At 71.3% G+C, this 57,671-nt stretch carries 46 protein-coding genes (1 of these 46 running past the window's edge); 18 read left to right on the forward strand and 28 right to left on the reverse strand.

Annotated features, from left to right (window positions below; all coding sequences use genetic code 11):
• Positions 1-309: 309 nt before the first annotated feature.
• Complete coding sequence (locus VF092_16235; protein HEX6748848.1) at positions 310-1,251, forward strand: DMT family transporter; 942 nt, start codon at positions 310-312, stop codon at positions 1,249-1,251.
• A gap of 133 nt (positions 1,252-1,384) precedes the next feature.
• Here the strand turns inward: VF092_16235 and VF092_16240 are convergent, their stop codons facing one another.
• Positions 1,385-1,723 (reverse strand): DUF5335 family protein, encoded by a 339-nt coding sequence (locus VF092_16240; protein ID HEX6748849.1) that lies wholly within the window; start codon positions 1,721-1,723, stop codon positions 1,385-1,387.
• Positions 1,724-1,947: 224 nt separating this feature from the next.
• Between VF092_16240 and VF092_16245 the strand changes: the two genes are divergently transcribed.
• Positions 1,948-4,047: a PAS domain S-box protein gene (locus tag VF092_16245; GenBank protein HEX6748850.1), complete on the forward strand. Its 2,100-nt coding sequence runs from the start codon at positions 1,948-1,950 to the stop codon at positions 4,045-4,047.
• 132 nt (positions 4,048-4,179) lie between these two features.
• Complete coding sequence (locus VF092_16250; GenBank protein HEX6748851.1) at positions 4,180-5,025, forward strand: phosphatase PAP2 family protein; 846 nt, start codon at positions 4,180-4,182, stop codon at positions 5,023-5,025.
• Between the two features lie 754 nt (positions 5,026-5,779).
• Here the strand turns inward: VF092_16250 and VF092_16255 are convergent.
• On the reverse strand, positions 5,780-7,099 hold the full coding sequence (locus VF092_16255; protein HEX6748852.1) for an MFS transporter: 1,320 nt from the start codon (positions 7,097-7,099) through the stop codon (positions 5,780-5,782).
• A 355-nt stretch (positions 7,100-7,454) separates the two neighbouring features.
• Complete coding sequence (locus tag VF092_16260) at positions 7,455-9,053, reverse strand: M14 family metallopeptidase (GenBank protein ID HEX6748853.1); 1,599 nt, start codon at positions 9,051-9,053, stop codon at positions 7,455-7,457.
• A gap of 173 nt (positions 9,054-9,226) precedes the next feature.
• Between VF092_16260 and VF092_16265 the strand changes: the two genes are divergently transcribed.
• Positions 9,227-9,724: a hypothetical protein gene (locus tag VF092_16265; protein HEX6748854.1), complete on the forward strand. Its 498-nt coding sequence runs from the start codon at positions 9,227-9,229 to the stop codon at positions 9,722-9,724.
• 97 nt (positions 9,725-9,821) lie between these two features.
• On the opposite strand, the gene VF092_16270 is transcribed toward VF092_16265, so the two are convergent.
• Positions 9,822-10,460 carry an NAD(P)-dependent oxidoreductase gene (locus VF092_16270; protein HEX6748855.1) on the reverse strand — a complete coding sequence of 213 codons (639 nt, stop codon included), beginning with the start codon at positions 10,458-10,460 and terminating at the stop codon, positions 9,822-9,824.
• Positions 10,461-10,530: 70 nt separating this feature from the next.
• Positions 10,531-10,983, reverse strand: coding sequence for an Rrf2 family transcriptional regulator (locus tag VF092_16275; GenBank protein ID HEX6748856.1), 453 nt, complete (start codon positions 10,981-10,983; stop codon positions 10,531-10,533).
• A gap of 380 nt (positions 10,984-11,363) precedes the next feature.
• On the opposite strand from VF092_16275, the gene VF092_16280 reads away from it, so the two are divergent.
• Positions 11,364-11,861, forward strand: a complete 498-nt coding sequence (locus tag VF092_16280; protein ID HEX6748857.1) for a GNAT family N-acetyltransferase — start codon at positions 11,364-11,366, stop codon at positions 11,859-11,861.
• 674 nt (positions 11,862-12,535) lie between these two features.
• On the opposite strand, the gene VF092_16285 is transcribed toward VF092_16280, so the two are convergent.
• A complete protein-coding gene (locus VF092_16285; protein HEX6748858.1) occupies positions 12,536-13,228 on the reverse strand; it encodes an HAD family hydrolase in 693 nt (230 codons plus the stop codon).
• Between the two features lie 181 nt (positions 13,229-13,409).
• Between VF092_16285 and VF092_16290 the strand changes: the two genes are divergently transcribed.
• The 5 genes from VF092_16290 (at position 13,410) to VF092_16310 (ending at position 16,299) form a co-directional block, all read left to right on the forward strand.
• Entirely contained in the window at positions 13,410-13,949 is a 540-nt protein-coding gene (locus VF092_16290; protein HEX6748859.1) for a hypothetical protein, read from the forward strand.
• Between the two features lie 49 nt (positions 13,950-13,998).
• Entirely contained in the window at positions 13,999-14,391 is a 393-nt protein-coding gene (locus VF092_16295) for a hypothetical protein (protein ID HEX6748860.1), read from the forward strand.
• A 62-nt stretch (positions 14,392-14,453) separates the two neighbouring features.
• The gene (locus VF092_16300; protein ID HEX6748861.1) at positions 14,454-15,179 is read left to right on the forward strand and encodes a hypothetical protein; all 726 of its coding nucleotides are present in this window, start codon (positions 14,454-14,456) and stop codon (positions 15,177-15,179) included.
• Between the two features lie 80 nt (positions 15,180-15,259).
• A complete protein-coding gene (locus VF092_16305; GenBank protein HEX6748862.1) occupies positions 15,260-15,574 on the forward strand; it encodes a hypothetical protein in 315 nt (104 codons plus the stop codon).
• Positions 15,571-16,299, forward strand: a complete 729-nt coding sequence (locus VF092_16310; GenBank protein HEX6748863.1) for an ATP-binding cassette domain-containing protein — start codon at positions 15,571-15,573, stop codon at positions 16,297-16,299. Before VF092_16305 ends, VF092_16310 begins: the two co-directional genes overlap by 4 nt.
• Positions 16,300-16,728: 429 nt before the next feature.
• On the opposite strand, the gene VF092_16315 is transcribed toward VF092_16310, so the two are convergent.
• From VF092_16315 to VF092_16345, 7 genes are all read right to left on the reverse strand, one after another.
• Positions 16,729-17,640 (reverse strand): SDR family oxidoreductase, encoded by a 912-nt coding sequence (locus VF092_16315; GenBank protein HEX6748864.1) that lies wholly within the window; start codon positions 17,638-17,640, stop codon positions 16,729-16,731.
• 264 nt (positions 17,641-17,904) lie between these two features.
• Positions 17,905-18,834: a hypothetical protein gene (locus tag VF092_16320; GenBank protein HEX6748865.1), complete on the reverse strand. Its 930-nt coding sequence runs from the start codon at positions 18,832-18,834 to the stop codon at positions 17,905-17,907.
• A 119-nt stretch (positions 18,835-18,953) separates the two neighbouring features.
• Positions 18,954-22,181, reverse strand: coding sequence for a polyphosphate kinase 1 (gene ppk1, locus VF092_16325; protein HEX6748866.1), 3,228 nt, complete (start codon positions 22,179-22,181; stop codon positions 18,954-18,956).
• A gap of 338 nt (positions 22,182-22,519) precedes the next feature.
• Positions 22,520-25,075, reverse strand: coding sequence for a hypothetical protein (locus tag VF092_16330; protein HEX6748867.1), 2,556 nt, complete (start codon positions 25,073-25,075; stop codon positions 22,520-22,522).
• Positions 25,072-26,325 carry a metallophosphoesterase gene (locus VF092_16335; GenBank protein ID HEX6748868.1) on the reverse strand — a complete coding sequence of 418 codons (1,254 nt, stop codon included), beginning with the start codon at positions 26,323-26,325 and terminating at the stop codon, positions 25,072-25,074. Before VF092_16335 ends, VF092_16330 begins: the two co-directional genes overlap by 4 nt.
• A gap of 282 nt (positions 26,326-26,607) precedes the next feature.
• The gene (locus tag VF092_16340; protein ID HEX6748869.1) at positions 26,608-27,765 is read right to left on the reverse strand and encodes a DUF4956 domain-containing protein; all 1,158 of its coding nucleotides are present in this window, start codon (positions 27,763-27,765) and stop codon (positions 26,608-26,610) included.
• A gap of 313 nt (positions 27,766-28,078) precedes the next feature.
• Positions 28,079-29,032 carry a hypothetical protein gene (locus VF092_16345; protein ID HEX6748870.1) on the reverse strand — a complete coding sequence of 318 codons (954 nt, stop codon included), beginning with the start codon at positions 29,030-29,032 and terminating at the stop codon, positions 28,079-28,081.
• 124 nt (positions 29,033-29,156) lie between these two features.
• Between VF092_16345 and VF092_16350 the strand changes: the two genes are divergently transcribed.
• Positions 29,157-29,762, forward strand: coding sequence for a Pycsar system effector family protein (locus VF092_16350; GenBank protein ID HEX6748871.1), 606 nt, complete (start codon positions 29,157-29,159; stop codon positions 29,760-29,762).
• Positions 29,763-29,951: 189 nt separating this feature from the next.
• On the opposite strand, the gene rsgA is transcribed toward VF092_16350, so the two are convergent.
• The 6 genes from rsgA to VF092_16380 form a co-directional block, all read right to left on the reverse strand.
• Positions 29,952-30,863 carry a ribosome small subunit-dependent GTPase A gene (gene rsgA, locus VF092_16355; protein ID HEX6748872.1) on the reverse strand — a complete coding sequence of 304 codons (912 nt, stop codon included), beginning with the start codon at positions 30,861-30,863 and terminating at the stop codon, positions 29,952-29,954.
• Positions 30,864-31,026: 163 nt separating this feature from the next.
• Positions 31,027-31,944, reverse strand: a complete 918-nt coding sequence (locus VF092_16360) for an RNA polymerase sigma factor RpoD/SigA (GenBank protein HEX6748873.1) — start codon at positions 31,942-31,944, stop codon at positions 31,027-31,029.
• Positions 31,945-32,612: 668 nt separating this feature from the next.
• Positions 32,613-33,443 (reverse strand): LytTR family DNA-binding domain-containing protein, encoded by an 831-nt coding sequence (locus VF092_16365; protein HEX6748874.1) that lies wholly within the window; start codon positions 33,441-33,443, stop codon positions 32,613-32,615.
• On the reverse strand, positions 33,436-34,572 hold the full coding sequence (locus tag VF092_16370) for a sensor histidine kinase (protein ID HEX6748875.1): 1,137 nt from the start codon (positions 34,570-34,572) through the stop codon (positions 33,436-33,438). Before VF092_16370 ends, VF092_16365 begins: the two co-directional genes overlap by 8 nt.
• Positions 34,573-34,809: 237 nt before the next feature.
• Complete coding sequence (locus VF092_16375; protein ID HEX6748876.1) at positions 34,810-35,586, reverse strand: c-type cytochrome; 777 nt, start codon at positions 35,584-35,586, stop codon at positions 34,810-34,812.
• 697 nt (positions 35,587-36,283) lie between these two features.
• The gene (locus VF092_16380; GenBank protein ID HEX6748877.1) at positions 36,284-38,308 is read right to left on the reverse strand and encodes a chloride channel protein; all 2,025 of its coding nucleotides are present in this window, start codon (positions 38,306-38,308) and stop codon (positions 36,284-36,286) included.
• Positions 38,309-38,510: 202 nt separating this feature from the next.
• Between VF092_16380 and VF092_16385 the strand changes: the two genes are divergently transcribed.
• Complete coding sequence (locus VF092_16385) at positions 38,511-40,232, forward strand: SulP family inorganic anion transporter (protein HEX6748878.1); 1,722 nt, start codon at positions 38,511-38,513, stop codon at positions 40,230-40,232.
• A 599-nt stretch (positions 40,233-40,831) separates the two neighbouring features.
• Here the strand turns inward: VF092_16385 and VF092_16390 are convergent.
• From VF092_16390 to VF092_16405, 4 genes are all read right to left on the reverse strand, one after another.
• Entirely contained in the window at positions 40,832-41,236 is a 405-nt protein-coding gene (locus tag VF092_16390; protein ID HEX6748879.1) for a hypothetical protein, read from the reverse strand.
• Between the two features lie 790 nt (positions 41,237-42,026).
• Positions 42,027-42,953 (reverse strand): bifunctional helix-turn-helix transcriptional regulator/GNAT family N-acetyltransferase, encoded by a 927-nt coding sequence (locus VF092_16395; protein ID HEX6748880.1) that lies wholly within the window; start codon positions 42,951-42,953, stop codon positions 42,027-42,029.
• A gap of 110 nt (positions 42,954-43,063) precedes the next feature.
• Positions 43,064-43,630, reverse strand: a complete 567-nt coding sequence (locus VF092_16400; protein ID HEX6748881.1) for a 5-formyltetrahydrofolate cyclo-ligase — start codon at positions 43,628-43,630, stop codon at positions 43,064-43,066.
• Positions 43,631-43,740: 110 nt separating this feature from the next.
• Positions 43,741-44,640 carry a pseudouridine-5'-phosphate glycosidase gene (locus tag VF092_16405; GenBank protein HEX6748882.1) on the reverse strand — a complete coding sequence of 300 codons (900 nt, stop codon included), beginning with the start codon at positions 44,638-44,640 and terminating at the stop codon, positions 43,741-43,743.
• Between the two features lie 86 nt (positions 44,641-44,726).
• Here VF092_16405 and VF092_16410 point away from each other — a divergent pair, with 86 nt between their 5' ends.
• The 3 genes from VF092_16410 (at position 44,727) to VF092_16420 (ending at position 48,498) form a co-directional block, all read left to right on the forward strand.
• Positions 44,727-46,220: an aminotransferase class I/II-fold pyridoxal phosphate-dependent enzyme gene (locus VF092_16410; protein HEX6748883.1), complete on the forward strand. Its 1,494-nt coding sequence runs from the start codon at positions 44,727-44,729 to the stop codon at positions 46,218-46,220.
• Positions 46,221-46,567: 347 nt separating this feature from the next.
• A complete protein-coding gene (locus VF092_16415; GenBank protein HEX6748884.1) occupies positions 46,568-47,392 on the forward strand; it encodes an SDR family NAD(P)-dependent oxidoreductase in 825 nt (274 codons plus the stop codon).
• Between the two features lie 101 nt (positions 47,393-47,493).
• On the forward strand, positions 47,494-48,498 hold the full coding sequence (locus VF092_16420; protein ID HEX6748885.1) for a glycosyltransferase family 9 protein: 1,005 nt from the start codon (positions 47,494-47,496) through the stop codon (positions 48,496-48,498).
• Positions 48,499-48,640: 142 nt separating this feature from the next.
• Here the strand turns inward: VF092_16420 and VF092_16425 are convergent, their stop codons facing one another.
• A complete protein-coding gene (locus VF092_16425) occupies positions 48,641-49,141 on the reverse strand; it encodes a DUF6438 domain-containing protein (protein HEX6748886.1) in 501 nt (166 codons plus the stop codon).
• Positions 49,138-51,216, reverse strand: coding sequence for an EAL domain-containing protein (locus tag VF092_16430; GenBank protein ID HEX6748887.1), 2,079 nt, complete (start codon positions 51,214-51,216; stop codon positions 49,138-49,140). Before VF092_16430 ends, VF092_16425 begins: the two co-directional genes overlap by 4 nt.
• 602 nt (positions 51,217-51,818) lie before the next feature.
• Here VF092_16430 and VF092_16435 point away from each other — a divergent pair.
• From VF092_16435 to VF092_16445, 3 genes are all read left to right on the forward strand, one after another.
• Entirely contained in the window at positions 51,819-52,388 is a 570-nt protein-coding gene (locus tag VF092_16435) for a nucleoside deaminase (GenBank protein HEX6748888.1), read from the forward strand.
• 12 nt (positions 52,389-52,400) lie between these two features.
• Positions 52,401-53,759: a hypothetical protein gene (locus tag VF092_16440; protein ID HEX6748889.1), complete on the forward strand. Its 1,359-nt coding sequence runs from the start codon at positions 52,401-52,403 to the stop codon at positions 53,757-53,759.
• 141 nt (positions 53,760-53,900) lie between these two features.
• The gene (locus VF092_16445) at positions 53,901-54,248 is read left to right on the forward strand and encodes a hypothetical protein (protein ID HEX6748890.1); all 348 of its coding nucleotides are present in this window, start codon (positions 53,901-53,903) and stop codon (positions 54,246-54,248) included.
• 223 nt (positions 54,249-54,471) lie between these two features.
• Here the strand turns inward: VF092_16445 and VF092_16450 are convergent, their stop codons facing one another.
• The 3 genes from VF092_16450 to VF092_16460 all read right to left on the reverse strand — a co-directional run.
• Positions 54,472-54,738, reverse strand: coding sequence for a hypothetical protein (locus VF092_16450; GenBank protein HEX6748891.1), 267 nt, complete (start codon positions 54,736-54,738; stop codon positions 54,472-54,474).
• A 225-nt stretch (positions 54,739-54,963) separates the two neighbouring features.
• Positions 54,964-56,223, reverse strand: a complete 1,260-nt coding sequence (locus VF092_16455) for a 6-bladed beta-propeller (GenBank protein ID HEX6748892.1) — start codon at positions 56,221-56,223, stop codon at positions 54,964-54,966.
• A 147-nt stretch (positions 56,224-56,370) separates the two neighbouring features.
• Positions 56,371-57,671, reverse strand: the 3' portion of a protein-coding gene (locus VF092_16460) for an RNB domain-containing ribonuclease (GenBank protein ID HEX6748893.1). Its footprint extends 166 nt past the window's final position; the window shows 1,301 of its 1,467 coding nt (coding positions 167-1,467); its start codon lies beyond the right edge, outside the window — the gene reads right to left on this strand; the stop codon is at positions 56,371-56,373.

Genomic DNA, 57,671 nt, shown 5'->3' on the forward strand with positions numbered 1-57,671 from the left:
AAGTTACACCTGTGTAAGCACTTGCCTCGATTCAGACCCCGCCGGACGCGTTGTACACGCGTCCGACGGGGTCTTGTTGTATCTTGTTGCTGTTCAACCTCTTATGGCCAACGTGTAAAACGGTGCTGTCGAACGCCTGCACGGAGGGAACGGAGGTAACGGAGGGAGGCATCTCCGTTACCTCCGTTTCTTTCTCTTGACCATTCATCCGGACCCGCGGCGGTCCAGCGTCCTCACCCCTTGCCTCTCAGTGCATGGGGATGGAACATCACCGCGTGGAGATCCGGATCTCATTCGAAGACGTGCACGGTGGAAGACGATCGAGCGGTGAAGGTGGATGGACAGGCGCGCTCCGGGGCCGTTCCCATGGTCCTGAGCGCGTTCTGTTTCAGCCTGATGAGCCTGCTGGTGAAGCTGGTGGGCGCGCGCATCCCCAGCCAGGAGGTGGTGTTCGTCCGCGCCGTCGTGTCGCTGGCGATGGCGTACCTGCTCGTCCTCCGCGCCCGGCCGGGGAACTGGGGCAATCGCAAGGGACTGCTGGTGGTGCGCGGGCTGATGGGGTTCGCGGCGCTGTCGTGCTTCTTCTACGGCATCATCCACCTGCCGCTGGCCGACGCCACGGTCATCCAGTACATGAACCCGGTGTTCACCGCGTGGCTGGGATGGTGGCTGCTGGGCGAGGCGCTCACCGTCGGCGAGGCGGTCTTCAGCGGCGTGGGGCTCCTGGGCGTGCTGCTGATCGCCCGCCCCACCGCGCTGTTCGGCGGCGAGGGCGCGGCGCGGCTCGATCCCGTCGCGGTCTCGGTCGCGCTGGCGGGCGCGATCTTCTCCGCGGCGGCGTACGTCAGCGTGCGGCGGCTGTCGCGCACCGAGCACCCGCTGATCATCGTCTTCTACTTCACCCTGGTCACCGTCCCCGCTTCCCTCCCCGGCGCGCTGGCGGGCGCGGTGATGCCGCGGGGCGTCGAGTGGCTGCTGCTGGCGGGCGTGGGGGTGACGGCGCTGGTCGGGCAGGTGTTCCTGACCAGCGGCCTGCAGCGCGAGCCCGCGGGCCGCGCGACGGCCATCGGCTACGTGCAGATCGTGTTCGCCGCCACGTGGGGGATGCTGTTCTTCCGCGAGTGGCCCGACGCGCTGAGCCTCCTCGGCGCCGCGCTGGTGCTGGTGAGCGTGGTGACGCTCGCCCGTCGCCGCGGCAGCCCCGAGGTCCGCACCAGCCGCGCCGAGGAGCCGACGGCCGAGGCGGTCTGACCGTTCAGAAAAAGAAGAGGAATGGTCTCACGCAGAGCAGCGGAGGAAGCAGAGAACTCACCTCTGCTTCCTCTGCTCCTCCGCGTGAGACTTGTCTGTTCAGTCAGGGACCGAGCGAGGCTGAGGGTTGGAATCAGCCGCCGGCCTCCTGCAGGAAGAGCAGCGTTTGCCCGCCGGGGTAGGCCAGGCGCAGCAGCAGGTCGCGGCCGTCGCCGGCGCGCTCCACGTCGATGCGCTGCACCGCCTCCACGCTGTGCGTCAGGTGATCGGTGGGGTCGCCGTCGGTCAGCATCAGCTCCACCCGGCCATAGCGCGGCTCGAAGGCGGCGCCGCGGAAGTGCAGCTCCATCTCCGCCCACTGCGCGCCCAGCTCGGCGTCGTCCAGCTCCAGGCGCGTGGCCCGGCCGGCGTTCCGGCGGGTGAAATCCCTCAACAGCTGCGGCCACTGGCCGCGATCCACTGCGGCGGTCATCGCTCACCTCGTGCTGCGCATCCAACGCCCGCGGCGGAGAGGCCGCCACGGTCCCGGGTGATGAAGATGGCGCCGCGCCCGTCTCCGCGCGGTAAGGCAGCCGTCAACACCCGTGTCAGGCAATCCTTGACGCGCAGGCACTTCCGGCGGATTTCGCGCGCGCTTACCTTCGAACCCTAGCTTCCGACCCGATCCCGTCTCCAACCCGGTACGCTCCGGCCCGAATGAGCAGCACCCTGCCGCCCGCCGGCACCGACGAGCTTTCGCGCCTGCTGCTGGACAGCGTGCGCGACGAGGCCATCTTCGCGCTCGATCCCACTGGCCGCGTCGTGCGCTGGAGCACGGGCGCGCGCGAGGTGATCGGGTACGAGGAGCACGAGGTGCTGGGCGTGCACTTCTCGCGCTTCTACACCCCCGACGACGTACAGCTGGGGCTGGCCGAGCGCGAGCTGCGGCGCGCGCAGCAGCACGGCCGCTCGGAGACGGAGGGGTGGCGCGTGCGCAAGGACGGCTCGCGCTTCTGGGCGCAGATCGTGACCACCGCGCTGCACGACGACGCCGGGCGCCTGGTCGGCTACTCGCGGGTGGTGCGCGACATCACCGAGCGGCTGCGCTTCGAGGAAGCCATCCGGCTCTCGGAGGCGAAGTTCTCGGGGATCATCTCCATCGCCACCGACGCCATCGTCTCGGTCGACGAGGAGCTGCGCATCGTCCTCTTCAACCAGGGCGCCGAGCGGATCTTCGGGTGGACGGCCGAGGAGGCGATCGGCAAGCCGCTCTCCCATCTCCTTCCCGAGCGCTTCCGCGGCCGCCACGACGCGCACATCCACGCCTTCGCGGCCGGGCCCGTCGCCGCCAAGCGGATGGGCGAGCGGCAGGAGATCTACGGCCTGCGCAGGGACGGGACGGAGTTTCCCGCCGAGGCCAGCATCTCGCGGCTGGAGCTGCCCGGCGCGCGGCTGTTCACCGCCGTGCTGCGCGACATCACCGACCGCAAGCGGGCCGAGGAGGCGGTGGCGCGCGCGCTGGCCGCCGAGCAGGAGGCCCGCGCCGAGGCCGAGGCGGCGGGCGCGCGCACCCGCTTCCTGGCCGAGGCCGGGGCGCGGCTCTCCGAGTCGCTGGACCGCGAGACGGTGCTGCGCACGCTGGCCGGCGCGTCGGTGCCCATGCTGGGCGATTGGTGCGTGGTCTTCCTGCGCGAGGACGACGGGCAGATCCGGCGGGTGGCCGCCGCGCACCGCGACCCCGAGCGCGAGGGGCTCACCCGCGAGCTCCTCGGCCTTCCCGTGGAGCCGGCGTCGATGCACCCGGTGGCGCGGGCGATGGAGACGCGCGAGCCGGTGCTGACCGAGTCGCTCCCCGACGGCTGGATCGACGGGATCGCGGCGGGCGGCGAGCACGCGCGCATCCTCCACGAGCTGGGGATGCACGCGGTGCTCGCCGTTCCCCTGGTGGTGCGCGGCGAGGTGCTGGGTGGGCTGGGACTGGTGATGTCGTCGGCCGAGCGGGGCTACACGCCGGCGCTGGTGACGGTGGCGGGCGAGCTGGCGTCGCGCGCGGCGCTGGCGGTGGAGAACACGCGGCTGTACGGCGCGGCGCAGTCCGCCATCCGCGCGCGCGAGGACGTGCTGCACGTGGTCAGCCACGACCTGGGCAACTCGCTCTCGGCCATCATCGTCACCACCACCGTGCTCCTCCGCACCCTTCCCGAGGAGGAGGCGAACGACGACCTGCGCAGGCGCATCGCCAGCATCCGCGACCTCGCGCGGCGGATGCAGCGGCTGCGGCAGGACCTGCTCGACGTGGCCAGCATCGAGACCGGGCGCCTGGCCATCGAGTGGGACGCATGGGACCCGGGCGGGCTGGCCGGCGAGGCGCTGGAGTCGTTCGCCGGGCTGGCGGCCGAGAAGGGGCTGCGGCTGGAGGGCGACGTCGCCCCCGATCTCCCGCAGCTGGAAGGCGATCGCGAGCGGATCATGCAGGTGCTGGCCAATCTCCTGGGGAACGCGGTGAAGTTCACCCCCGAGGGCGGCCGCGTGGGGCTGCGCGTGTCGGGCGGCGACGGGGAGGTGCGCTTCGAGGTCGGCGACACCGGGCCGGGGATCCCCCCCGAGCACCTGGTGCACGTGTTCGACCGCTTCTGGAAGGTGCGCAGTGCCAACCGCCAGGGCGCGGGGCTGGGTCTCGCCATCGCCAAGGGGATCGTCGAGGCGCACGACGGGCGCATCTGGGTGGAGAGCGTCGAGGGCGAGGGGAGCACCTTCGTCTTCACCCTCCCCCTCCGCGAAGGCCTGACGGAGATCGAGGAAGACGAGGATCTCTAGAAAAGAAGGTTCACGCAGAGGTCGCAGAGCCGCAGAGGACTTCGATCCGTTCCTCTGCGGCTCTGCGACCTCGGCGTGAGACAAGTCGTTCGGGGTGAGAAAGGTACGCTTCCTGCGCCGCGCATCCGCACGATGAGCACGCAATCCGACCGTCTCGAGCGCCGATCCGCGCCGCGCGACCATCAGCCCGCGCGCAACGCCATGTTCCGCCTGTTCCGCTGGGTGGGCGGGCACGTGCGCGGCTTCCACGCGGCCGTCGGCGCGCTGCTGATCGGCGGCGTGGCGGTGATCGTGGTCTGCGTCGCGCTCTTCTCCGCGCTGGCCGACGAGGTGATGGAGGGCGACACGCTCGCCTTCGACCGCTCGGTGCTGCTGTGGATGAACGGCCACGCCTCGCCGCAGCTGACCAGCCTGGCGCTGGACGTGACGGCGCTGGGCGCGGGGACGGTGGTGTGGCTGGTGATGATCGTCGCCAGCGTCTTCCTCTGGGTCAGCCGCCACCGCTGGTCGGCCGCGTTGCTCTGGGTCTCCATCGCCGGCTCGGGGCTCATCAACGCCGTGGTGAAGCTGTTCTTCGACCGCCCGCGGCCGCAGCTCTTCCCCTGGCGCGTGCCGTACGCGGGGTTCTCGTCGTTCCCCTCGGGGCACTCGATGACGTCGATGGTGTGCTACGCCACGCTGGCGTTCCTCATCGCCCGGCTGGTGCCCTCGAAGTTCCTGCGCCGCTTCACCTTCGGCGTGGCGGCGCTGATCATCCTGCTGATCGGGCTGTCGCGGATGTACCTGGGGGTGCACTACCCCACGGACGTGGCGGCCGGGTTCATCATGGGGCTGGCGTGGGCGTCGTTCTGCGCGCTGGGGATCGAGGCGCTGCGCTACTTCCGCCACCGCGAGCCGCAGGTGGCCGCGCAGGAGCAGGACCTCGACGCCACCGCCGAAGCCGGCCCCGCGGGTGACGCATCGACGCAGGCCGCCTGAGCGGCCCCGAACGCGGCACGACCGGCTCCGGGCGCACCTTCGCGTCCGGAGCCGGGTCGTTTGCGGCATCTACCCTGATGACCGTGGAAGCGCGTTCCACGGGGGATGTCCGACTGCTCCAGGCCTGGAGAGTGGGTGGGGCGATCAGTGCACTTCCATGAAGACGACGTCGTGTTCCGCGCGCGCTCAAAGAGCAAAGCAGGAGGCGCGCCACGATTCCTCCCGAACTGTAAATCTGTTTTCCACCGATGTTTGTGAGATTCTACACGCCGTTCGCCGCTGCGGCAGGGTAGTGCGGCGGCACCAGATCGGTGCACCATTCCGGTTCGAGGCGATCGCGCGGAAGCGGCCATCGCCCCGGGTTGGGGAGGAAGGTTGTCATTCCGAAGGCGCCGCGCCGCCCTCTCCTCCACGCAAAACCGTGGCGCCTGAGGAATCTGTGGCCGGCTCCCGAGCCACAAGCCGCCTGTCGCTCGGACGCAGGCCACAGATTCCTCGGGCGCCGCCCGGTATCAGCGCGATTGAAGATCAGGAGCAGCGGCGCCGCTGAATAGAAAGTAGATCGCCTAAGTCATTGTGGTGCAGGCGATTATGGCTTTCATTCTCCGTGGTCGCGCGCAGCGCGGTGTACGACTCGGAATGACATCCGATCGGAATGCAGGGCACAGAGGAAAGCAGAGGCACGGAGAACAAAATCGCAGTCCTCTGTGCCTCTGCTGTTCTCTGTGTCCTCTGTGCGATCCGTTTTCCTGATTCAGGTGGCGGCCACGGCGACGCCTTCCTCCTTCTGCGGCGCGGGGGGCTCTTCCTCGCGGTGCGGGCCGATGCCGAAGCTCAGGAAGAGCGTGCCCACCACCAGCGCGGCGCTGGTCCAGAACGGGAACCCCGTCCCCATGTGCTGGAAGGTCCATCCCGCCAGCAGCGGGAAGAGGACGCGCGCCGCGCCGCCGTAGCTCTGCTGCACGCCCATCATCACCCCCCGCTCGCGCGGGTCGATCACCTGCGACAGTAGCCCGGTGACGCACGGGAAGGTGAACGCCGTCCCCAGCGGCATCAGGGCTGCCACCAGTGCCAGCACCACGATCCGCGGCTCGACCGACGCGCCGAAGGGGAGGGCGATGGACCAGCCGGTGCGGATGGCGGCCGTCAGCGGGATCAGCCCCAGCCCCAGCGCCAGCAGCGCCTGCCCGATGCGCGCCAGCCGCGGCTCGCCGAAGCGGTCCACCGCCGGGCCCAGGAAGAAGGCGCGCACCAGCACCGAGATGGCCCCGTTCCAGGCGAAGAACCAGCCGATGGAGCGCTCGGTGATGCCGAAGCGGGCGGCCAGGAACAGCGCCAGCACCGCCGTGAACCCGCTGAACGCGCCCATGGCGATGGCGTAGATCCAGATCAGCCGCGGCGCCGGGTCGCCCGGGTGCGTAGCCACGTGCAGCGCGGCCTCGGCGGGGCGGATCACCGTCTTCTTGGCCTGCGGCGGCTCGGGGACGTGCGACTCGCGCACGTACGCCCACACGAAGCCGATGTTGGCCGCGCACAGAGCCGCCGCCAGCACCCCCGGCGCGCGCGGCCCCCAGAACGCCAGGCTCAGCGACCCCAGCGCCGGCCCGATGCTCACCCCCAGGTTCGTCGCCGCCGAGAGCCAGCCGAGCGCGCGGGCGCGGTCGCGCGGCTCGGTGCTGTCGGCCACGTACGCCTGGATCACGCCCACCGTCCCCCCGCCCGCGCCCTGCACGATGCGGGAGAGGAAGAGGAGCCAGAGGTAGAAGCCGGCCGAGCGGTGGTCGCCCGTCGGCAGGCTGGCCCAGGCGAAGATGAGATACGCGGCGACGGACGCGGTGAGCGCGGTGAGCAGCACCGGGCGGCGGCCGTAGCGGTCGGAGAAGCGCCCCCAGAGCGGCGCGCTGAGCAGCTGGGCGAGAGAGAACGACGACACCAGCGCGCCCACCGCGAAGCCGCCGGCGCCCAGCCGCGTGGCCACGAACGGGAGCTGGGGGACCACCATCAGGAGGCCCATCATGTCCACGAACGCCGCGAACATCAGCGCGGTCAGGTTCCCCGCGCGGTGCCGGGTCACGGGGCGTCCGGGGTTGCGATGGTGATCATCCGTTGTGAGGCGAAGGTTGGACGCGGAACGTACCCGCGCCCGCGGGGGGAGTCAACCGAGCACACTCCTCGCGCCGGCAGCTTTCGATGGCTTCCCGCCTTCGCCGGGTTGTCATCCTGAGGGCGCGGGCGCCGCAACCCGCGTGAGCACCGACGCTTGCCGCGCCCGAAGGATCTTGCCGGTTCCGCCGGGAATGCCGGTCCTGAAGGGCAGGCATCTTCGCGGGGACGAGTAGATCCTTCGCCGCCGCCCGGCATCGGCCGTGACGATGTGCCGGTGCGGCGGCGGCCTCAGGATGACACCACGCGCGCGCGCCGGTCCTCCGTCATCGCGACGGCGCCGTGGGGATGCGGAGGACCGGGTATGCGTTGTCCTTGAGCCACGCGTCCAGCAACCCCCACGCGGCGAACCCGTCGTCCGAGCGCGGCTCCAGCAGCGTGAACGCCAGGCGCCCCAGCGGCTGGGCCGCGGACACGCGCAGCCAGTTCCCCGCCAGCGTCCTTTGCGCCGGCCGCCACGCGCCGAACAGGCGGCGCTCGCGGTGCCCCTCGCTCTCGTTCCGCGCCGTGGTGGCCGAGTCCACGCGGAACTCCTCGGCGCCGGAGATCGCGCCGCCGGCGACGCGCTCGACGCGGATTCCGTGCGCCCTCAGCCGGTCGGCGATGTCGCCCAGCGAGTCGGGGAGGAGCCAGGCGGCGGGGGCGCGCTCCGTCCCGGCGGCGTAGTAGGCGATGAACTCGGGCATCCGCTCCGGGCGGACGACGTCGCGCCGGCGCCACATCACCTCGCCGCTGTACGGGTTGCGCTCCTCGGTGACCTCGCCCATCAGGATCTCCGCCGGCCCCGTGCGCCGCAGCCGCGCCGTCACCGCCATCTCCATCCCCACCACGCCGCGCCGGTCCGCCTCGGCCGTGATGCGGCGGATGCGCGTGGCGTTGGCCGCGGCCCAGTCCACGATCTCCTCCACGAAGCGCCGCTGCACCTCGATGCGCTCGCCGAAGGTGAGATACGAGTAGGTTTCGCTGAGGATGCCGAAGCGGTTGCGCAGCCCCCAGTAGTGGTTGCTGAAGCGCGGCCGCCAGTCGTACGTGTACCATCCGCGCTCCGCGCCGGGTCCGGCCGCCCACGGGCTCTCCGGCGCGGGGACGTTGCCGTAGTCGTGGAACTCGTAGCCGTATTTCCGCTTCGCGCTGCGGGTGATGGCGGGGAGCCACTCGTCGCGCAGCAGGGCGGAGATGGCGGCGTCGGTGTTGGGGTGCAGCGGTGGCGCGTAGGTGAGGTGGTACGCGTGGAAGGTGCCGTCGGTCGTGTGGAGATCGACCAGCACGTGGGGATCGTACGCGTTCATCAGCGCGGCCTGCGCGCGCGCCTCGGGGGTGTCGAGCTTGGTGAAGTCGCGGTTGATGTTGAGCCCCTGCGCGTTCGGACGCGTCCCCATCCCCGCCACGGGGCCGTGCTGCTGCGGCCGGTGGTTCAGCGCGATCCGCTCGTTTCCGTCGGCGTTGAAGATCGGCGCGACGAGCAGGACGAGGGAATCCGCCCACGCCGCGTGCCCGCCGCGGGCGACGTCGCGCAGGATCTGCAGCAGCCCCTCCTTCCCCTCCACCTCGCCGGCGTGGATGTCGCCCTGCAGGTAGACGACCGTCTTGCCGCTCGCCCGCACCGCCCCGGGAGATGCGTCGCGCACGCGGCCGACGACGGCGAGCGGGAGCGCCCGCCCCTCCCACGTGTAGCCGAAGGTGGCGAGGTGGATCAGCGGCGACGCGCGACCGACGGTGTCGAGGAACGCCACCACGTCCGCGTACCGGCTGGTCTCGCGGAACTGCGACCGCTCGGCGCGCGTCAGCGGCGCCACCGCCTGCGCGGATGCGGCCTGGGAGACGAGGGAGAGGACGATGGGGAGGACGAGGAGCCGTCGGCGCATGGGTCTGCGGGTCGCGAGGGGAACGCGGGGCGAGCAGACAACGTACTCCGCGGCGGGTGGGATGCAATGAACGGATGGCGCTTGCGCGAGCGCCGCCGCCGGGCGAACGTGTGCGCGGCTCCCTCCCACCGTCTTCGTCCTCGACTCATACGGACGCTCGGATTTTCGTGGGGATGATGATCAGACGCGGCCTCTCGTACGCCCTCCTCGCCCTCGCCCTGGCCGGGTGCACGCCGCCGCCGGTGGTGATCCCGCCGCCGCCCCCGCCGCCCCCGCCCGAGCGGACCGCGGAGGAGATCGCGGCGGAGCGGGCCGCGCGCGCCCGCCAGCTGTGGGAGGAGGGGATCACCTTCGGACGGCAGGGGCGATGGTTCCAGGCGGAGCGCTCGTACCGCGAGGGCGCCACGCTGCAGCCGGATTCGTCCAAGTTCCCCATGGCGCAGTCCACCGCGCTGCTGCAGATGGGCCGCGACGCCGAGGCCGCCGACGCGCTGCTGGCCGCCATCCGCCTGGAGGAGGGGGGGCAGCCGGTGAACCACGGCGTGCTGGCGGTGGACTACGAGCGGCTGATCCAGATCCTGGAGCGCGTCGGCCGCCTGGACGAGGCCCGCACCGCCCGCGAGCGCCAGCGCTTCCACCGCATGATGCGCGACGCCCAGCCGCAGCGCTGAACCAGGGCCTCACGCGGAGACGCGGAGAACTCAGTGCTGCGATTGGTTCTCCGCGCCTCCGCGTCTCCGCGTGAGACTCCGGATCGGTCGCGGCCGATCAGTAGGCCGCGGTCATGCGCCGGCCGACGTTCTTCCCCTGCTCCAGCTCGTCCACCAGCGCGATCGCGAAGTCCTCGGCGGAGATGCGGCTGTGCCCCTCGGCGTCGGTGAGCAGCTGGTCGCCGCCGGTGCGGTAGCGGCCGGTGCGCTCGCCGGGCTCGATCAGCGCGGCGGGGCTCAGGTACGTCCAGTCCAGCCCGTCGGCCTCGCTGCGGAACACGCCCAGCGCGTCGCGGGTGGCCAGCGCCGCCGGCTTCCACGCGGCGGGGAACCCGGGTGTGTCCACCAGCTGCACTCCCGGCGCCACCTCCAGGCTCCCCGCGCCGCCCACCACCAGCAGCCGCTTCACCCCCGCCTGCCGCAGCCCCGCGATCAGCGCGCGCGCCGATCCCACGTAGACGTCCGTCCCCGTCGTCGCCGACGGGCCCACCGAGCTGATCACCGCGTCGTGCCCGCGCACCGCCCCGGCCACGCTCGCCGCGTCCGTCGCGTCGCCCCGCACCGCGGCAACGCCCTCGGGCGCGCTCAGCCGCGAGGGATCGCGCGCCACCGCCGTCACCTGGTGCCCGCGCGACAGCACCTCGCGCACGACGCGCTGCCCGATCATCCCGCCCGCCCCGAAGATCGCGATCTTCATCGTCCCATCTCCCTTCCGCTCGAGGTTCAAGTCTGTATCCAAATCAGTTACACACTTGGGTACGAAAAAATCAGGCGGACGACGGCGATCCAGCCGGCCGGCGGTCGCGCTGCCGCACGTCGGCCAGCATGTCGGCCACGGTGCGGCGCGCGAGCTCGGCCTCGAGCGCGCGGGTGGCGGCGTCCATGGTGCCGCGCAGCGACGCCTGGATGTTGCGCCCCACCGGGCACGCCGGGTTCGGATCCTCGCGGTGCAGCGCGAACAGCTCGCCCTCGTCCACCGCGCGGTACACGTCCAGCAGCGTGATCTCCGACGCCGGCCGGGCCAGCAGCGCGCCGCCGCCGGTGCCGAGCTGCGCGCGCGTAAGTCCCGCCCGCGTCAGCATCTGCAGCAGGCGCCGCACGACCGCCGGGTTGGTGTTCACGCTTCCCGCGATGTACTCCGACGTCACCGGCTCGCCCCCGCCGTTCTCGATCAGCGTGAGGATGTGCACGGCCACGGCGAAGCGGCTGCTCATCGTCATCGTCCGCTCCCAAGTGTGTAACTACGATAGATACACACTACCGTGCGCGCAAGCCCCTCGTGATTGTCATTCCGGTTGTCGCAATTCATTGTGCATTCCAATCGGATGTCATTCCGAGCGGCGCCGCTGCTCCGAATCTTCAATCGCGTCGATGCCAGGCGGCGCCCGAGGAATCTGTGGCAGGCGTCCGAGCGACAGGCGGCCTGTGGCTCGGGAGCCGGCCACAGATTCCTCAGGCGCCATGGCTTCGGCCTGGAGGACAGGGTGGCGCGGCGCCTTCGGAATGACATTCCTGGTCCAGCATTGGCGCCGTAACGAGTTCAGCGCAGCGGCGCCGCCGGAATGACATCTCTTGATCACGGTCGATGAGCCCGATTCCCATGCCTGCGATCAGACGCCTTCGTGCCGACGAGTGGCGCGCGTACCGCGACCTGCGGCTGCGCGCGCTGGGCGACTCGCCGGACGCGTTCGCCAGCGTGCTGGAGACGCAGCGGGTGAGGCCCGACTCCGACTGGCAGGATCGCCTCGCCGCCGGCGCCGCGTCGCCGGCGCAGCTGCCGCTGGTAGCGGAGGAGGGGGATGCGCTCGTCGGGCTGGTGTGGGGCGTGATCGATCCTCCGAACACCGGGACCGCGCACGTCATCCAGATGTGGGTGGCGCCGGAGGCCCGGGGCCGCGGCGTCGGCGCCATGCTGCTCGACGCGGTGGTCGCTTGGGCGCGGGACGCAGGCGCGCGCGGCGTGATGCTGGACGTGACCTGTGGAGATTCGCCCGCGCGCCGCCTGTACGAGCGCGCCGGCTTCGTCCCCGCGGGCGACCCGGAGCCGCTCCGGGCCGGCTCCGATCTGCTCGCCCAGCCGATGCGGCTGGAGCTGTGACAGTCCATGCACTCCCGCGCCGGAAGGTCACGAACGAGGAGGCGACGGACTCGGTGCTCGATTGCTTCCCCGATCGATAGTTAAGCCGACACTTAAGTATCACTTCTCTGCGGAGATAACACCGATCTCCGTCCTGCGTCTACGCCACGCCCGCGTCGCCGATCGACCGCGGCAGGTCGAGCTCGTCCAGCTCGCCGGTGCAGTCGATCGTGAGTCCACGTGGCGTAGTCAGCGTTCGTCGGCGACCTCTACTCCCGCGCGGCAAGACGCTCTGTAAACTGCGTCATCGGGGGTCCGTCGCGGGCGAGCCATCGGCGCGTGACCCTGGCCGAGTGAGCAGCCGGCCCGACGGAGCCGAGGATGCAACGACGCACGGGGTTCCCCGCGGGGCCAGGACGTTGGAGTAGAGGGTGGGCCGGGCAGGCGATCGACATGCCGAAATTTCGGCCCGGATCGCGTCCACGCCGGGCCGGCGGATACGCACGTGCGCCCGATTCGCACGATTGCCCCCCGATGACGCAGTTACCGATCTCGCTCCCGCGCCCCAGCGTGGGTTGCGGCAACGGGCGGGGGTGCGACACGAGGTTCCATCCCACGTCGGCAGTCGATAGTTAAGCACTTACTTAAGTATTGCCTGCGTATCTGCGGGGATGACGCCGATCCTCCGTCCGCCTCTACGCGACGCCCACCGCTGCGTCGCCGATCAGGCGCGGGAGGTCGTAGTCGGCCAGCTCGCCGATGCGCTCGATGGTGACGTCCGCGGGGGCGTAGCGGGCACAGAGCTCGGGGTCGAGCGCGTAGTGGCCCTGGCGCGGGAAGACGGTGGTCAGGCGGCCTCCCCACGCCGACCGCATCGCGTCGAGGATGCGCAGCTTGTCGTCGACCATCACGTAGTGGCGCGCGGGAAAGCGGGCTTCCACGTCGTCCATCATCTCCTCCTTGTGGATGTAGATGAGGACGTTTCCCTCCACCGCGTCCCACAGCCCGCTGCGCTCCACCTTGCGCGGCTGGAACACCACGTCGCCGTCCGACAGGATCGCCACCGGGCCCCATGCCTTGCACCGGTCGATCACGTCCAGTGAGCCGGGATACAGCCGGTTGGCGAACGGATAGTTGACCAGGTACGTCGACACGGCCAGCAGGTTGGGGTCGCGCGGGTGCTCCACGCGGAAGCGCTGCAGCGCGCCCAGGTAGTCGGCGTAGCCCAGCTCGGCGCGCAGCTCCTCGAACGTCTCCCAGTACCACTGCGCGCGCTCCGCGCCGAACGCGCCGGTCAGGTGGCGCTTGAGGTCGGCGGTCACGCGGTCGTTGTCGAGCAGCGTGTTGTCCACGTCGAACAGGAACACCACGTCGTGGCGCAGGCTCATCGTCGTCTCCCCGGTGCAGGCGTCCGCCGGACGATACGACGCGCGCCCCTGCCGGGCCAGACGCGGGTGACTCTCCGCTCCGGGTCCACGATCCGCGTTCCGCGTGCGTCCGTGCCCCACTAGCTTGCAAGATCGGACGTTGCTTCGCGGGCGCCGGACCTGAATGCGGAGGGATGAGCGTATGGAGGAGGAAAAGCCGACCGACGCGACGCTCCTTACCTTCATCCAGATGGAATGGGCCGATCTCCACCACTCCCGCGTGCAGGAATGGACCGCTCTCGGGGTCGTCGCGGGGGTGCACGTGGTGCTCATCCAGGCTGTCTCGTTCCTGGTCGAGAAGCACTTCGCCGCCCCTCACGTCACCGTTCTCGCGGCCAGCGCAGTCGCAGCCTCCTTCGCGGTGTTCGGGATCCTGATCACGCTGCGGCATCGCCACCTGATGAACGTGAAGCTCCACTGGATCTCCCAGGCCGAGGAGAGGCTCGGCCTCGTCCGGAACGAGCAGAACGACGCGGGGATCATTTCCACCAACGAGTTGAATGAGCCCGGCCGCGGGAGGAAGAAGCGGCGCCCCGGCAAACCCGTCGCCTGGAAGGGCCTCGCCTGGCCCAGGCCTTTTTCGACCGGCGGCCTGCTGATCGGCTTCTACGTCCTCCTGATCGTGGTGGACCTCCTCGTGGTGGTGACGATATGGCTGGCGCGAGGGCGCCTGCCTGCCTGACGCGCACCCTCTAGCGTCGTTACGGGATTCCGCGCATCCGAAATCGTCGATGAAGCACCGGTACGTCCAGCCGCTCACCGGAGCAGGGGTGGCCGCCGGGGCCGCTGTCCTGTCGGCCTTCTTCTTCGTCGCGTTCCTTGCGCCGGGATGGCCGCGCACGGCGTGGGAATGGGCGATCTCCGCCGCGCTGGGCCTGCCGCTGCTGGTGCTGGCGGAGATGATCCTGGCGGTCTGCTTCTCGATGGGCCCGCCGCGCTTCCGCCTCGTCCGCCGCCTGACGCCGTCGGGGATGCAGGTGTTCCGCTACCGCGCCGGCTCGCGCACCGCGCAGGCGGTCGTGGTGGCCGTGCGCATCCTCGCCGCCGCGGCACTGTTCGGCGCCGCGATCTGGGCGCTCGTCGCCTTCCTGCACCTCCCCGCCGTCCGCGCGCAGTTCCGCTGACGCGACCCCGTTCCCGCCGGAGTCGTCTTCGCGCTCGTCCACATCCCACCCGGAACACGGCCATGGGCAAAGCGAAAGTGTTGTGGGAGGTCACCCCCGCTCCCCATTACCAGCCCGCCATCCTGCCGCCGGAGGTCGGCGAGAAGATCGGGTCGCAGCTCGGCCGCCCCGCGCCACGGACCGCGGACGCGGTGTGCGACCTGCGCGGCGAGCGCTGGGTGGTGCGCGCAGGGAAGAAGAGCTTCCGGGTGGTGCGCGGAGACGACGGCCCGATCGTCTTCGGCGACCGGCCACGCCACTACGCGTCGAGCCGGCTCCCCACGCTGCGGCGGCCGCAGCCTCAGCCCCCGGAGCGGGAGATCCTGCTGTCGCTGTATCCGGAGGTGTGCTCCGGCTGGCGGATGCTGACGGACGTGCGCTTCAAGCTCCTTGCGCTCGTGCCGGCCGTCTCGATCATCGCCTGGGTGCAGCTGCTCAAGGAGACCGCGCTGAACGAACCGCCGGGTACATGGGCGGGGGTGGCGCTGTCGCTGGCGGGCCTGGCCGTCACCGTCCTCCTCAGGATGTACGATCTCCGCAACGACCAGCTGTACGACGACCTGATCAGTCGCGGACGGAAGATCGAGGAGGAGCTGGGGGTGGATACCGCGCTTTTCCGCGGGCGCCCGCGAGGCGTAGGCACCCGCGTCGTCCACTCGTTCGCGCTCACCGGGATCTACGGCGTGGCGATGCTCGGCTGGGTGGGGATGGCGCTGTGGTTCACCGCCGGGCTGCTTGGCTTCCGCTGACCATCGGCTGCCCGCGCCGTTCATCATCTGTTCATCCTGCGGAGCTTGCTGCGGACGGCGCGGCGGCCAGTTTCTCAGGCGTGATCCTCCTTCCCCACTTCACCCGCTCCCTCCTTCTCCGCTCGCTGCTGGCGTGGGCGTTCATGCGCGTGCTGGCGATGTTCGTCGCGGCTGCCCTGCCCGGCGCAGCCGACGCGAATCCGCTGCGGCTGGTGCCGTGGGCGATGCTGGCGGTGGTGGCGACCACCGGATGCGTCGTCCGGCTCTCGGCGCGGCAGCGGAACGAGGAGCGCTTCCTCCTCTCGCTCGGATACGGCCGCGCGCGGCTGATCGCGACGGCGGTGTTTCTGCCGCTGCTGGTGGAGATGGCCATCGCCGTGGCGATGCGGCGGTGAGCGCCGTGCTGCGGGTGGACTCGGTGGGGGTGAGCTTCGGGCGCCGCCGCGTGCTGGCCGGCGCGTACTTCCAGGCGCGCGCGGGCGCGGTGACGGCGCTGGTCGGGCGCAACGGCGCGGGAAAGTCGACGCTGCTGAAGATCGCGGCGGGATGGCTGCGGCCGGACCACGGCCTGGTGGAGTTCCGCGGCCGCCGCTCCCCGGCCCCGCGGCCGGCCCGGCTGGCGCGCGACGGGCTCTTCATCCTTCCGGTGGACGGCTCCGTGCTCTCGCCCGCGTTCACGCTGGCGCAGCACCTCGACGCGCTGGAGAGGCGCTTCGGCGCGGGCGACCGCGCCGCCGTGCTGGAGCGATTGGGGATCGTCCACGTGGCCGGCGTGGCGAGCCGGAGGCTCTCGGGCGGCGAGCGGCGGCTGGCGGAGCTGGCGCTGGCGGTGCTGCGGCGCCCCGTCTGCCTGCTGGCGGACGAGCCCTTCCGTGGCATCGTGCCGCATCACGCCGAGCGGGTGCTGGCCACGCTGCGGGAGATGGCGCGCGGCGGGTGTGCCGTCGTGGTCACCGGCCACGAGATGGGCTGGGTGCTCGAGGCCGCCGACGAGGTCACCTGGGTGCGCGACGGAAGCACGCAGCCGCTCGGTACCCGCGACGAGGCCCTCGCCCACTGGCGCTTTCGCCGCGAATACCTGGGTGCCGCTGGACTCCGGGATCGACCGGGCCGCGCGTAGCCGCTGGCGATGGCCGGTGTCTCATCCCGAATTCCCGGATCAACTGTGCATTGGAGGAAGGGATAGGAATAGGAATGTCATTCCGAAGGCGCTGCGCCGCCCCGTCCTCCATGACAAACCCGTGGCGCCTGAGGAATCTGTGGCCGGCTCCCGAGCCACAGGCCGCCTGTCGCTCGGAGGCATGCCACAGATTCCTCGGGCGCCGCCCGGCATCAGCGCGATCGAAGATTCGGAGCAGCGGCGCCGCTCGGAATGACATCCCGATCGGAATGCACGATGAATTGCGGCAGCCGTTATGATACCAAGCGCAGGCGACGTATTGGTGAGTCCAACCGACTCGCGTGCTGGTGCCGGCTATAGATTCTTCGGCCTGCAAGCTCTTGCGCAGACGCTGATTACGGTCTGTCCGGCCTCAGCCTCAGGATGACGTCAGCCCGGGATCGGTGTCGGTGAATCAACCGGTCTACCCTCCTTCACCTCCACGCTGTGCTCGCCGAAGGGGCGGCCGAGCTGCCGCACCTCGCGCTCCAGCTCGGGAATCCGGCGCCTGATCTCGCCGCCCAGCACGCGCTCCGCGAGGGGACTTGAGAAGAATTGCCGGACGGCGGCCAGGGGACCGAGCGACTTCGGGATGAACACCTTGCGCTTCCGCCGCTCGATGGCGTGCACCAGCGTGGCGGCGCACTCCTCGACCGAGGTGGTGGAGCCGAACGGGCCGGGGAGCTTGCGGCGCAGCTTCTCGAACGCGTCCAGGTCGTGCTCCATGTCGCGCACCATGTCGGTCCAGATCCAGCACGGGTGCGCCGTTCCCACGCCCACGCCCTTGTGCGCCACCTCCAGCCGGAAGCAGGTGGCGAAGTGCTCCACGCCGATCTTCGACGCGGAGTACGCGGCCAGCCCCGGCATCGCCGCTACCGCGGCCGCGGAGGAGACGAGCAGGTAGTAGCCCTCCCGCTCCGTCACCGCCGGCAGCGTGGCGGCGACGGTGCGGACGACGCCGATCAGGTTCACCTCCAGCACGCGCACCTGCGCCTCGACCGGCGTCACCGCCACGGTGCCGTTGCTGGCGATCCCCGCGTTGGCGACCACCACGTCGATCCCGCCCATCGCCTCGAGCGTGCCCGCCACGGCGCGGTCGAGCGCGGACTGATCGGTCACGTCGCACTCGAACCAGCGGTGCGCGGCGCCGAGCTCCGCCGCGAGGGCCGCCAGCCGGTCGGGCTCCATCCCCACCAGCGACAGGCGCGCGCCGCGGACCGCCAGCCGCCGCGCCGTCTCCGCGCCGATCCCGCGCGCCGGGCCGGTGATCAGCACCACCCTGCCAGCGATGGAGTCCGCCATGGTCGGCTCCGCTTCGTAGATGGAGATCGAGGGGGTGATGAGGCACCGGCACGGTGTCATCCTGAGGGCGCGATGCGCCGGCGTCGCGTCCGCGCCGTGATCCGTCGCGCCCGAAGGATCTGCTCGTCGCCGCGGTGATGTCGATGCAATGAGCCGCCATCACCGCCGCGCCGGCAAGATCCTTCGGTCGCCGCCGGAGATGGGGTGCGGACGAAGGTACGGCGTGGCGGCTCCGTCAGGATGACATCGCCGCGCGGCGCGGCTTCACTGCTGTGGCAGCGAGCAGCGCAGGCGGGCGATGGTGCCGGGGACGTGCTTGCTCCCCGGGCCCTCGCTGGTGAGGACGACGCTGCCGTCGCTCCCCAGCGCCACCGCCTCGCCCTGCGGCTCGGCGAGGGGGTCCAGGTCGAACTGCGCGAACGGCTGTCCGCTCCCCAGCAGGTCCTGCGTGCGGTAGATGGCCAGCGCGGCGTACGTCCGCACGGCCACGAACCGCCCGTCGGGGCTCGCGCTGGCGGCGGTGACGCGGTCGCCGATCTCCTTCGGCTCGGGGGCCAGCTCGCGCACCCGCTCCAGCGCGGGCTCGGCGCCGGCCTGCAGCGGCGTGGGCCAGCGGAAGAGCTGGATGGCGTCGTTGTTCCCCTTGCTGACCAGGTACACGCGCCCGTCGGGGAGCACGGCCATGGCCTCGATGTCGGTGCGGTGCTCGGGATAGCGCGCGCGGAACTCCTGCGCGGGCGCGGTCGCCCTCGCCCCGGGTTCGGGCTCGGGGAAGACCCACATCCCCACGTGGTTGCGGTCCTTGTCGTTGTTGCCGATGTCGCCCACGTACACGCAGTTCCCCCCGCCGGCGGGGCAGGGGCCGGTGGCGATGTCCTCCCAGTCGTGGTTCTTCGCGCCGGTCACGTGCACCGTCTGCAGCAGCCGCCCCTCGGCGTCGATGGCGAAGACGTCCGCCGGGCGGCCGGAGTCGTTGTGGCTCCAGTACACGCCCGGGCGCGTGCGGCTCAGCGCGATCCCGCTCGTCTCCGTCAGCACGTCGGGGAGGTTGAACCCCTTCTCCACCACCTCGCACGCGGCCGTCGTCCCCGCCTGGTTGGCGTCCGCGCGCCGCGAATCTCCGCCGCCGTCGCCGTCCCGGGTGCATCCCGCCGCCAGCAGCGCGGCGAGGGCAAGCATGGTCCTGCTCGTCATCCCCATCTTCATCGCTTCTCGTCCATCCTTTATGGGACTCTCACAGAGGGCACGGAGTACACGGAGAAAAGATTTTTCCTCCGTGACCTCTGTGTCCTCTGTGAGAGATTCCAATCAGTTCATCCCGTGATGATCGCGCGGCGGTCCGGGTCGGCGGGCGGCAGCAGCGGGTCGCGGGGGGCGCGCTGCGGGCGCTGGTAGTAGGTGCCGTCGGTCCCCAGCTCCCACGCGCGCGGGTGCTCCAGCTGCGAACGCAGGATCTCGTCCAGCCGCGCGCGGTGATCGGGATCGCGCACGGGCGCGGCCACCTCCACGCGGCGGACGAGGTTGCGCGTGCGCCAGTCCGCCGAGCCGAGGTAGTACTCGGGATCGCCGCCGTTGGCGAAGCGGAAGATGCGCGCGTGCTCCAGGTAGCGCCCCAGCACGCTGACCACGCGGATGCTCTGCGAGAGCCCCGCCACCCCCGGCCGCAGCGCGCACAATCCGCGCACGACCAGGTCGATCCGCACCCCCGCCTGCGACGCGCGGTACAGCGCCGCGATGATCTCCCGGTCCGCCAGCCCGTTGACCTTGGCCACGACGTGCCCGCCGCGCCCCGCGCGTGCGTGCTCCGCCTCGCGGTCGATCATCTCCACGAAGCGCCGCTGCATGGTGTGCGGCGCGGCCAGGAGGAGGCGGTACTGCGGCTCGCCCCCGGCGCCGGTGAGCATGTTGAAGAGCTCCGACACCTCGCCCGTGATCCCCGGGTCCGCCGTCAGCAGCCCCAGGTCGGTGTACGCGGCGGCCGTCGTCGCATTCAGGTTCCCCGTCCCCACGTACGCGTAGCGCCGCACGCCGCCCGTCTCGCGGCGCACCACGAGCGCCACTTTCGCGTGCACCTTGAGCCCCGGCAGCCCGTAGACCACGTGGATGCCGGACGAGCGCAGGTGGCGCGCCCACTGGATGTTGCGCTCCTCGTCGAAGCGCGCGGTCAGCTCCACCAGCGCCACCACCTGCTTCCCGCGCGAGCTGGCGCGCCGCAGCGCCTCCACGATCCGCGACTTCCGGTTCGTGCGGTACAGGGCGAGCTTGATCGCCACCACGTCCGGGTCTTCCGCCGCCTCGAGGACGAAGCGCTCGACCGTCGCCTCGAACGAGTCGCGGGGGAACTCCACCAGCACCTCGCGCTCGCGCAGCACGTCGACGATGGGGACGTCGTCGTCCAGCGGCTCGCGCGGCTCCTCGGGCGGCCAGTGCGCGCCGCCGATCTCCGCCTGCGCCAGCTCGCGCAGGCCGCGCAGGTCGATCAACCCCTCCACCTCGTACACGTCCTCGTCGCCCAGCGGCCAGGCGCGGTCGGGCGCCTCGTGCCGCAGCTCGCGCAGCAGCGTCTCGCGCAGGCGGCCGGGCATCGCATCCTCCACCTCCACGCGCACGACGGGGCGGAAGCGCCGGCGCCGCACCTCTTCCTCCACCGCGGTCAGGAGATCGGCGAGCTGCGCGGGCTCCAGGTTCAGCTCGGCGCTGCGGGTGACGCGGAAAGTGGAGGCGGAATCGACCTCCATCCCCGGGTAGAGGCGGTGGAGGTTCTCGATGATGACGGTCTCCAGCGGCACGAAGCGCCCGCCCTCGGGAAGGGGGACGAAGCGCGGCAGTCCGTCCGGGAGCTCCACCACGCCCAGGCGCTCGCCGCCGGTCAGCGGCTCGCGCAGGATGGCGACCAGCGCCGGCCGCTGGTTGCGGATGTGCGGGAAGGGGTGCCCGGGCCCGGCGGCCAGCGGGGTGAGCAGCGCGTGCACCTCGGCGTCGTACCAGTCGCGCAGCCAGGCGCGCTCGTCGCGCTCCAGCCCGCTGCGGCGCACCACGTCGATCCCCCGCTCGCGGAGCTCCGGGAGCAGCGTGTCGAACAGGAGCCGGTACGCCGCGTCGGTGAGGCGCCGCGCGCGGGTGCCGACGGCGTCGAGCTGCTCGCGCGGGTGGGTGCCGTCGAGCCCGGGCTTCTCCATGCCCGTGGCCACCTGCTCCTTGTAGCCCGCCACGCGCACGCGGAAGAACTCGTCCAGGTTGCCGCCGAAAATGGAGAGGAAGCGCACCCGCTCCAGCAGCGGCACCTCGGCGTCGCCCGCCAGCTCCAGCACGCGGCGGTTAAAGGCGAGGACGGAGAGCTCGGGGTTGAGCAGCGTTCCCGGCGGCAGCGCGCCCTGGTCGAGCGAACCCGGCGGGGGGACGTACGCGGGGATGGCGCGCAGCGGCGCCGTGGCGGCCGCGCCCGTATCCCATTCCGCGCGCAGGGGATGGACGGGGAGCCCCGAGCGCGCGAGCACGTGCAGCGCCGAGAGCGTGGCCGCGTCGCGCAGCGCGGGCGACCCCGCCGCCTCGATCACCTCGTCGGCGGGAAGGTGGACGAGCCCCGCCGCGCCCGGCGCGTACGCCACCTCCTCCGCGATCCACACCTCGGTCGCGGGGTGGCGGGTGGAGCCGGGGCCGGTCCCCGCCAGACGGATGCGGCCGGTGGCGCCCAGCTCGCGGCGGAGCACGCGCCGAGCCGCCTCCAGCCCCGTCCCCGGACCGGCGGGGATCTGCAGCACGCCCTCGCGGTTCAGCATCGCCACGCGCCCGGCGTCATACGCGACCACGGCCACGCGGCGGGCGGAGCGGACGGTCTCTTCCAGCCAGTCGACCTCCGTCTCCTCCAGCGAGCGCGACCAGCGACGCAGCGGGTCGCCGGTCAGCAGCGTCAGCCCGAACGCCGTCTCCAGCGCGCGGGCGGCGGCGCGCCCGGCCTGGGTGTCTTCCGCCAGCCGCACCTCCACCTCGGCCAGCTCGGCGCTGACGTCGCGGTCGCGCACGGTACGCTCGTCGCACGCGATCTCCATCTCCACCGCCTCGCCACCCTCGCCGGCGGCGGCCTCGCGGACGCGGCGGCGCGTCTCCACCTCCAGCCACGGAGCGAGGAGGGCGGGATCGACGAGCGCGCGGAGGAGGCGGGCGGGCTCGCTGTCGCCGGCGAAGAGGGTCTGGGGATCGGAGGCGATGGTCGTGGCCGCGGCGCTCTCGGGGAGATGGTCCTCGGAGCCGCGCACCTCCACCGCCAGCGTCAGCTCGCCGCCGGGGTGATGGCGCACGCCGACGGTGGCGCCGCGGCGGCGCAACTCGCCCTCGGGGGTGTCGAAGTAGACGTCGCGGAACAGCTCGAGCGATGCGTCGCCCGCGCGGATGCCGGCGGGAAGCGCGCCCGCGGCGATGCGGTCCAGCGCCTCGCGTCCGGGCGCGGCGAAGCGGACCACCAGCCCCTCGGCGTGCGGGATCCCCGCCGGGAAGCGCGGCCGCCACGGCGGTCCGGCGAAGCGTCGCGAGGCGGGGTTCAAGTCCTGAGTCCTAAGTCCTAAGTCCTAAGTGCTGAGTGCAGACACCAAGCCCAGGCGTTTGGTTGATGCTCCCGCGTCGATACTCGGATGACGTCATCCTGAGGCCGGCCAGACCGAAGCCGCGGCCGCACCGTAGGCCGCAGGCCGAAGGATCTATAACCGCGTCCGCACGTGATCCCGTAAGTCGCACCAGCACTGCCTCCCAATTTGTTCAAAGTCCCGATCCCGGCTCCAAAGAACCTCGACAGATGCCCCCGGCAGGAATCCACTTAGGACTTAGGACTTAGGACTTAGGACTTAGGACTTAGGACTTTACCACTCAGCACCCAGCACTTCCCCTAGAACGGCATCCCCAGCGTCACGTAGAACGAGTCCCGCTCGCCCCGCGCCCAGGTCGCCGACACCGCCCGCTTCCGGTCGAGGAAGGTGAAGAACAGGCCGCCGCCGTATGCCGTGTGCCATCCCCCGGGCGATTCGCCGCGGTACCAGACGCGGCCCGCGTCGCCCAGCGCCAGCACCCCCAGGTCGCCTCGCACGATCAGCTTCGCCCGCGTCACCACCTGCCGTAGCTCCGCGCTTCCGAACGCCGACGCGTCGCCCGCGAAGCGCTGCGAGCGGAAGCCGCGCAGCGTGGCCCCGCCGCCCAGGAACGCCGAGTACTGGAAGGGGAAGCCGCCCCACACCCGCTCGCCCCCCGCGCGCAGCGCCAGCGTCGGCCCGCCGCCGCCCGCGGAGAGGTACGTCGTCCCCACCGCCCGCGCGCGGCCGAACGCCTCCGCGTCGTGGAAGGCGACGGGGAAGCCCGTCCCCCACGTCTCCAGCGTCCACCCGCTGCGCGGATAGGCGGTGGAATCCGTCCGCTCGAACACCAGCCCCGCGCGCCCGCCCACGATGGCGAAGTCCGAGGCGCCGCGCGGGCGTCCGATGGCCACGGGCGTCCCCGCGTCGATCTCGGGGTCGGTAAAGCGGCCGGTCAGCTCGCCCACCACCCACGCGCCGCGGCCGATCCCCCGCCAGAACGCGGCGTTTCCCAGCAGCTGGTGCTCGAACACGCGGAAGCGGTCGTTGTCCACCTCGCTGCCGATGTGCGTGTCGTTGCCGAAGCCGGGAAAGCGGCTGGCCTCCATCTCCGACACGCGGGCCAGCAGCAGCGTCCGGTCCATCGGCCGGCCCACATAGCGGAAGTCGCCCAGGTACTCGGCCCCGAACCGCCCGTGCTCCACCGCCCACATGAATCGCACCTGCTGCCGCATCGCGTACGGCGTGCGCCGGAAGCCGTAGCGCATCCACTGCGGGCCGATGCCGACGAACGGACCGACGCCCGCCGGCCGCCACCCGAACGAGGGCGAGAAGGCGCTCGCCGAGCCGCCCCAGTCGCGCGGGGGAAGCGTGCCGCCGCCGGGCTCCCACTTCTCCTGCTTCCACTCCTTCTCGTCCACCCGCGTGTGCGGCCGGCGGGTGTAGCGGTTCTCACCTTCGGCGTCGTAGAACGCGGTGCGGCGGCCGGTGCGGCTCTCGTCGCGCAGGTCGTCGTCGCCGCGGCCGCCGATCACCCGCACGATCAGCTGCTCGGGGCCGCTCCCGACCACCCGCGCCTGGTCGTTGCCGCCGTGGAGGAACACGCGCACCTCGCGCGATTCCACCCAGCTGAACCAGCGGCGGTAGATGGGCGTGCCGCCGCCCGCGGGGGTGATGGTGACCCACGCGTTCCCGTCGGGCAGCCGCTCGATCGCCGCGACATCGTCGTGGTCGGTGGCGTGCGCCTGGGGCTCGCGCGCGATGATGCCGTAGAAGTCCAGCGACGCGCGCCACAGGTCGTCGCGCCGGGCCTTGAGGATGCGCACCAGCTCCGCGCCGCGCAGCCGGCGGTACTCCGGGGGAAGCGCGGCCACCGCCGCCTCCAGCGCCGCGTCGGTGAGGCGGGACTGCACCTCGCGCGTCACCGCCTCCCAGCTGGCCCGGTCGACGCCGCCCAGGAGGCGATGGTCGAGCGGCGACGCGTTCAGCAGCAGCGACCGCAGCTCGATGTGCTCGCCGAAGCGCCCGGTGTTCCAGACGACCACGTGGGCGAGCTGGAGCCCCACCCCGTCGTAGTCCACGAAGGTGTAGTCGCGGTCGCGGGGGACGGCGCGCCAGAGGTGGACGCCGCCGGGCTGGTCGAAGCGCGCCCACAGGTACTGGTCGCCGTGACGGTCCCAGTCGTTGATCAGGAAGTCCACCAGCCGCACGGCCAGGTACCCCCGGTCGTCCAGCCGCTCGGTGGGCGCGCTCTCCAGGATCTCCAGGAACTCGTCGGTGTTCTCGATCCGCGCCGCGCCGGCCAGGCCGGGAAGCAGGGTGCGGCCGGCCTCCGGGCGCTCCTCCATCGTCCCCAGCATCCCCGCGAACTCCTGGCGGAACTCGCCCAGGCGCGGGTCGTCGGGCATGCGGTAGATGGCCTCGGTGAGGTACGGCACCCCGGCCGCGTCCTCGATGGCGTGCGCCGCGATCCCGCCCGCGGGGATCAGCGACGACACCTGGTCCTGGATGATCCAGGAGACGAGGGTGCCCTGCAGGTCCTTCGACAGCGAGGTGGCGGGATACTTGTCGACCGAGCGGAAGGCGTACTCGCGCCCGTCGGCGCCGCGGAAGCGCAGCGAGCGCGTCTGGTTCCCCCCGCCCTTCCGCGTCGGCGTCAGCCCCCCCGCGAAGGTGGAGAGGTCGAGCACGGGCACCGCCACCGGCTCCGTCCACAGGTCGCGGTACGACGAGCCGAGCACGAAGCGGTGCAGCGATCCCGCCTCGTAGCGCGTCCCCGCGGTGACGACGGACGTGTCGCGGCGCTGCGACGCGAGCGCCGCGGGCTGAACGAGCCACGCGGCGGCGAGGGAGAGCGAGAGACGGCGAAGGCTCACGGACGCGCTCCCGCGGGCGGCGGCGCGGGAGCCGGCGGCGGCGAGGGTGGCCGCGTGGGCCCCGACGGCTCGGCCGGGTGCGGCACCGCGGGCGGCTCCTGCGAGGTCGGCACCAGCGGCGGCGTGTCGAGCCAGGCCGAGTAGTCCTCGCGGAACGTGCCATCCGCGTTGACCACGCGGTACGCCATCCGCACGCGCCCGTCGCGCAGGAAGGCCAGCGTCACCCACCCGCTGGCACGGCTGGCGTACAGCGTTCCAGCGATCACCCGCGTGGGCGTGGAGTGGTTGTAGATCCCCGCTCCGCTCACGATCAGGTAGCTCGCCGGCGCGCCCCGCGGCTTCAGCAGCTGCAGGTTGTGCTCGTGCCCCGCCGCGTGCACCAGCGGCGGGTGCGCGCGGTAGGCGCGGGTGAGGGCGGCGATCATGGTGCGGTACTCGCGCCCGCTCACGTCCTGCCGCGCGAAGATCCCCGCCTGCCGCGCCCACGGGTGGAAGGGGAAGAGGTACGTGGGCCAGTCGAAGTAGCCGCCGTGCTGCCCGCCGGAGACGAGCGGGTGGTGGCTGACCACCACGGTGCGCCGCGTCCCCGCGTTCGCCAGGTCCGAGGCCAGCGAGTCGACCACCTCCTGCTCGGTGCGCGCGCGGCACTTGCTGTCGGCGCCGTAGGGGCGCGGGAAGCCTTCCTGCAGCCACCACTGCGTGTCGAGCACGATCAGCCGCAGGTAGTTGCCGAAGTCGAGCGAGACGGGGCCCGGGCAGCCGTTCTCGGGAAGGAAGCGCACCAGACCGCGGCCGCGCGAGTTCACGTAGTGCTCCTCGGCGTTCACCGCCTCGAGTCCGCCCGCCGTTCCGGTGGCCCAGTCGTGGTTGCCGGGGATCATGATCCCCTTCACCCCCTGGTCCACCAGCGGCTTGAGCTGGTCGTTGATGATGCGCTCGTTCTCGCGGCGCTCGGCGGCGGTGCTGTCCACCACCATCCCGCGCGGATAGACGTTGTCGCCCAGGAAGACGACGAACGAGCGCTTCGGGTCGTACGACAGCTCGGTGCGCAGCGCCTTCATCACCGGCTCGCCGCCGGGCGCGGGAAGGCCGGCGTCGCCGATCAGGATCAGGCGCATCTCCACCGTGTCCGTCTCCACCACGCCGGGGATGATGCTGCCGACCCCCTTCAGGTACCGGAAGCACCCGGCCATCCCCAGCATCGCCACGCACGCCAGCGCCGCGGCGATCGCCCGCCTCGATCTCCTCATCCCCATGCCGTTAAGCATCGCCCTGTCGTTCATCGTTCGTGATGCGCTGCTCACCCTGTCATCCCGAGGGAGGCGCCGCACCGCCGCCGCGTCCGCGCCGAGGTCCGGCGCCGGCCGAAGGATCTGCTCGCCCCCGCGAAGATGCCTGCGCGTCGTGCCGGATCACCGGCCGCGGCCGGCAAGATCCTTCGGGCGCGGCCGGCTTCGGTTCAGACGACGATCGCGTGCATCGCGCCCTCGGGATGACACCGGGAAGTGTCTCCGATCATCCCCCACTCCCCATCACCCCTCGCCCTTGCCCTTCTTGCGCTTGCGGCGGCGGGTGCGCATGGGCATGTACTCGGCGGCGTCGACCTGCACGCTCCAGCGCTCGTCCAGCGCGCCCACCAGGTCGGCGGGCGTCACCGACTTCTTCAGTCGCACGAGGTATTCCAGCGTGTGCATCCGCCCGCCGCGGGGAACCACGTCCACCAGACGCCAGTCGCGGGCCATGTCGGCCAGCGCCTCCTGCACCGTCATCCGCGCCAGGTCGGGCTCGGAGCTGTGCACCAGCAGCACGCCGTCGGTGCGCATGTCGCCCTCGTACTGCAGCATGCGCCGGCGCACGGCCCGCTGCTGCGGCGGCTGCTCGGCCACCAGCAGCCCCGGATCGCCCACCGACAGCACGCCCGTGCGCCCGAAGCTGCCGCTGTAGATGGAGCCCACGTTGAACTTCCAGACCGTCAGCACCACGAAGTTGAACGCGAGCGACACGGCCAGCGCCACGTCGAGCGCCTGCACGCCGGCCGACAGGCCGATGGCGATCACCAGGAAGATGTAGACGGCGTCGCGCGGGTCCTTGAGCGTGTTGCGGAAGCGCACCGCCGCCACGATCCCCGCCAGCGAGAAGGCCAGCGCCAGCGAGTTCTTCACCACCAGCGCCGTTCCCGCCACCACGATGGGAAGGATGATGACCGAGGCGACGAGCGCCGGGTCGTAGCGGAAGCGCTTGGTGAGCATGTAGACCCACGCCACCGGCAGCACCAGCATCAGCGCGCCGGCGATCACCAGCAGCGTGGTCAGCACGCGGTGCAGCGCCTCGTCGAGCGACAGCTTGCGCCCGATGTCGGCGGTGATGGGGCCGGCGGTCATCAGCCCGCCCTCGCGCGGCGGCAGCAGCGTGGCGGTGACGAAGGCGTCGCGCACGGTGGGCACGAAGTACACGAGCGCCGTCATCAGCGCGATCAGCAGCAGGTAGTAGATGCCCAGCCGGAGGTAGGGGTGGCTGCGCGCCTCCACGATGCGCTCGAACAGCGTGCGGCGCGGGCCGCGGCTGCGGGGCGTGCGGATGGCGCCGCCCGGCGGGGGCGCGTACGGCCCGTCGGCCGGGGCCGCCAGCAGCGTTTCGGACTCGCCCGGCGGCACCACCGGCTCCGCCGCGTCGTGGTTGTCCCTTGCCATCCCGTACCGGATATCCGTCGAAACGTGGCTCGTGCATGGGCTTGCGCCGCGCTGACACAAGCACGAAGCGCGCCGCGCCGGGAGGCCCTCACCCGAAAAAAGGAAGGGCCGAGACAAAACAGCCGTCTCGGCCCTTCCTTTTTTCGACCTCTCCCAAACCGATGGGAGAGGTAACTGCAAAAGAAATCTAGACTTGCGTTAGTTCTCCCCTCCCCTGTCCCTCCCCCCTCGTGGGGCCTCGTGGGGGAGGGGCCGGGGGTGGGGGGGGAGATCGGCGGCGCTACGCCAACGCCTGCACTCCGCGTCCCAGGCTCTACGCCCCCGGGCACCTCGGCACTCCCGATTGCTGCTGGACGAAGATGAAGGTGCGCTTGACCGTCATCGAGCCGAACACGCCCACGCCGTCGCCGACCACCGTGGAGATGCGGATCTGGCCCGACGGGTTGAAGTTGCCGCCGCGCACGCTGTTGACCCAGTTGAGGTCCACGGCGGCGAGGATGAAGTCCGCCGCCACGCCTTCGGGAAAGCCGTGGGAGATGGCGGCGAGCAGCTCGGTGTCCAGCTCCAGCCGCTCGAACAGGCCGAACTCCGTGGGAAGCACCAGGGTGGTGTCGGTCTCGGAGACGGAAAGGCCGCGCAGCTCCAGCGGCTCGGGCACGTCGAAGCCGCTGTCGCGAAACGCGTTGCGCAGCCCCAGCACGCGCAGGTCGCCCACGTAGCTGGCCGCCCCCGGCGAGCGCGTCCACACCACGTCGAGCGTGCTTTCCGGCGCCAGCGAGCAGGTGCGGAACCGCCCGACCGAGCTCGACATGGGGATCGACGGCACGAAGTCGCCCGGGACGTGCGTCCGCCCGCGGATCACCTCGCCCCGCGGCGTCTCCACGCGCAGGTCGTAGGTGGCGCCGGGGCGGACCCAGCTCGTGTCCGTCCCGCCGCTCGTGTAGCAGCTCCCGTCGACCCGCAGCGAGTCGGAGCGCGCGTACGCCGGGTCCACGCGGAAGCAGTCGCTCGTCCGCTCCACCAGCCGGTGCTCGGCGCCGTCGGGCCCCGTCACCACCACCGTGGCGCCGGGGACGGGGCCGGCGAAGCGTCCCTGGATGGCGCGGTGCAGCAATACCTGCTGCCACGGGAAGTCGGTGCGCAGCACGGCCTCCACCACCACCACGTCGTCGCCGGGCTCGGTGGTCACCTCCGCCAGGTCGCACGAGGCCGCGACCATCGCGAGCGTGGCCGCCGCGGCCGCGCGCTTCATCTCCCGCAGGAACATCGGCATCGCTCCGGGTGCACGCCGTGCTGCCGCAAACGTCATCGACATACTAGATTAGGCCATCGCGGCGACGCCGTATGTCGTCCGCCGCCCTCCCGGTCCCCCCTCCACCGGCCCCCCGCGCATGAACATCACCTCCCCCACCGGCGTTGCGGAAGACGTGCCGCCGCCCGCGACCATCGAGATCCCCAGCCCCATCGTGGGCTCCCTGGACCGCTCGGCCTCGGTGGAAGAGGACGAGTTCATGAGCGACTACCTGTGGGCGGTCAACGGCTACATCAACGACCACGTGCGCTTCTCCGACACCAAGGCCGGCTCGGTGATCGTGCTCTCCGGCGCGCTGCTCAGCCTCCTCTACGGCGGCGGGGTGCAGCGCATGTTCGCCGCGCGGACGTTCGGCGAGTGGACGATCAGCTCGGTGGCGGCGCTGCTGGCGTTCCTCTGCCTGGGCGGGAGCGTGCTGACCGCCGCATGGTCCATGCGCCCGCGGCTGGTGCGCATCCACTCCACGGGCTTCATCTTCTGGGAGGGCGTGCTGGCCCACGGCTCGGCCGACGCGTTCGTGCGCTCGGTGGCCGGCCAGTCGCGCCAGCAGCTGATCGACCACCTGGCCATGCAGATCTACCACGTGAGCCTGGTGTGCAGCCGCAAGTTCCTGTGGGTGGCGCGCTCGATCCTGCTCTGCCTGGCCGGCGCGCTCCTGGCCGCCGCCGTGCTCGTGGCGCGCTGACGCTCACTCCAGAACGATCGACCTCGTGCAGATGGACACGCGATGCGGCTGCGGCATCTGTCCCACCGACACCTACGCGGCGTGATCGAACGCTGAAAACAGCAGGTCTCACGCAGAGCAGCAGAGGCAGCAGAGGAACCGATCCCTTCTCTGCTGCCTCTGCTGCTCTGCGTGAGGCCAATCTTTTTCCTACTCCTCGTCCTCGCCCGTCATCATGCGGCGATAGCTGTCGTAGCGGCCGGGGTCGAGCGCGCCCGACCCGGCGGCGTCGCGGACGGCGCAGCCGGGCTCGTGCACGTGCGTGCAGGTGGGGTAGCGGCAGTTCCCCAGCAGCGGCTCGAACTCGGGGAAGTAGAACTGCAGGTTGTCGCGGTCGATCTCCCACAGCCCCAACTCGCGCAGCCCCGGCGTGTCGGCCACGTAGCCGCCGCACTCCAGCGGGATCAGCTGCGCGGTGACCGTGGTGTGCCGCCCCTTGTTCACCGCCTCGCTGATCTCCGCCACGCGCAGGCCCAGCCCGGGCTGGACGGCGTTGAGGAGACTGCTCTTCCCCACCCCCGACGGCCCGGCGAGCGCGGAGATGCACCCGCAGATGGCCTCGCGCACCGCGTCCGTCCCCACGCCGCGCTTGGCGGCGGTGAACAGGACGTCGTAGCCGGCGGTCACGTAGGGCGCGAAGAGGCGCCGCGCCTCGTCCTCGCCCGACAGGTCGGTCTTGTTGACGACGACCACGGGGCGGATCTCGGCGTCGGCGGCGATCACCAGGAAGCGGTCGAGCATGCGCAGGTGCGGCGCGGGGTTGGCCGCGGCGAACACGATCAGCACCTGGTCGAGGTTGGCGGCGATCACCTTCGGCCGCGGCGCCTTCCCCGGCGCGCGGCGGGCGAGGACGGTGGAGCGGTCGTGCACGCGCTTGATGGCCCACACTGCCTCGTTCCCCGCCTGCTCGCGGTCGAGGTCCACGTGGTCGCCGACGACGACCTTGTCGCCCGAGCGGTCGTCGCGCTTGAGCGTTCCGCGCAGCACCGCCTCGCGCACCCCCTCGCGCGTTTCCACCTCGTACACGCCGCCCTGCGCGCGCAGCACCGTGCCGGTCAGCATGGCACGTGCGAGAGTGCGAGAGTGCGAGAGTGCGAGAGTGCGAGGGTGCGTTGCGGTCCAGCGCACCTTCGCACTTTCGCACTCTCGCACTTCTGTTCCGGGGAACGCGAAGGGCACCCCACCCGGCGGCGGAGTGCCCCTCGATCCATCCCGGCGCGAGCGCTCATGCGGCGGCGAAGGAGGCCAGCGCCTCGCCCATCTCGCCCTCGCGCAGGCGCTTGAGCGCGCGGTCGCGCAGCTGGCGGATGCGCTCGCGGGTCACGCCCAGGATGTCGCCGATCTCCTCGAGCGTGTGCTCGCGCCCGCCCTCGAGGCCGAAGTACAGCTTCAGCACCTTGGCGTCGCGCGGCTGGAGGGTGCCCAGCGCCTTCTCCACCCGCTCGCTCAGCAGCCGCTCCTCCACCTCGTCCTCGGTGACGATGGCCTCTTCGGCGATGAAGCGGTCCATCAGCTGGCTGTCGTCGCTGTCGCCGATGGGCGCGTCGAGCCGGATCTCGGCCGCGTTCAGCGTCTGCAGGCTCTCCACGATCTCCGCGGACAGCCCCGTCGCCTCCGACAGCTCCTGCGGCGTGGGGTCGCGGCGCAGCTCCTGCTTCAGCCGCTCGCGCTCGCGGAAGATCTTGGCCAGGTCGCTGGCGCGGTTCAGCGGCACGCGCACGCTGCGCCCCTGGTTGGCCAGGGCCGACAGGATGGCCTGCCGGATCCACCACACGGCGTAGGAGATGAACTTCACCCCCTGGTCCGGGTCGAACTTCCGGGCGGCCGTCACCAGCCCCACGTTCCCCTCCTGGATCAGGTCCGAGAGCGAGACGCCGCGGTTCTGGTACTTCTTGGCCACGCTGATCACGAAGCGGAGGTTGGCGCGGGTCAGCTCGTTCACCGCGTCCTCGTCGCCGGCGCGCGCGCGGCGGCCCAGCTCGATCTCCTCGGCCGGGGTGAGCAGCTTGTGCGTGCTCACCTCCTTGAGGTACTGGTCGAGCGAGCTCTGGTCCTCGTTCGGCGCGCCGAACTCGGCGTCCAGCCGAGGGGCCGTGCGCTTGCGCTTGCGTGCCGGGGTGCTCTTGCGCGCTGCCGTTGCCATGGGTCTCAGTTCCACCTGATCCGTCTTGCTCGGGATCCCCTGCCGGAGTGCGCCGGCAGGGGGACCGGAAGGGGAGCCGGTCTGCAAAAGGTCTGCCTCGCCGGAAACGAAACCCGCCCGGCGCTGCGGGGGCGGCCGGGCGGGCAACGGTGCATGGCGCGAGCCCTGCCGCGCCTACGCCTGTCTCCCGCCCCGCCTCATCGCGAAGCCACCCAGTCCGCGCGACGGCGCGCGGAGCGCTGCCCGGTCATGGCCGGAGTGCCGCTGGGTGCGTGCCACGGTGAAGCTCATCTGCCCGAAAAGCTTGGTAGAATGTTGCCGCCGGTACGCTCCCTCGGAGCGTGGGGGCGCACAAGGTAGTGCGGCCTCCGTGCCCCGTCAACGGGAAAGAACGCGCCTCCCGCCCCGCGTCCGCACAGGTGGAATACCGCCCGACTCCCGGCAGGTTCCCGAAGTCCCTGTCATGAAAGACGATTGACCGGCGCAAAACGTTTCGCGGCTCCTGCGCCTCCGCGGGACAGCCGCCGTCCCACGCCGCGACAGCGCGTCCGGAAGGAAAAGTTTTCATGCTCACGCACGGTCGGCAGAGTGAGCAAGCTTTGTACAACTGCTTACCCTGCCGACTCTGCGTGAGTCCCGTCTGTTTGGTTACGTGGGGATGAGGATGGTCAGATGCGTGCGCCGAGGAGCTGCTGCAGGCGGTCGCGGCGGGCGCGGCTCAGGCGCAGCTCGGCGCCGTCGCGCATGATCACCACGTACTCGCCGTGGAAGAGCGGCTGCAGCTCCTTCACGCTCCCCAGGTTCACGATCGTCGAGCGGTGGATGCGGAAGAAGCGGCGCGGGTCCAGCCGCTGCTCCAGCTCGGCGATCGGCTCGCGCAGCACGTGCACCGCGCCGGCGGCGTGGATGCGGACGACGTAGTCCGCCGCCTCGATCCAGTCCACCGTGCGCACGTCCAGCAGCGTCACGCGGCTGTTCTTCTTTACCACGATCCGCTCCGCGTATGCCGACGGGGGAGTCGCCGCCGTCTCGGGCGTCTGGGGGATGGGGGGATTCGGGAGGGGGGATGCGGGGGAGAGCATCCGCGCCAGCCGCGAGGCCAGGTCGCGGACGCGTGCGTCGCCGATGCGGGCGCGGGCGCGGGCCAGGGCGCGGCGGAAACGCTCGTCGTCGAACGGCTTCAGCAGGTAGTCGGCCGCCTCGGCGTCGAAGGCGCGCACCGCGTGCTCGTCGAACGCGGTGACGAAGATCACCGCCGGCGTGCGGTCGGGCCCCAGCGCGTTCAGCACCTCGAAGCCGTCCATCTCCGGCATCTGCACGTCGAGGAAGACGAGGTCGGGCGCGGTGGCGGCGACGGCCTCCAGCGCCTCGGCGCCGTTCCCCGCCTCCGCCACGATCTCCACCCCTTCCTCCGGCTCCAGCAGCACGCGCAGGGTGCGGCGCGCCAGCGGCTCGTCGTCGACGACGACGACGCGCAGCGGGGGCTGCGGCTCAGCCATCGGCCAGCCGCAGCGGCACCTCCACCGTCGCGACCGCGCCGCCGTCCGCGCCGGCGGCCAGCTCGAAGCGCTGGCGATCCCCGTAGAGATGCGCCAGCCGCTCGCGCGTGTTGGCCAGCCCGACGCCGCGGCGGCCGTTCTCCTTCGGGCCGGGGCCGTCGTCGCCCACGCGCAGGCGCAGCATCCCGTCCGCGCGGGTGACCTCCACGCGGACGCGGCCGGCGGCGGCGCGCGCCTCCACGCCGTGGCGGATGGCGTTCTCCACCAGCGGCTGCAGGATCAGGTGCGGCACCAGCGCGTCCAGCGGCGCGTCCGGAGCGACCTCGATCTCCGCGCGCAGCCGGTCCTCGAAGCGGATCCCCTCCACCTCCAGGTATCGCCGCGCGAAGTCCAGCTCCTCGCGCAGCGGCACCTCCTGCGCGTCGCGGTTGCGCAGGGCGATGCGCAGCAGGTCGCTCAATCCGACCAGCATCCGGATCGCCGCCTGGTCCTCCTTCACCCGGATCAGCGAGGCCACGGCGTGCAGGGTGTTGAACAGGAAGTGGGGATGGATCTGCATCTCCAGCGCCTGCAGCCGCGCCTGCAGCAGCTCGCGCTCGAGGGCGGCCTCGCGCTCGCGGCGTTCGTTCAGCGCGCGGTAGTACTGCACCGCGTGGGCGATACCGACCACCGCCGCGTAGCTGAAGACGTTGATGAACAGCTTGGCGAAGAAGCGCTGCACCAGCGTCCCCCCGGGCGCGCCCAGGATCGGCCGGAAGACGATGTCGCCGCCCAGGTCCACCACCGCGAAGCCGAGCGCGCAGACGGCGTGGACGGCCAGGTTGCGCGCGCGGATGCCCTTCTCCAGCGGGAAGCGCGCGGCCAGCCAGAACATGGGCGGGGTGAAGAGCGCCCACAGCCACACGCTCTCCAGGTCCCACAGCAGCACCCGCATCCCCGGCCACCGCCGCCCGCCGAACACGCTGCCCAGGTACGCCTGCGCCTGCCCGAACACCCACACGAACGTCCACGCCGCGAACATCAGCCCCAGCTCGCCCCAGCGCACGGCGAAGCGCGGCCGCGCGGACGCATCCGTGCGCGCGGCCGCCTTCGCGGCGAGCTCCGGTGTCCGGGCTACGGTGATGCTCATCAAACTGAACGGGTTGATGGAGATTGGGCGCGGTCCGCCGATCCTGGCCGCCAACTGTAACGAATGTCGCGCGCGCAGGTCAACCGAAGTGCAGCCAACTGCCCGGATCGTGCGGCGAACTGCGATGCGCGCCTTCAGGATCTTGATGGCTCACGCAGAGGAGCAGAGGCAGCAGAGAACCGATTCGTGTTCTCTGCTGCCTCTGCTCCTCTGCGTGAGGTCCCGCGGTTCAGCGATCTATGGCTGCGGCGCCGGCGGCGCGGCGGCGCCCGTCAGCTCGTTGATGCGGCGCTGGATCTGGGGGTTGTTGGGCGACTTCTGCTGCGCCATCCGATAGCGGACGAGCGCCTTGTCGCGCTCGCCGCGGGCGCGGTACACCTCGGCCAGCTCGAAGTCGACCTGCCCGGAGTTGGGATAGAACTCGGCGTTCAACTCCAGCAGCGCCACCGCCTCGGCCGTCTTCCCCTGCGCGGCCAAGCGCCGCCCCAGCTCGTTCAGCGTGGTCTCGCTGAAGTCGTAGCGCCCCGACGCCAGCGACGACTCGCGCAGCTGGCGGTACCGCGCGACGGCCGCGGGCGCGCCGCCGCTGTCCAGCGCCGCCGCCAGCACGCGGTCGAGCGTGGTGGGGACGGGGAGCCCGCGATGGCAGGTGATGCACCCCACGCCCACCGGCGGATTGCGGCGATGCGGAACCTGCGGCAGCACCTGCGCGTTCAGGTTCTGCGTCATCCGCATCATGAAGCGCGCCTTCTCCTTCGCTGGCTTGTCGTCCGACGCGAAGTTCAGCTGCTCGCGCCCGCCGGGCTGCGCGGGCTCCCGCTCCACGTGGCAGTAGTTGCAGCGCACCCCCAGGCTCATCGCGAAGCCGCGCATAATGGCCACGAGCGAATCGCGCGGGATGTCGCGCGGCAGCACCTTCAGGTTCTCGAAGCGCTCGGGGATCTGCGCGGCCAGCGGCTGCGCGGCGAGCACGGCGGCGAACGGCACCAGCGCGAGCGGACGGATTCGGCGCATGCGGTCGGCCTGTGGCGAGGGGTTGATCGTTGCAACGGGGACCGGCGGAAGATGCGTCCGCAGGTTGTGTGCGCGCCAGATTTTTGTGATCGGAGGAGGATAGAAGAAATCTGAGGAAGGTTAAGGTAAAGTCGGGTTGACAGTTCGGTACGCCCGTTCGCTCATCCTAATGACCGGACGTCGCAAAGACCTGCTGCCGGACGGGCAGATCTCGCGACGGCCGGCTCGGTTCTCAATGCTGCCCCGTCTGCTATGGATAAAGGGGCTTGGTACTGTGACACGGCGCGAGAATCCTCCCGGCTGCATTTGCCCGGTTGTAGCTCTTCCAAGCCGTCCGTCCAACTTGCCAGGCCAGTGCGGCAAAGGCTGCGCCTAAGCGGCGAGGTCGGCTGTTGATGCGCGCCAACTGCTCCACCTTCTTCTGTTTCCATTGGGAGTAGTCGCTCCACGTATTCCTGGCTTGGTAATGGGCCAGTTCCGCATGGGCAGACATACATGCTGAGGTGGTACCTGGATAGAGGCCTTGTTGCTGCGCAAGGCTCGGAGTTGAAGCAACCACAAGCGCCGCGAACGCAACGCTGAGAGGTCGTGTAAGCACGTTTTCCTCATCTCTGTGAAGGTTACCGTCCGGCCCTCACAGGTAACGCTAGTCGCGTGCCAAGAGCCAATTACTGTGCCGTGTTAGTCGATGACGTGATCATTGGGGAGGCCTAGCGATGACGCGCTGGTACGCGGCCAGGATCTCCGCGCGGCCCAGGGTGCCGAGGAACGCGCCCGTCCCGGCGTCGACCACGGGAAGGGAGCCCACGCCGCGCACGCCCATCTTCCGCACCGCCTCCAGCAGCGTGTCGGCGGGATGGACGCTCTCGGACGGGCCGGCCAGGTCGGCGGCGAGCAGGACCGCGCCCAGCGACGGCGCCTCGCCGGCGGCGCGCGCGAGCTCGGCCACGGTCACGATCCCCAGCAGCGCGCCGTCCTCGTCCACCACGGGGTACTCGGTGCGGTCCGCGCGGCCGAGCTGCTCCACCAGGTGCTCGATCGTCGCATCGGCGGGGATCGACGGTGCCGCGCGGTCGTACACGTCGGACACGTGGAGGCCGGACAGCACGTCGCGGTCGGTGCCGTGCTCCAGGTGCTCGCCGCGGCGCCGCAGCCACCCGCTGTACAGCGAGTCCGGCTCCACGTGGCGGGCCACGACCGTTGCGATCACCGTGGCCATCATCAGCGGCAGCACGATCGCGTAGTCGTTCGTCATCTCGAACACGATCAGGATGGCCGTGATCGGCGCCTGCGTCGCCGCGCCCACCACGGCGCCCATCCCCACCAGCGCGTAGGCCTCGGGGTGGAGGCCGAGGCCGGGGAAGAGCTTCGTCATCAGCACCCCGTACGCGCCGCCCGTGGCCGCGCCGATGTACAGCGACGGGGTGAACACGCCGCCCGTTCCCCCGCTCCCCAGCGTCAGCGACGTCGCCACGATCTTGCCCAGCGCCAGCATCGCCAGCGTGGTCCACGCCATCCGCCCGAACACCTCCACCCGCACGGCCAGGTGCCCGTAGCCCACCAGGACTCCCCCGCTCGCCCACACCATCAATCCCACCACCAGCCCGCCCAGCACGGGAAGGAGCCACGGCCGCAGCTTCAATCGCTTCGCCAGCGACTCGGCGCCGAAGAAGGCGCGCACGTAGAGGACGGAGACGAGTCCCGCCAGCACGCCCAGCACGGGGTAGAAGAGGATGACCTCGCGGCGCAGGGTGAAGCCGTACTGCGCGGGGATGGGAAAGGCGGGATGGTCGCCCAGGAAGGCGCGCGAGACGACGGCCGCCAGCACCGCGGCGACGACGACGGGCGGGAAGGCGGCCACGGCCAGCGAGCCCAGCACCTCCTCGAGCGCGAAGAAGGCGCCGGCCAGCGGCGCGTTGAACGACGCGCTGATCCCCGCCGCCGCGCCGGCGCCGACCAGCACCTTCACCCGCTCGGCGTCGAAGCGGAAGGCGCGGCCGAGGACGGAGCCCACCGTCGCACCGAGCACGGCCACGGGGCCCTCGCTCCCCGCCGAGCCGCCCGAGCCGAGCGTCACGGCGGATGCCAGGATCCGCACCAGCGCCGGCCGCGCGGGGATCTCGCCCTGTCGGCGCGCGACGGCGAGCTGGACCGCCGCGACGTTCTCGCCGCCGGCGCGGCCGCGCAGCGAGCGCACGAGGGCCCACGCCGCCAGCAGCCCCGCGGCGGTGATCAGCGGGCGGTAGACGGCCAGCACGCCGCGCCCCAGCACGTTCCCCGTCCAGCGGTAGAAGACGGTGAAGGCCAGGTCGATGCAGCGGTAGAAGGCCACCACGCCCAGCGCGCCCACCAGCCCGATGGCCACCGCGAAGCCGAGGAGAATGGCGTTCTCGCTCAGCTCGCGGCGGTTGAACCAGTCCACGAACGCGCCCCACCCCCTCGCCGCGCGCGCTTGCCCCACCCGCATCCCGCGCCCGACGCGCCGCGCCGCCGACGCCGCGCGCCGCCGTCCGTGGCGCACCCGCCGAACCGCCTTCCGCCGCCACGCCCGCCGCGACCGCGCCTGCCGCTCCACCAGCGAGGGAACGTGGTGCGGCTCGTCGTACAGCAGCGTCTCGTCGTCGGCGGCGGGCGCGCGAGGCGGCCGCGGACGAGAGTCGCCGTCCGCGGGGGTGATGGCGCGGGGCGGGGCCTCGCGGGTTTCGTCGCCGTCTGCTTCCACGATCCGGACCTCGGGGAGCCGCCGTTCCGGAGCTCCCCGCCTGCACGGATCGAACCCGGAAGCTCACAGATGGGTGCCCATACGCTTTCGCATGTGGGGATGTTCCCCTCACGCATGTGGGGGACGGACGGATGCGGGAAACGGATGGGTTTGCGATCTTTCGTAGATTTCACGCCCATCATTGGCTTCGATCCGGGTTCCGATGCTCGTCCCCAAGCTGTTCACCACGCTGAAGGGCTACACGCGCCGGCAGCTGGCGTCCGACCTCACCGCGGGCGTCATCGTCGGCATCGTGGCGCTGCCGCTGTCCATCGCCTTCGCCATCGCCAGCGGGGTGACGCCGCAGGCGGGGCTGTACACGGCCATCGTCGCCGGCTTCCTGATCAGCGCGCTGGGCGGCTCGCGCGTGCAGATCGGCGGGCCCACCGGCGCGTTCGTCGTCATCGTCTACGGCATCGTGCAGAAGTACGGGGTGGACGGCCTCACCGTCGCCACCATCCTCGCGGGCGTGATGCTGGTCGTCTTCGGCGTCGCCAGGCTGGGCGCGGCCATCAAGTTCATCCCCTTTCCCGTGGTCACCGGGTTCACCAGCGGCATCGCGGTGATCATCTTCTCCGGGCAGATCAAGGACCTGCTGGGGATCCGGATGGGCGCGGTCCCCGCCGACTTCGTGGGGAAGTGGGAGGCCTACGCCGCGCACGTCTCCGCCGTGACCCCGCACGCGGCCGTCGTGGCCGCCGCGGCGCTGGCGATCCTGGTGCTCTGGCCGCGGGTGAGCCACCGCGTTCCCGCGCCCTTCGTGGCGTTGGTCGTCACCACCGCGATGGTGCCGCTGCTGGGGTTGCGGGTGGAGACGATCGGGTCGCGCTTCGGCGAGATCTCCGGCGCGCTTCCCACTCCGCGTGTGCCGCAGATCACCTGGGCGGACTTCCGCGGGCTGATCGCCCCCGCCTTCACCATCGCCCTGCTCGCGTCGGTGGAGTCGCTCCTCTCCGCGGTGGTGGCGGACGGGATGATCGGCGGGAAGCACCGCTCGAACATGGAGCTGGTGGCGCAGGGGGTGGCCAACATCGCCTCGCCGGTCTTCGGCGGCATCCCCGCGACGGGGGCGATCGCGCGGACGGCCACGAACATCAAGGCGGGCGGGCGCACGCCGGTGGCGGGGATGGCGCACGCGGCGACGCTGCTGCTGGTGACGCTCTTCTTCGGGCGCTGGGCCGCGTACATCCCCATGGCCACGCTGGCGGCCATCCTGGTGATCGTGGCCTACCACATGAGCGAGTGGCGCACCTTCCGCTCGGAGCTGGCCGGCCCGAAGAGCGACGTGGCCGTGCTCCTCGCCACCTTCGTGCTGACGGTGCTGATCGACCTGACCGTGGCGATCCAGGTGGGGATGGTGCTGGCCGCGTTCCTGTTCATGCGGCGCATGGCCGAGGTCACCAACGTGACGGCCATCACCCGCGAGCTGGCGGACGGCGGCGAGGACGCGCAGCTGCGCGGCGGGACGGTGCCGAAGGGCGTGGAGGTGTACGAGATCGACGGCCCGTTCTTCTTCGGCGCCGCCGAGAAGTTCCGCGAGACCATGGGCGCGGTGGAGACGCGGCCGCGCGTGCTGGTGATCGGGATGGAGAAGGTGCCGGCGATCGACTCCACCGGCCTCCGCGCGCTGCGGGCGGTGGTGCGCGGGGCCAGGAAGGACGGGACGGCGGTGATCCTGGCCGGCGTGCACGCGCAGCCGATGGTGGCGCTGGGGAAGAGCGACCTGCTCGACGAGATCGGCGACGAGAACCTCTGCGGCACCCTCTCCGACGCCCTCACCCGCGCGCGGGAGATCCTGGGGATTGCGCCGGTGAACGCGTTCGACGCGGCCGCTCCGCGACGGGCTGAGGGTGAGGTGGAGAAGGAGACGGCGCGGGTGGAGTGAGGCGCCGCATCGCGCCCTCTCCGGCTCGCCTGGCTCGCTACCTCTCCCGTACCGGGGCCCGTACCGGGAGAGGTAGCCGCCCCGGCATCCGTCCTTCCCGGCAAGTTGCGGCGCTTGTCCTGGATTCTCGCGCGGATGCCGCGTTCGCAGTCCCGAAGGGACTTTGTGCTGTTGTTGCCGCGTATTCGGCACGCTCGTAGCTAAGTGCCAGTCCTGCAAGGGTTTTGCCGCTGTCCGTCCGGCCCTGCTGTCGGTTGGTGCTGTCCGTTTCCCGAATCACGCCACGGACCGCAGGCGCCGACCGTCGCGGGCGGCTGCGACAGGGGCGCCGGAGCCGCTTCCAACGCCGCTACGGCGTCCTGTATCGCGGTGAGCGGGCCGATGGGTGACGGAAAGGCGGAGGCGTATCTCATCTCCATCAACAGAAACAGAAAGGTTCGCACGGTCCCGAGAGAGAACCGAAAAGCTCAGCGAATCCTGGACCTGATACAAGTTGGTCCACGCGCGAGCCGCGACGGGCAAGGGGCCCGCCGCGGCTCGTTTTTCACCTTCATGATCTTAGGTCAACCGGCCGTAACGAGCGGAGCCACCCTTGCGGTTCACGGCATGATTGTGTAGCAGCGGAAGGTGTAGCGGGCCTGCGCCGTGGCCCCGGAACTGTCGGTGACCGTGAAGGTGACCGTCAGGTAGGTGCCGGGGCTGCACACGCCTTCGATGTACGAGGACTCCGGGCCGTCCTCGCGATACGTCTGGATCACGTTCCAGTTGAAGGTGTTCCCGCCCGTTCCGCCACTCACCTCGCCCGAGCAGGCGGTGGTGTGGTAAGAGCCCCCGCTGGGGCCCGTGTCTTCGCAAAACAGGTTGGTGACGTGCAGCGTGCCGCCGAGGGTGGCGCGGGGTGTCGTGGTGCCCGGCTCGCGTGCCCCGGGGAGCGTTGGAGCATCTGTGCAACCTGCCAACGCGAAGGCGATTACGGCCACGGCTGATGTGACGAGACGGCGCATGCATCCTCCTTGGTACGTGGGCCACGGGGGTGGGGCGACAGCGGAAGTACTGCCCGCCACCCCGTCGTGAACGTCACTCTCCTCTGGTGCCAGACGACGCGAATATCATCCTTATACGACATAAAATCAAGTGTTTCCCCGAAGGCTCGCCCTACGCGGGCCACCGCTTTCCCTCTCGATCCCCATCTCACGCAATGGCATTTTTCAATCTTCTGTCGAACGCACCGTCCGCCTTGCCAAGCCCGCAGACGTGGCGGCGATGGGCTCGGCAGGTCCAGCGGCTTACTGCCGCAGAGCGAAGGGAGGAACGGAGGAGCAACTCCGTTCCCCCCGTTCCTCTGCGTTTCCTCTGCGTGAGATCAGTTGGTCATCCTCCGCCACGACGGAGGCCGCGGCCGGCGCGGGCGCCGGTGACCTGCGCGTTGCGGATCTCGGGGACGCCGTTCACGATCACGTGCACGATCCGGAGGCATGTGGATGATGCGGAGGCAGTCTTGAGCGGCGTGCTCTGGCGACGTGTCGAGTGCGAGCGGAAGTTGCGGGAGCGCGGGGAGTAGCGACCTAAGTGCCGCCAAACCGGATCGGGAGATACGAGGTCTGCTGTCTGTTTTACTGTTCGTTGGCGTTGCAAGATGCGCTGTTCGGCAACGGTGGATGTGCAGGTTGCGCGCGCACATCTAGTGATTTCGCCGTTTTCCGAGCATCTTGCTCAACCATGAGTCTCAAGGCCGTTTCTGCCGTGAATTCATTCGCCCGGCCCAAGCTTGACCGCCGCTGAGTCTGTCTCTCCCTACAGCTCCATCTCCCATGTCTCCGCCATCAGCGGCAGGCCGAAGTGGTCGTGCACCTCCTCGTTCACCACGCGGAAGCCCGCGCGCTCGTAGATGCGGCGCGCGGCCAGGAGCACGCTGTTCGTCCACAGCACCATCTTCCGGTACCCCGCCGACCGCGCGAACGCGATGCACTCGTCCACGAGCCGGCCGCCGATCCCCAGCCCGCGCGCGGAGGGCTCCACGTAGAGCAGGCGCAGCTTGGCCGTCTCGTCGTCCATCTGCGTGCAGAACACCGAGCCCACGATCTCGCCCTCGCGCTCGGCGATCCAGCTGCGCTCGCGGGCGGGATCGAAGTGGTCGATGAAGTCCGCCACCACGCGCGCCACCAGCGCCTCGAACCGCTCGTTCCACCCGTACTCCTGCCAGTACAGCACGCCGTGGCGGTGGGTGATCCACCCCATGTCGCCCGGGCGGTGCGGGCGCAGCGTGTAGGGCGCCTCCGCCGGGCGGCCGCCCAGCATCCGCTCGATCCGCTGCATCGTGCCGATGAGCGCGCGCCGCTCGTCGTCCGCCAGCGGTGCCAGCATCCCCGCGATCTCGGCGTGCGCGGCGGCGTTGAGGCCGCCGAATTCGTCGCGTCCGGCGCCGGTGAGCGACAGGTGCGACTGCCGCGCGTCCTTCTCCGACGGCGTGCGGGCGACGAGGCCGCGCTCCTGGAAGCGCGCCAGGATGCGGCTCAGGTACCCCGCGTCCAGCGCCAGCCGCTCCGCCAGCTCCGTTGCGGTGATGCCGTCCTGGTGCGCGATCTCGTACAGCACGCGCACCTCGGTAAGCGTATACGGGGAATGGAGATGGCCTTCGCCCAGCGCGCCTACCTCGCGCGTGTAGAAGCGGTTGAAGCGCCGTACCGCGGCCACCTGCGTGTCGATCTCGTCGGTTGCCATCGCGATGCTCTGCAGTCTCGGGATGCGGTGAGCCCCTCATCCCAAGGGTAAGCAGATTGATTGACCGAGTCAACTATTTGAGTGCGATGAGATGATCACCCTCTCCCGTCCTATCGTCTCCACACCTCGCGGTCCGTGACGACGGCGTCGAGCGGCAGGTCCCACGTCTCGGTGGGGATGTGATCCATCTCCTGGAAGGAGAAGAAGATGCCGCAGCGGAAGCCCCGCCACTCGGGTGCGCCGAAGAGCCGGTCGTAGTATCCCGCGCCGCGGCCGAGGCGATTGCCCGCGCGGTCCCACGCCAGCCCCGGCACTAGCGCCGCGTCGATCTCCGTCTCGGGGATGGTGGGGCAGCGCGCGGGGTCCGGCTCGCGGATGCCGTAGTTGCCCGTGAGCAGGTGGTCGAGCGAGGAGACGCGGTGCAGCGTCATCGCGTGCGATTCCGGCACCGTGCGCGGGTAGACGACGGTGATGCCGCGCCGCAGCGCCTCGGCCGCGATGGCATCCGTCGTCACCTCCTCCGGCAGGTCCGCGAAGAGCAGCAGCGTGCGCGCACCGGCGATCTCCGGCACCGTCCACAAGCGCGCGTCGAGCGCCGCCTCGGCCGCCTCGCGCTCCGGCTCGGTCAGCGCCCGCAGCCTCCGCCGCGCCTCCGCCCGCAGCTCCGCCTTCGTCATGTCGCCGAACGAAGTCCGCGGAGGCGGACTGTGTGTCGTTGTAGCCGCGACTTCAGTCGCATCGTCCCCAATCTCCCCCGCATCGTCCCCAATCTCCCCCGTATCGTCCGTCAATCCGCCGCCAGCGCGGCCGCCACCTGCGCCGCGACGCGGGCATTGTTGCGCAGCAGCGCCACGTTCGCCTCCAGCGACCGCCCGCCGGTGCGCTCGGCCACGGCGCCGAGGAGGAACGGCGTCACCTCCTTGCCGCGGATCCCGCGCGCGTCCGCCTGCCGCAGCGCGTCGGCGATCGCCGTCTCCACCTCCGCGGCGGGGAGCGCGTGCTCGGCGGGCGGGGGAACGCAGAGGAGGAGCGCGCCGGGAAGGTTCATCTCCTCGTGCGCCGTCCACAGCTCCGCCACCTCCCGCGGCGAATCGACCCGCACGTCCACGGAGAGCCCGCTCTCGCGCGAATAGAAGGCGGGGAGCTCGTCCGTCCCGTAGCCGGCGACCAGCACGCCCGCCGTCTCCAGCGCCTCGCGCGTGGCGGGGAGGTCGAGGATCGCTTTCGCGCCGGCGCAGACGACCAGCATCCGCGTGCGGCCGAGCTCCGTCAGGTCAGCGGAGACGTCGTGCGCGCCGCCGCGGTGCACCCCGCCGATCCCGCCCGTGGCGAACACCGACGCACCGGCCAGGTCCGCCAGCCACATCGTCGCCGCCACCGTCGTCGCGCCGTCCAGCCCGCGCGCGGCGGCGATGGGCAGGTCGCGCGTGGAGAGCTTCAGCACGCCGGACGCCGTCCCCAGCCGCTCGATCTCGTCTCCGCTCAACCCGACGACCGGCCGGCCGGCGACGACGCCGACGGTGGCGGGAAGGGCGCCGTTCGCCGTGACCTCGGCCTCGAGCTCGCGTGCCACCTGCAGGTTGCGGGGATGCGGCAGCCCGTGCGCGATCACCGTCGATTCCAGCGCGACCACCGCGCCGCCGTCCTCCAGCGCGCGCTGCAGGTGGAGGGGAATATGGATCTGCATTCGCCTCGATGTTCGGTCCAGTGGCCGCCGTGCATCCGCGCGGCGGGGCGGATAAGTTACGGCGGACCCTTCTGCCGCGAAAACCGATGACCGTTCACGACGCGCCCGCGCCCCCCGCCGGGCCGCAGACCGCCGCGCCGCCGCTGGGCGACATGCCGCCCGAGGAGTTCCGCCGCCACGCGCACGCCGCGGTGGACTGGATGGCCGACTACCTGGCCGGCGTGGAGCGCTTCCCCGTCCTCTCGCGGGTCGATCCGGGGGACGTGGCCGCGATGGTCCCGCCGCATCCGCCCGCGCGCGGCGAGGACTTCGCCGGCGTGCTGGCCGACGTGGACCGCGTGGTGATGCCGGGGATCACGCACTGGAATCACCCCGGCTTCCACGCGTACTTCGCCATCACCGGCTCGGCGCCCGGCATCATCGGCGAGATGGTGGCGGCGGCGCTGAACGTCAACGGCATGCTCTGGCGCAGCTCTCCTTCCGTCACGGAGATCGAGGAGCGCGCGCTCGACTGGCTGCGGCAGCTGCTCGGCCTCCCCGAAGTCTTCCGGGGGACGATCCAGGACACCGCCTCCATCTCCACCCTGGTCGCCATCGCCACGGCGCGCGAGGCGGCGGGGGTGAAGGTGCGGGAGATGGGGATGAGCGGGCGCGATCTGCCGCGGATGCGCGTCTACGCCAGCGAGCAGGTGCACTCGTCCATCGACAAGGCGTGCATCACGCTGGGGCTGGGGATGGAGGGGCTGCGGAAGATCCCCACCGACGCCGAGTTCCGCATGGACGCCGCCGCGCTCGAGGCGGCGATCGAGGAAGACCGCGCCGCGGGGATGCTCCCCTTCTGCGTCGTCGCCACCTCGGGGACGACGTCGACCACCAGCATCGATCCCATCCCCGCCATCGCCGACGTGTGCGCGCGGCGGAAGGTGTGGCTGCACGTCGACGCGGCGTACGGCGGGTCGGCGGCGGCGGTGCCGGAGCTGCGCTGGGTGCTGGCGGGGGCGGAGCGGGCGGACTCGCTGGTCGTCAACCCGCACAAGTGGATGTTCACGCCCATCGACATCTCCGTGCTCTACCTGCGCGACCCGGAGGTCTGCCGCCGCGCCTTCTCGCTCGTCCCCGACTACTTGGCGACGCCGGAAGGGGAATCCGTCACCAACCTGATGGACTACGGCCCGGCGCTGGGGAAGCGCTTCCGCGCGCTGAAGCTGTGGTTCGTGCTGCGCTACTTCGGCGCGGAGGGGGTGGCCGCGCGCATCCGCGAGCACGTGCGGCTGGCGCAGGAGCTGGCGGGGTGGATCGATGCCGAGCCGTTCTGGGAGCGGATGGCGCCCACGCCGCTGAGCCTCGTCGTCTTCCGCCACCGCCCGGCCGGATTGTCGGATGAAGAGGTCGACGCGCACAACGAGCGCATCATGGCCGAGGTGAACGCGGGCGGGCGCATCTTCATCTCCCACACGCGCCTGCACGGGCGGATCGCGCTGCGCCTGGCCGTCGGCAACATCCGCACGCAGGAGCCCCACGTCCGCGCCGCCTGGGACCTGCTCCGCGAGACGGGCGATCGCCTGCTGCGCGAGTCGTAGGCTCTCATTCCGAGGGCGGCCAGACCGTCGCCGCGTGGTGAAGAAATGCCTGCAGCCCGAGGAATCGGTAGCCGGCGTCCGAGCATCAGGCCGCCTGTCGCCCGGAAGCCGGGCCAAAGATTCCTCAGGCGCCCGGGACTTGGAGCGGTGGACGTTTCGGAGAAGCGCCTTCGGAATGACAGAATTGGCGTCGCTGCGCTGAGTAGCCGCGCGAAGCGCCCAGGTCCCTCCCCCAGTCGGTTTTGGGGGAGGGACAGGCGCGTAGCGCCAGGGAGAGGGCCCCTGCGGCGCCGGCGAGCACGTTCCCTGCGGGGCGTTAATGTGGACTTCTTCGACGGACGGGAAGCATGAGCGAGAACGGGCGGAAGGTCGTAGTCGTCACCGGGGCCAGCGGCGGGATCGGGGCGGCGGTGGCGCGTGAGCTGGGGCGGCGCGGATGCGCGCTGGTGCTGTCCGCGCGCAACGAGGACGCGTTGCGCGAGGTGGCGGCGCAGTCGGGAGACGCGGTGCACGTGGTCCGCGCGGACGTCACCAGCCGCGCCGACGTCGAGCGCCTGCGCGACGAGGCGCTCTCCGCGTTCGGCCACGTGGACGTGTGGATCAACAACGCCGGCCGCGGCATCAACCGCACCGTGCTGGAGCTGACCGGCGCCGACATCGACGCCATGATCGCCGTCAACGTGAAGGGGCCGCTCTACGGGATGCAGGCCATCATCCCCCACTTCCAGGAGCGCGGCGAGGGGCACCTGATCAACATCTCCTCCTTCCTCGGCCGCGTTCCCATCGTCCCCATCCGCTCGGCGTACAGCGCGGCCAAGGCGGCGCTCAACTCGCTCACCGCCAACCTGCGCATGGACCTGCGCATGCGCGGGTCCGACATCCACGTCACCACGGTGATGCCGGGGATGGTCGCCACCGCGTTCGCCGACAACGCGCTGGGCTCCACCGACGGCGTGTCCGGCGTGCGCCCGACCGGCCCGATGGCGCCGCAGACGCCCGAGGAGGTGGCGGCCATCGTCGCCGACGCGATCGACCATCCGCGCCCGGAGGTGTACACGAACCCCGCGAACCCGGGGATGGCCCGCGCGTACTTCGAAGATGTCGCCGCGTTCGAGGAGCAGGCCGCGCGCGCGATCACGCAGATGCTCTCGCAGTCCGCCGCCGGGGCCTGATTCCTCGAAAAGCGGAAATCCTTCCGATCGTCGCTTCGCGGCACGGAATCGGCAATCCGCTCCCGCACGGAACGGACGGGATCTCGAGCGCGGAGGACGGGGTGCCGGGCGTCGACCCGATGCTGCTGGAGACGGACGAGGGGAAACGGCTGGAGGCGGAGTGGTTCCGCGCCGTCCGCCGCGGCGACTTCGCGGCGGCGTGGCGCGCGAGCGACGCCGTGCTCCGCGCGCGCGTCGGCGTCCCCTGCTGGCACCTTCCCCGGCACGAGCAGTGGGTGTGGGACGGCACGCCGCTCGACGGCCGGCGCGTGCTGATCCGCTGCTACCACGGCCTGGGCGACACCCTCCAGTTCATCCGCTACGCGCCGAGGGTGAAGGCCGTCGCCGCCGAGGTGACCGTTTGGGCCCAGCCCGCGCTTCTCCCGCTGCTGCGGACCGTCTCCGGCATCGACCGCCTGCTCCCGCTCCACGACGGCGTCTGCGAGGCGGAGCACGACGTGGACGTGGAGGTGATGGAGCTCCCGCACGTCTTCCGCAGCACGCTCGCCGATCTCCCCGCGGACGTCCCCTATCTCCACGCCGATCCGGCCCCGCTCGCGAAGGATGGCCGGCTCGCGGTCGGGCTGGTCTGGCGGGCGGGGGATTGGGACGACCGGCGCTCCATCCCCCTGCCGCTCCTGGCGCCGTTGGCGGACGTCCCCGGCGTCGCGCTCCATCTTCTCCAGCGCGGCGATGCGCTCGCGGAGGCGCCGGACGGCTTCGGCGTCGTCTCCGGCTCCGACGACGTCACGGAGTGCGCGCGGGTGATGCGTGCGCTCGACCTCGTCGTCACCGTGGACAGCATGCCCGCGCACCTGGCCGGCGCGCTGGGGGTGCCCGTGTGGACGCTGCTGCACGCCGACTGCGACTGGCGCTGGATGGACGCGCGCGACGATTCGCCGTGGTACCCGACGATGCGCCTCTTCCGGCAGGAGCGGCAGGGCGATTGGGAGCCCGTCGTGCGTCAGGTCGCCGCGCATCTCCGCCGCCTAGCCGCGAGCCGGGCTCGGATCACCGTGCCGCGGCGGTCCGCCCACATGCCGCATCCCACGCTGACGTCATCCTGAGGCCGGCCTCACTGTAATCAGCGTCAGAGCAAGCGCTTGCAGGCCGAAGGATCTATAGCCGCGGCAGCACGAGATCCGGTCAGACGCACCGATCCTTCACCCGGACCTGGTACGAGAGAGGGATGGGAAGGAGAAGGCGGACCTAACGCAGCTCCGGCACGCGGATCCAGCGGCGCGACCCGGCGACGCTGTCGATGCGGACTTCGAGCGCGCGCAGCTCGGGGGTGCCCATGCAGCCGAGGTAGTCGTCCACGCGCTTCGTGCGGGCGCCCGCGTGGATTGTGAGGTACACGGAGGGGAGGTCGGTGGCGTAGGTCGGGCACAGCCGCGAGCCCTCGATCCGCGCGGGCAGCTCCCAGAAGCCGATCCGCGCGGCCTCGTCGACCAGTGACGCGAAGTCGGCCGCGGCGATCGTCCCCGCGCCGGGAGGCGTGTCCGCGGGCCAGACCGACGCGAACCGCACCTGGCCCGCGCGCGTGAGGGTGAGGCGGTACGCGGGGCAGGTGCCGTAGCAGCGCGTCCGCTCCAGCACGATGCTGTCCGCCCGCACCTGCGCGGTGGATTCCGCCGGGCGTGCGGCGGGGCGCGGGCACGCGGTCAGTGTCAGCAGCGCGGCGGCGGCCGCGGCGGCGATGCGCTTCATCTCCATTCCCTTCCCGAGGCCAGGATCTCCCGGATTGCCGCGGCGTCCACCGGCTCGGAGACGAGGTAGCCCTGCGCGTAGTCGCAGCCGATGGCGCGCACTTCCGCCAGCTGCGCCTCCGTCTCCACCCCCTCCGCGATCACCGCCAGCTCCAGCCCGCGCGCCATCAGCGCGATGGTGCGCACCAGCTGCGACGGCGCGCTTCCCTCCTCCATCCGTCCCACGAACGTCCGGTCCACCTTCAGCGCCTTCATCGGCAGGCGGTGCAGCGCGGAGAGCGACGAGTAGCCCGTGCCGAAGTCGTCCAGCTGCATCTCGATCCCCAGCTCGCGCAGCTCGTCCAGCACCGACCCCGCCGCCTCGCTCTCCAGGATGGCGCTCTCGGTGATCTCCAGCTTCAGGTGGCGCGGCTTGAGCCCCGTCTCCGCCAAGGCCGCGCGGACTGCGTCCACCAGCCCGGGCTGCGCCAGCTGCCGCGCGGAAAGGTTCACGCTCACGGCGATGCGCGCGCCCAGCTCGCGCCGCCACTCGGCCAGCTGGCGGCAGGCCTCGCGCAGCACCCACTCGCCCAGCGGCACGATCACTCCCGTCTCCTCGGCGGTGGGGATGAACTCCGCCGGCTGGATCAGCCCCCGCTCGGGGTGCTCCCAGCGGCAGAGCGCCTCCACGCCCGCGACGCGCCCGGTCGACAGCGAGACGATCGGCTGGTAGTGCAGCCGGAACTCGCCGCGGGTGAGCGCGCGGCGCAGGTCCGTCTCCATCTGCAGCCGCGAGAGCGCCTGCGCGTGCATGGTCCGGTCGAACACCTCCCACGCCAGGCCGCCGCCGCCCTTGGCGCGGTACATGGCCATGTCGGCGTTGCGCAGCAGGTACTCCGGCCGGTCGTACCCCAGCGTCGACAGGGCGATGCCGATGCTGGCGGAGGTGAACACCTCGTAGCCGCTCAGGTTCACCGGCGCGGACACGGCCTGCACCACGCGCTCGGCGATCATGGTGGCGTCGTTCGCCTCCTCCAGGTTCGTCAGCAGGATGGCGAACTCGTCGCCGCCGAAGCGCGCCACCGTGTCCGTCGCACGCACGTTCTCCAGCAGCCGCCGGGCCACGGCCACCAGCAGCTCGTCGCCCACGTGGTGGCCGAGCGAGTCGTTCACCACCTTGAAGCGGTCCAGGTCCAGGAAGAGCACCGCGAACCGGTGGCCGCCCGCGTTGAAGCGCAGCAGCGCCTCGCCCAGCCGCTCCATGAACAGGTGCCGGTTGGGAAGCCCGGTGAGCGAGTCGTGCAGCGCGTCGTGGATCAGCCGCTCCTCCACGCGCTTGCGCTCGGTGATCTCGCCGCCGAACAGGTGCACCGTGCCCAGCGCCGGCTGCGGATGGTACGTCCACGCGAACACGCGCCCGCCGAAGCGCGCCTCCTGGTTCGGCAGCACCTTCCCCGACCGCCCCGCCTGCCGCACCAGGCGGGGATGCTCGCCGGGAAGGATCCACGCGGGCTCGCTGACGCCGAGCTCGGCGACCAGGCGCTCGCCCGCGGCGTTCAGCCACAGCACGCGGCCGTCGCCGGCGCATTCCAGGATGGGATACGGGTTCTCGCGCGCGAAGGCGGCCAGCCGCTGCGTCTCTTCCTCGGCGCGCATCCGCTCCGTCACCTCGCGCGAGTTGACGATGATGCCGCGGATGCGCGGGTCGTCGAGCAGGTTGCGGCCGATGGCCTCGAACACGCGCCACGAGCCGTCGCGGTGGCGGACGCGCACGGTGAGGGGGCGCCCCGCGCCCGGCGTCTGCCGCGAGGCGCGGATCTGCGCCAGCGCGGCCTCGCCGTCCTCGGGGTGGATCAGCTCCAGCGCGCTGCGGCCGATCACCTCGTCGGGGTGCCAGCCGAGCAGGTGGATGACGGACGGGGTGACGTAGCGGGTGGTGCCGTCCTCGTTGATCACGTGGATGACGTCGCGCGCGTTCTCCACCAGCGCGCGGAAGTACGCATCGCTGTGGCGGAGCGCCTGCACGGCCGCCTCGCCGTCGACCACGCGAGGGATCGGCAGCAGGCCTTCCTGCGGCGGGAGGAGCGTGTCGGTCATCGCGGAGTGGAGCGGGTCCGCCGGAGCGGGGTCGCGGGGCGCGCGATCCGGTGGGCGGGCGCGCGGTGGAGCGGCACGGACGGGGGGGAGATGTGTCGCGTTGCTGGCGATTGCGCGGCAAAATAGCACACAGTCGGCGATCGCGGAACACCCGCGTTGAACCGGACGGCCTGCGGGTACGGCGCGCAGCACGCCAGCCGACAATATTGCGCCGCGTGCGGCGGTTCCCTCGGCCGGCCGCGGAGCGCCGGTGAATCTGGCGCCGCCGCGCAATACCGCGTTACACTGCCGCCTGCACGTCCGGCTGCGCCGGGGCGGGAGATCCGGTGCTGGGAGGGGCGAATGAATTCGCTGCAACAACCACACGAAGTCCCCCTGCGGGGACTACGGAGGTTCGAGGCCGACGCGGGTGTGGCGCTCGGAGCGGACTTCCTGAGAAGCCGCTGCGAGCACCAGAGCATCGGCCTCACGAGAGCCAGTAGTCCGCGAAGGCGGACTTCGTGTGGTTGTTGCCGCGGATTTATCCGCCCTTCACAGCCTTGGCTCGGGCCCGAACCCCGCGGTTCATCCGGATCGAATCACAACGACGCTGCTCGAATGCGATGAGCCTTCCCACCGTGACCGTCACCCTCCCCGACTGGGTGGACTCCGCTGTGGAGATCGGCCGCGCCTACGCCTCGGACGAGGAGAAGATGCGGCTGGCGATCGAGCTGTCGCGGCAGAACGTGCTGCACGCCACGGGCGGCCCCTTCGGCTCGGGGATCTTCGAACGGGAAACGGGAACGCTCGTCACCGTGGGCGTGAACAGCGTGGTGCGGCTGAACAACTGCACGCTTCATGGCGAGATGGTGGCGTTCATGATGGCGCAGGCGCGCCTCGGCCGCTTCACGCTGAAGTCGCCCGGCGGCCCCGAGTACGAGCTGGTGACGAGCTGCGAGCCGTGCGCCATGTGCCTGGGCGCCACGCTCTGGAGCGGCGTCACCCGCGTGGTCTGCGGCGCCCACCGCGACGACGCGCGCCGCCTGAGCTTCGAGGAGGGCCCCGTCTTCCCCGAGAGCCACGAGTACCTCGAGGCGCGGGGGATCGAGATCGTGCACGGCGTGCTGCGCGCCGAGGCCAACGAGGTGCTGGAGCTGTACCGCGCCCGCAAGGGCACCATCTACAACGCCTGAAACGTCCGCCGGATGCCCGCTTCGCTTTCCGAGCACGAGCTGATCGACCAGGAGGCGCGCCTGCGCCGCGCCAACGAGGGCTTCGCCCGCCGCTATCCCGGCGAGGGCGGCGCGCGCCAGCCCGTGCACACCGTGTACGGCGGCGCGCAGCTCTTCCGCTCCGATTCCACGGTGAAACTGGGCCAGGTAGCCCGTCGCGCGCTGGCCGAATACGCGCCCGATCCGGAGACGCTCGCCGCCGCGGTGGGGATGGCCGGCGGGGCTTTCGCCGAGCGCGTCTACGCCCGCGTGGTGGAGAAGCTGGAGCGCGAGCCGGTGGAGGACTTCCGCATCGACTTCGAGGACGGCTACGGCAACCGCCCCGACGCCGAGGAGGACGGCCACGCCGAGTCCGTCGCGCGCGAGGTGGCCAAGGGGCTGTCCGAGGGCACGCTCCCGCCCTTCCTCGGCATCCGCGTGAAGACGCTCAGCGAGGAGCTGCGCGGCCGCAGCGTGCGCACGCTCGACCTCTTCCTCACCACGCTGGTGCGGGCGACGGGCGGCGCGCTCCCGCCCAACTTCGTGCTCACGCTCCCCAAGGTGGCGCTCCCCGAGCAGGTGGACTTCTTCGGCGACGTGCTGCAGGCGCTGGAGCCGCGGCTGGGGCTCTCCACGGGGACGCTGAAGTTCGAGATCATGGTCGAGGTGCCGCAGGCCATCATCGGCGCCGACGGCCGCTGCATGCTTCCCGACCTGGTCCGTGCCGGCGAGGGGCGCATCACCGCCGCGCACTTCGGCACCTACGACTACACGGCCGGCGTGGGGATCACCGCCGCGCACCAGCACATGCGCCACCCCGCGTGCGATTACGCGAAGCACGCGATGCAGGTCTCCCTCGCCGGCACCGGCGTCTGGCTCTCCGACGGGTCCACCACGGTGATGCCCGTCCCCGTGCACCGCGCCGCTCCCGACGGGCCGCCGCTGACACCGCAGCAGCAGGCGGCGAACCGCGAAAGCGTGCACCGAGCGTGGAAGCTGCACTACGACGACGTGCGCCACTCCCTGGTCGGCGGCTTCTACCAGGGGTGGGACCTGCACCCCGCGCAGCTTCCCACGCGCTACGCCGCCGTGTTCGCCTTCTTCCTCGAGAGCGTCGATTCGGCCGGCGCGCGGCTCAAGAACTTCGTGGAGAAGGCCGCGCAGGCCACGCTCGTCGGCGACGTGTTCGACGACGCGGCCACGGGGCAGGGACTGCTGAACTACTTCCTGCGCGGCATCAACTGCGGCGCGCTGACCGAGCAGGAGGCGCTGGAGATGACCGGGCTCACCCTCGACGAGCTGCGCGGCCGCTCCTTCCTCAAGATCCTCAACGGTCGCCGCCTGCTCGGCTGACGCCTATCTTCCGCGGATTGGTCCATCGGCGGCGCTCCTCCCGGGGCGCCGCCGATTTCGCTTCCGCCGCGATGCCGATCACGCTACCTTCATCCCATCTCCCGCCTCGATCTGTCATCCTCATCCCACGGAGACGCGGCCATGCGCAAGGTCCGGCTGAACCTCGACGCGCTGCGGGTGGAGTCGTTCGACACCTCGTCCGACGCGGCGCGCCCGCCTCGCGGCACCGTGCACGCGCGCGGCGTGATCGCCGAGCCGTACTCCCAGTTCCAGCAGTGCGGCTCGTATCCCAACTGCCCCAGCCCGCTCTGTGTCGACACGCCGCTGGCCAGCTGCGACGGCAGCTGCGCGTGGACCTGCGGCGACAGCTGCAACGGCACCTGCAACTCCTGCGTGACCTGCAACACCTGCCAGGAGAGCTGCAACGGCACCTGCTACCTGTGCATCCCGCCGGACCCGCAGATCAACGGCGTCTACGTCGGCGGCTGAAGTCCTTGAACCGATAGGGTTTGGGCGTGTTGGGCGCCGAGACGCCCAAACGGGCTGCGCGCGCCGTAGGCCACGATACCGCTGTGGCCAACGGCGCCGGGCCCCCGGCGGGTTCGTCACCGCCGAGGGCCCGTCTCGATGATCCCGCATCCGCGCCGCCGCCCCGCCGGGGTCCCGGCCCTCCGGGCGCGCATCCCTCACGCAGCGGCGGGGCCGCGGTCGCTCACGCGGTGCATTGCGCGGTGCACTCGTAGCACACGGGGTAGCCCGAGTCGCAGGTCTGGCCGCTACACTGATAGCACACGGGATACCCCGAGTCGCAGCTCGTTCCGCCGCAGGTGGCCGGGTAGCCGCAGCTCGCCTCGGGCGTGGTGTCGAAGCAGAACCGGGTGGCGTCGTTCGCGACGACCGTCCCGTTCTCATCGTCCGCCCCCTGCGTCTGGAAGGGCTCCACGACGAGCTTCTCGGGGTCCAGCCGGAGCTTCTTCATCGTTCTCTCCGCGTTGTGGAGTGGGCTCCCGCCGCGAGAGATTCGCGGCTGGTCGATCCGGTGGGTGATCGCGAAGAACCGGTGTACCGTCCAACACGACAGAGGCTCGTCCAGAACCGGCTGGAAGTCAATGGACGTGCACAGGCGACGAAGCGGTCCGTAGAGCGCCGGCAACGAAAGCGCCCACCGGGATGGCCCGGCGGGCGCGGTCGGGCTCGACGCTCGTCAGTACCATCCCGCCGGGAGCTGCCTCACGATGACGCGCTCCACGTCGTCGGCGTCGCGCTCCAGGTACACGGCGCGGCCGGTGGCGCTGATCGCCACGGGAAGCTTCGTCCCGTTCAGCGTCCCCAGGTAGCGCCCGTCCGGCGTCACCAGGTCGATGGGGCCGGGATCGCCGATGTTCGCGGGCGTGCGCTCGATCCAGATCTTCCCGGACGGCGTCACCACCATCCCCTGGATCGTGCGCACGGTGTCGGCGAACTGCAGCTCGCGCACGCGCTGCTCGATCTGCTCGCGCGACGGTCCCGGCGGCGGCCCCGCCGGCCCGCCCCCACCGCCCGGGCCGCCGCGCACCACCATGATCATCCCCCGCCCGGACCGCATCTGCTCTCGGACCCGTTCGCGCGCGCGCTCGCGGTCGCGCTCCGTGGGCCGGCGTACACGCACGGGGCGCTGGATCCAGCGCACGATCCGGCCGCCCGGGTCCAGCACCTTCACCGTGTAGAGCTGCGTGTGGGTCAGCGCCACGCCGCCGTTCGGCAGCACCCCCCACAGCGTCAGCGGCGAGAACTCCGGCGGCCCGGTGATGCGGAAGTCGAACTGCCCGGGCCCGCTCGACCGCGTCTGCGCTACCATGTTGTCGGGAATCTCGAACAGCCGCGCCGTGCTCCCCGCGCCCGCCAGGCTCACGCGCGAGAGCACCTGGCTCTGCGGCAGCGAGCGGGTGTTGCGCAGCGCCTGCGGCGTCATCATCCCCAGTCCCGGGCGAAGCATGGCCAGCACGCCGCCGCGCGGCTCGGGTGCCAGCACGCGGCCGGGAAAGCCCCACTCGGGCCGCATCGGCACCGTGCGCCGGAACGCGCCGTCGGCCCCGAAGAGGGTGAAGTTCTGGTGGGCCATGTCCAGCACCGCCACGCTCCCGTCCGCAAGGATCGAAAGCGCGGTCGGCACCTCCAGCTCGCCCGGCCCGCCGCCCTTCTTCCCCAGCTGCCGCACGAAGCGCCCGTTGCGGTCGAACACCAGCACGCGCGCGTTGCCGCGGTCCAGCACGTACAGGTTGTCGGCGCGGTCGAACACGGCCTGCTCGGCGTTGTTCAGCATCTCCCAGCTGCGCTCTTCCATCGTGCCGATGCCGAACACGGTGGTGATGCGGCCGCCCAGCGGCCGGTCGCGCTCGGGAAGCCGCACCACGCGCTGGGCGTGCGCGGAGGCGGCCGCCAGCGCGAGCGCCGCCGCCGCGATTCCTGACGTTCGCAGGGACATGGTCGGAGATGGGTTGGAGACGGAATCGATCGCGGCGTCGCCACCGCCGCGGGAGAGTGCCCGTTCGACCCCCGCACGCGCGACGAGCGTTGCCGCCGCAGGATTACGAGACGATGAAGGGCCGCCTCGACGGCGGCCCCTCGCGGCTCACACCAGCTCGAAGGTGGTCTTCCCCTCCTCCACCTCCACGCCGGTGAGCTTCACCTGCACGCGCTCGCCCAGGTCCAGCCACTGCGCGTGCGGTCCGCGCTCCGCCTCGGCGCGCACCGGGGGATCCTCGATCTGCACCTCCACCCGACCGTCGTGGATCCCCAGCACCGTCGCGTGGAAGTGCTCGCCCACGCGCCCGCGCAGCATCCACGCCTCGGCGACGTCGACCACCGCTCGGTCCAGCCGGCTGGCGCGCGTATCGGCGTCGTTCATCACCTTCGCCAGCTGGGGGAGGCGCGCCCGCACCCGCGGATCGGGCCCGCGCCCGGCGAAGAGGTCGGCCACCAGCTCCAGCACGTAGCGGTCGGCCAGGCGGCGGAGCGGGGCCGTGCAGTGCGCGTACACCATCGCCAGCGCGTGATGCTGCGGATCCGCCGGCACCTGGCCGTCGAAGGCCACGTAGTCCGCCCCGCGCATCACCCGCTTGGCCTGCCAGACGAGCGCCGCCGCGTTGGGGTTGGCCAGGTCGATCCCGCGGATGAACTCCGCATAGGAGACGGTGGGCGGCCATGGGAAGCGCAGCGCCTTCGCGGCCCGGCGGAACTTGGCGATCGCGCCCTCCTCCGCCGGCGGCAGGACGCGGAGGATGCCGACCTTCGCCTCGACCATCCGCAGCGCCGCCGCATGGCCGGTCAGCAGCGACACCTGCGAGTTCCAGTCCTCGGACAGGCTGGGCTGCTCGTACTCCAGCTCGTAGCCCAGCCGCGCGGCCGCGGTGCGCTGCACGTGCTGCGTCAGGATCGGCAGGGAGACGCCGCCGCGCTCCGCCTCGCGCTCGCGCCGCCGCTCGCCGAACTCCTTGAGCACCACCAGCGAGTCCGCCCACTCCTCGCCGCGAAACCGGTTTCCGCCGCCTTCGACGTGCTCGAGCGCCTGCTGATAGGTGAGCTGCGCGCGGCTGCGCACCAGCGCCCGCTCCATCGTCCACGACACGATCTCCGCGCGCTCGTCCAGCTCGAACGCGAAGACGAACGCGGGCTTCACCGCACCGGGAAGGAGGCTGGCCGCGCCTTCGCTGAGCGCCGGGGGATAGAGCGACTTCCGGCAGTCGGGCGCATAGAAGGTCGTCCCCCGCAGCCACGCCTCGCGCTCCAGCGGCCCGTCCGCATCCACCCAGAAGCCCACGTCGGCGATGGCGTACCACACGCGGAACCCGCCGCCCGCGCGCTCCAGCCGCAGCGCCTGGTCCAGGTCGCGGCTCCCCGGCGGGTCGATGGTGACGAAGGGGATGCCGGTGA

Source organism: Longimicrobium sp. (genome assembly GCA_036377595.1).
Lineage (GTDB): Bacteria > Gemmatimonadota > Gemmatimonadetes > Longimicrobiales > Longimicrobiaceae > Longimicrobium.

Excerpts from the sequence above, each read along its gene's own strand:
- VF092_16240 (HEX6748849.1), bottom strand. The coding sequence starts at position 1,723 with ATGACCGCCGCAGTGGATCGCGGCCAGTGGCCGCAGCTGTTGAGGGAT.
- VF092_16245 (HEX6748850.1), top strand. The coding sequence starts at position 1,948 with ATGAGCAGCACCCTGCCGCCCGCCGGCACCGACGAGCTTTCGCGCCTG.
- VF092_16250 (HEX6748851.1), top strand. The coding sequence starts at position 4,180 with ATGAGCACGCAATCCGACCGTCTCGAGCGCCGATCCGCGCCGCGCGAC.
- VF092_16260 (HEX6748853.1), bottom strand. The coding sequence starts at position 9,053 with ATGCGCCGACGGCTCCTCGTCCTCCCCATCGTCCTCTCCCTCGTCTCC.
- VF092_16265 (HEX6748854.1), top strand. The coding sequence starts at position 9,227 with ATGATGATCAGACGCGGCCTCTCGTACGCCCTCCTCGCCCTCGCCCTG.
- VF092_16270 (HEX6748855.1), bottom strand. The coding sequence starts at position 10,460 with ATGAAGATCGCGATCTTCGGGGCGGGCGGGATGATCGGGCAGCGCGTC.
- VF092_16275 (HEX6748856.1), bottom strand. The coding sequence starts at position 10,983 with ATGACGATGAGCAGCCGCTTCGCCGTGGCCGTGCACATCCTCACGCTG.
- VF092_16280 (HEX6748857.1), top strand. The coding sequence starts at position 11,364 with ATGCCTGCGATCAGACGCCTTCGTGCCGACGAGTGGCGCGCGTACCGC.
- VF092_16285 (HEX6748858.1), bottom strand. The coding sequence starts at position 13,228 with ATGAGCCTGCGCCACGACGTGGTGTTCCTGTTCGACGTGGACAACACG.
- VF092_16290 (HEX6748859.1), top strand. The coding sequence starts at position 13,410 with ATGGAGGAGGAAAAGCCGACCGACGCGACGCTCCTTACCTTCATCCAG.
- VF092_16295 (HEX6748860.1), top strand. The coding sequence starts at position 13,999 with ATGAAGCACCGGTACGTCCAGCCGCTCACCGGAGCAGGGGTGGCCGCC.
- VF092_16300 (HEX6748861.1), top strand. The coding sequence starts at position 14,454 with ATGGGCAAAGCGAAAGTGTTGTGGGAGGTCACCCCCGCTCCCCATTAC.
- VF092_16315 (HEX6748864.1), bottom strand. The coding sequence starts at position 17,640 with ATGGCGGACTCCATCGCTGGCAGGGTGGTGCTGATCACCGGCCCGGCG.
- VF092_16320 (HEX6748865.1), bottom strand. The coding sequence starts at position 18,834 with ATGACGAGCAGGACCATGCTTGCCCTCGCCGCGCTGCTGGCGGCGGGA.
- VF092_16335 (HEX6748868.1), bottom strand. The coding sequence starts at position 26,325 with ATGAGGAGATCGAGGCGGGCGATCGCCGCGGCGCTGGCGTGCGTGGCG.
- VF092_16340 (HEX6748869.1), bottom strand. The coding sequence starts at position 27,765 with ATGGCAAGGGACAACCACGACGCGGCGGAGCCGGTGGTGCCGCCGGGC.
- VF092_16345 (HEX6748870.1), bottom strand. The coding sequence starts at position 29,032 with ATGTTCCTGCGGGAGATGAAGCGCGCGGCCGCGGCGGCCACGCTCGCG.
- VF092_16350 (HEX6748871.1), top strand. The coding sequence starts at position 29,157 with ATGAACATCACCTCCCCCACCGGCGTTGCGGAAGACGTGCCGCCGCCC.
- rsgA (HEX6748872.1), bottom strand. The coding sequence starts at position 30,863 with ATGCTGACCGGCACGGTGCTGCGCGCGCAGGGCGGCGTGTACGAGGTG.
- VF092_16360 (HEX6748873.1), bottom strand. The coding sequence starts at position 31,944 with ATGGCAACGGCAGCGCGCAAGAGCACCCCGGCACGCAAGCGCAAGCGC.
- VF092_16365 (HEX6748874.1), bottom strand. The coding sequence starts at position 33,443 with ATGGCTGAGCCGCAGCCCCCGCTGCGCGTCGTCGTCGTCGACGACGAG.
- VF092_16370 (HEX6748875.1), bottom strand. The coding sequence starts at position 34,572 with ATGAGCATCACCGTAGCCCGGACACCGGAGCTCGCCGCGAAGGCGGCC.
- VF092_16375 (HEX6748876.1), bottom strand. The coding sequence starts at position 35,586 with ATGCGCCGAATCCGTCCGCTCGCGCTGGTGCCGTTCGCCGCCGTGCTC.
- VF092_16385 (HEX6748878.1), top strand. The coding sequence starts at position 38,511 with ATGCTCGTCCCCAAGCTGTTCACCACGCTGAAGGGCTACACGCGCCGG.
- VF092_16390 (HEX6748879.1), bottom strand. The coding sequence starts at position 41,236 with ATGCGCCGTCTCGTCACATCAGCCGTGGCCGTAATCGCCTTCGCGTTG.
- VF092_16395 (HEX6748880.1), bottom strand. The coding sequence starts at position 42,953 with ATGGCAACCGACGAGATCGACACGCAGGTGGCCGCGGTACGGCGCTTC.
- VF092_16400 (HEX6748881.1), bottom strand. The coding sequence starts at position 43,630 with ATGACGAAGGCGGAGCTGCGGGCGGAGGCGCGGCGGAGGCTGCGGGCG.
- VF092_16405 (HEX6748882.1), bottom strand. The coding sequence starts at position 44,640 with ATGCAGATCCATATTCCCCTCCACCTGCAGCGCGCGCTGGAGGACGGC.
- VF092_16410 (HEX6748883.1), top strand. The coding sequence starts at position 44,727 with ATGACCGTTCACGACGCGCCCGCGCCCCCCGCCGGGCCGCAGACCGCC.
- VF092_16415 (HEX6748884.1), top strand. The coding sequence starts at position 46,568 with ATGAGCGAGAACGGGCGGAAGGTCGTAGTCGTCACCGGGGCCAGCGGC.
- VF092_16425 (HEX6748886.1), bottom strand. The coding sequence starts at position 49,141 with ATGAAGCGCATCGCCGCCGCGGCCGCCGCCGCGCTGCTGACACTGACC.
- VF092_16430 (HEX6748887.1), bottom strand. The coding sequence starts at position 51,216 with ATGACCGACACGCTCCTCCCGCCGCAGGAAGGCCTGCTGCCGATCCCT.
- VF092_16435 (HEX6748888.1), top strand. The coding sequence starts at position 51,819 with ATGAGCCTTCCCACCGTGACCGTCACCCTCCCCGACTGGGTGGACTCC.
- VF092_16440 (HEX6748889.1), top strand. The coding sequence starts at position 52,401 with ATGCCCGCTTCGCTTTCCGAGCACGAGCTGATCGACCAGGAGGCGCGC.
- VF092_16445 (HEX6748890.1), top strand. The coding sequence starts at position 53,901 with ATGCGCAAGGTCCGGCTGAACCTCGACGCGCTGCGGGTGGAGTCGTTC.
- VF092_16450 (HEX6748891.1), bottom strand. The coding sequence starts at position 54,738 with ATGAAGAAGCTCCGGCTGGACCCCGAGAAGCTCGTCGTGGAGCCCTTC.
- VF092_16455 (HEX6748892.1), bottom strand. The coding sequence starts at position 56,223 with ATGTCCCTGCGAACGTCAGGAATCGCGGCGGCGGCGCTCGCGCTGGCG.